Origin of the sequence: Streptomyces sp. NPDC012769 (genome assembly GCF_042901205.1) — a bacterium.
Lineage (GTDB): Bacteria > Actinomycetota > Actinomycetes > Streptomycetales > Streptomycetaceae > Streptomyces.
In genome coordinates this window covers 1-55,404 of record NZ_JBIBCP010000004.1, presented here as the reverse complement: position 1 = coordinate 55,404, position 55,404 = coordinate 1, and the positions used below count along the sequence as shown (strand labels likewise).

54 protein-coding genes (1 of these 54 only partly in view) are annotated in these 55,404 nt (G+C 73.0%); 29 read left to right on the top strand and 25 right to left on the bottom strand.

The genetic code is table 11. The annotated features are described in order from the left end of the window. The 7 genes from ACFY7C_RS21515 to ACFY7C_RS21485 form a co-directional block, all read left to right on the top strand. Positions 1–245: the 3' portion of a sugar transferase gene (locus ACFY7C_RS21515; protein ID WP_389652948.1), read on the top strand. Its footprint begins 1,207 nt before the window's first position; only the last 245 of its 1,452 coding nucleotides appear in the window; its start codon lies beyond the left edge, outside the window; the stop codon is at positions 243–245. A 2-nt stretch (positions 246–247) separates the two neighbouring features. Continuing rightward, positions 248–1,612, top strand: coding sequence for an O-antigen ligase family protein (locus tag ACFY7C_RS21510; RefSeq protein WP_389652945.1), 1,365 nt, complete (start codon positions 248–250; stop codon positions 1,610–1,612). A 601-nt stretch (positions 1,613–2,213) separates the two neighbouring features. Beyond that, positions 2,214–3,926 carry a lipid II flippase MurJ gene (locus ACFY7C_RS21505; protein WP_389654446.1) on the top strand — a complete coding sequence of 571 codons (1,713 nt, stop codon included), beginning with the start codon at positions 2,214–2,216 and terminating at the stop codon, positions 3,924–3,926. Beyond that, entirely contained in the window at positions 3,841–4,623 is a 783-nt protein-coding gene (locus ACFY7C_RS21500; protein WP_389652942.1) for a polysaccharide deacetylase family protein, read from the top strand. The genes ACFY7C_RS21505 and ACFY7C_RS21500 overlap by 86 nt, the downstream gene beginning before the upstream one ends. Positions 4,624–4,733: 110 nt before the next feature. After that, positions 4,734–5,909 (top strand): glycosyltransferase, encoded by a 1,176-nt coding sequence (locus ACFY7C_RS21495; protein WP_389654444.1) that lies wholly within the window; start codon positions 4,734–4,736, stop codon positions 5,907–5,909. Positions 5,910–5,919: 10 nt separating this feature from the next. Next, positions 5,920–6,573 (top strand): lipopolysaccharide biosynthesis protein, encoded by a 654-nt coding sequence (locus tag ACFY7C_RS21490; RefSeq protein ID WP_389652939.1) that lies wholly within the window; start codon positions 5,920–5,922, stop codon positions 6,571–6,573. A gap of 107 nt (positions 6,574–6,680) precedes the next feature. Next, a complete protein-coding gene (locus tag ACFY7C_RS21485) occupies positions 6,681–7,814 on the top strand; it encodes a GNAT family N-acetyltransferase (RefSeq protein WP_389654442.1) in 1,134 nt (377 codons plus the stop codon). A gap of 36 nt (positions 7,815–7,850) precedes the next feature. On the opposite strand, the gene ACFY7C_RS21480 is transcribed toward ACFY7C_RS21485, so the two are convergent. Further along, the gene (locus tag ACFY7C_RS21480) at positions 7,851–9,500 is read right to left on the bottom strand and encodes a glycoside hydrolase family 26 protein (protein WP_389652936.1); all 1,650 of its coding nucleotides are present in this window, start codon (positions 9,498–9,500) and stop codon (positions 7,851–7,853) included. A gap of 368 nt (positions 9,501–9,868) precedes the next feature. Here ACFY7C_RS21480 and ACFY7C_RS21475 point away from each other — a divergent pair, with 368 nt between their 5' ends. Continuing rightward, complete coding sequence (locus ACFY7C_RS21475; protein ID WP_389652933.1) at positions 9,869–11,155, top strand: ATP-grasp domain-containing protein; 1,287 nt, start codon at positions 9,869–9,871, stop codon at positions 11,153–11,155. A gap of 70 nt (positions 11,156–11,225) precedes the next feature. Here the strand turns inward: ACFY7C_RS21475 and ACFY7C_RS21470 are convergent, their stop codons facing one another. After that, positions 11,226–11,459: a chaplin gene (locus ACFY7C_RS21470; protein ID WP_389652930.1), complete on the bottom strand. Its 234-nt coding sequence runs from the start codon at positions 11,457–11,459 to the stop codon at positions 11,226–11,228. Positions 11,460–11,649: 190 nt separating this feature from the next. Continuing rightward, positions 11,650–11,853, bottom strand: a complete 204-nt coding sequence (locus ACFY7C_RS21465; RefSeq protein ID WP_389652927.1) for a hypothetical protein — start codon at positions 11,851–11,853, stop codon at positions 11,650–11,652. Positions 11,854–12,066: 213 nt separating this feature from the next. Here ACFY7C_RS21465 and ACFY7C_RS21460 point away from each other — a divergent pair, with 213 nt between their 5' ends. Further along, complete coding sequence (locus ACFY7C_RS21460) at positions 12,067–13,059, top strand: LCP family protein (protein WP_389652924.1); 993 nt, start codon at positions 12,067–12,069, stop codon at positions 13,057–13,059. Positions 13,060–13,096: 37 nt separating this feature from the next. On the opposite strand, the gene ACFY7C_RS21455 is transcribed toward ACFY7C_RS21460, so the two are convergent. Both ACFY7C_RS21455 and ACFY7C_RS21450 read right to left on the bottom strand, forming a co-directional pair. Beyond that, the gene (locus tag ACFY7C_RS21455) at positions 13,097–15,124 is read right to left on the bottom strand and encodes a thioredoxin domain-containing protein (protein ID WP_389652920.1); all 2,028 of its coding nucleotides are present in this window, start codon (positions 15,122–15,124) and stop codon (positions 13,097–13,099) included. Between the two features lie 146 nt (positions 15,125–15,270). Then, a complete protein-coding gene (locus ACFY7C_RS21450) occupies positions 15,271–15,663 on the bottom strand; it encodes a rodlin (protein ID WP_345485985.1) in 393 nt (130 codons plus the stop codon). Between the two features lie 279 nt (positions 15,664–15,942). Here ACFY7C_RS21450 and ACFY7C_RS21445 point away from each other — a divergent pair, with 279 nt between their 5' ends. Then, positions 15,943–19,137, top strand: coding sequence for a tetratricopeptide repeat protein (locus ACFY7C_RS21445; RefSeq protein ID WP_389652917.1), 3,195 nt, complete (start codon positions 15,943–15,945; stop codon positions 19,135–19,137). An 85-nt stretch (positions 19,138–19,222) separates the two neighbouring features. Here ACFY7C_RS21445 and ACFY7C_RS21440 read toward each other — a convergent pair whose 3' ends face one another. Then, positions 19,223–19,459, bottom strand: coding sequence for a hypothetical protein (locus ACFY7C_RS21440; RefSeq protein ID WP_389652914.1), 237 nt, complete (start codon positions 19,457–19,459; stop codon positions 19,223–19,225). Continuing rightward, positions 19,452–20,333 carry a mycothiol conjugate amidase Mca gene (gene mca / locus ACFY7C_RS21435; protein ID WP_389652911.1) on the bottom strand — a complete coding sequence of 294 codons (882 nt, stop codon included), beginning with the start codon at positions 20,331–20,333 and terminating at the stop codon, positions 19,452–19,454. Before mca ends, ACFY7C_RS21440 begins: the two co-directional genes overlap by 8 nt. 97 nt (positions 20,334–20,430) lie before the next feature. On the opposite strand from mca, the gene ACFY7C_RS21430 reads away from it, so the two are divergent. The 4 genes from ACFY7C_RS21430 (at position 20,431) to ACFY7C_RS21415 (ending at position 26,492) form a co-directional block, all read left to right on the top strand. Further along, complete coding sequence (locus ACFY7C_RS21430; protein ID WP_389652909.1) at positions 20,431–20,832, top strand: DUF4307 domain-containing protein; 402 nt, start codon at positions 20,431–20,433, stop codon at positions 20,830–20,832. Between the two features lie 200 nt (positions 20,833–21,032). After that, positions 21,033–21,530 carry a transcription elongation factor GreA gene (gene greA / locus ACFY7C_RS21425; protein WP_356692252.1) on the top strand — a complete coding sequence of 166 codons (498 nt, stop codon included), beginning with the start codon at positions 21,033–21,035 and terminating at the stop codon, positions 21,528–21,530. 108 nt (positions 21,531–21,638) lie between these two features. Next, complete coding sequence (locus tag ACFY7C_RS21420; protein WP_389652905.1) at positions 21,639–24,062, top strand: protein kinase; 2,424 nt, start codon at positions 21,639–21,641, stop codon at positions 24,060–24,062. Between the two features lie 21 nt (positions 24,063–24,083). Beyond that, a complete protein-coding gene (locus ACFY7C_RS21415) occupies positions 24,084–26,492 on the top strand; it encodes a protein kinase (protein WP_389652902.1) in 2,409 nt (802 codons plus the stop codon). Here the strand turns inward: ACFY7C_RS21415 and ACFY7C_RS21410 are convergent. The 3 genes from ACFY7C_RS21410 to ilvA all read right to left on the bottom strand — a co-directional run bounded on the left by ACFY7C_RS21410 (position 26,437) and on the right by ilvA (position 29,756). Beyond that, a complete protein-coding gene (locus ACFY7C_RS21410; RefSeq protein ID WP_389652900.1) occupies positions 26,437–27,282 on the bottom strand; it encodes an ABC transporter permease in 846 nt (281 codons plus the stop codon). The two genes, ACFY7C_RS21415 and ACFY7C_RS21410, sit on opposite strands and share 56 nt — an antisense overlap. Continuing rightward, on the bottom strand, positions 27,279–28,313 hold the full coding sequence (locus ACFY7C_RS21405) for an ATP-binding cassette domain-containing protein (RefSeq protein ID WP_389652897.1): 1,035 nt from the start codon (positions 28,311–28,313) through the stop codon (positions 27,279–27,281). Before ACFY7C_RS21405 ends, ACFY7C_RS21410 begins: the two co-directional genes overlap by 4 nt. Positions 28,314–28,520: 207 nt before the next feature. Continuing rightward, on the bottom strand, positions 28,521–29,756 hold the full coding sequence (ilvA, locus tag ACFY7C_RS21400) for a threonine ammonia-lyase (RefSeq protein WP_389652895.1): 1,236 nt from the start codon (positions 29,754–29,756) through the stop codon (positions 28,521–28,523). A gap of 124 nt (positions 29,757–29,880) precedes the next feature. Between ilvA and ACFY7C_RS21395 the strand changes: the two genes are divergently transcribed. Genes ACFY7C_RS21395 through ACFY7C_RS21385 form a run of 3 tightly spaced genes read left to right on the top strand, consistent with a single transcriptional unit; the run spans position 29,881 to position 31,145 of the window. Further along, the gene (locus tag ACFY7C_RS21395) at positions 29,881–30,396 is read left to right on the top strand and encodes a MarR family winged helix-turn-helix transcriptional regulator (RefSeq protein WP_389652893.1); all 516 of its coding nucleotides are present in this window, start codon (positions 29,881–29,883) and stop codon (positions 30,394–30,396) included. A gap of 57 nt (positions 30,397–30,453) precedes the next feature. Then, positions 30,454–30,900 (top strand): sigma factor-like helix-turn-helix DNA-binding protein, encoded by a 447-nt coding sequence (locus tag ACFY7C_RS21390; RefSeq protein ID WP_389652891.1) that lies wholly within the window; start codon positions 30,454–30,456, stop codon positions 30,898–30,900. Continuing rightward, positions 30,897–31,145, top strand: coding sequence for a hypothetical protein (locus tag ACFY7C_RS21385; RefSeq protein ID WP_389652888.1), 249 nt, complete (start codon positions 30,897–30,899; stop codon positions 31,143–31,145). The genes ACFY7C_RS21390 and ACFY7C_RS21385 overlap by 4 nt, the downstream gene beginning before the upstream one ends. 83 nt (positions 31,146–31,228) lie before the next feature. On the opposite strand, the gene ACFY7C_RS21380 is transcribed toward ACFY7C_RS21385, so the two are convergent. After that, positions 31,229–32,383 (bottom strand): cystathionine gamma-synthase, encoded by a 1,155-nt coding sequence (locus ACFY7C_RS21380; protein WP_389652885.1) that lies wholly within the window; start codon positions 32,381–32,383, stop codon positions 31,229–31,231. A 73-nt stretch (positions 32,384–32,456) separates the two neighbouring features. On the opposite strand from ACFY7C_RS21380, the gene ACFY7C_RS21375 reads away from it, so the two are divergent. Then, on the top strand, positions 32,457–33,560 hold the full coding sequence (locus tag ACFY7C_RS21375; protein ID WP_389652882.1) for a hypothetical protein: 1,104 nt from the start codon (positions 32,457–32,459) through the stop codon (positions 33,558–33,560). A 60-nt stretch (positions 33,561–33,620) separates the two neighbouring features. Continuing rightward, positions 33,621–34,280, top strand: a complete 660-nt coding sequence (gene msrA / locus ACFY7C_RS21370) for a peptide-methionine (S)-S-oxide reductase MsrA (RefSeq protein WP_389652879.1) — start codon at positions 33,621–33,623, stop codon at positions 34,278–34,280. A 36-nt stretch (positions 34,281–34,316) separates the two neighbouring features. On the opposite strand, the gene ACFY7C_RS21365 is transcribed toward msrA, so the two are convergent. The 3 genes from ACFY7C_RS21365 to ACFY7C_RS21355 all read right to left on the bottom strand — a co-directional run bounded on the left by ACFY7C_RS21365 (position 34,317) and on the right by ACFY7C_RS21355 (position 36,398). Then, a complete protein-coding gene (locus ACFY7C_RS21365) occupies positions 34,317–34,862 on the bottom strand; it encodes a hypothetical protein (RefSeq protein WP_389652876.1) in 546 nt (181 codons plus the stop codon). A gap of 43 nt (positions 34,863–34,905) precedes the next feature. After that, entirely contained in the window at positions 34,906–35,277 is a 372-nt protein-coding gene (locus tag ACFY7C_RS21360; RefSeq protein ID WP_389652873.1) for a DUF1330 domain-containing protein, read from the bottom strand. A gap of 77 nt (positions 35,278–35,354) precedes the next feature. Continuing rightward, a complete protein-coding gene (locus ACFY7C_RS21355; RefSeq protein ID WP_389652871.1) occupies positions 35,355–36,398 on the bottom strand; it encodes an NAD(P)-dependent alcohol dehydrogenase in 1,044 nt (347 codons plus the stop codon). 129 nt (positions 36,399–36,527) lie between these two features. On the opposite strand from ACFY7C_RS21355, the gene ACFY7C_RS21350 reads away from it, so the two are divergent. Beyond that, entirely contained in the window at positions 36,528–37,430 is a 903-nt protein-coding gene (locus ACFY7C_RS21350) for a helix-turn-helix domain-containing protein (RefSeq protein ID WP_389652868.1), read from the top strand. A gap of 68 nt (positions 37,431–37,498) precedes the next feature. On the opposite strand, the gene ACFY7C_RS21345 is transcribed toward ACFY7C_RS21350, so the two are convergent. Then, on the bottom strand, positions 37,499–38,770 hold the full coding sequence (locus tag ACFY7C_RS21345) for an Ig-like domain-containing protein (protein WP_389652866.1): 1,272 nt from the start codon (positions 38,768–38,770) through the stop codon (positions 37,499–37,501). A gap of 193 nt (positions 38,771–38,963) precedes the next feature. Further along, entirely contained in the window at positions 38,964–39,308 is a 345-nt protein-coding gene (locus tag ACFY7C_RS21340) for a hypothetical protein (RefSeq protein WP_389652864.1), read from the bottom strand. 109 nt (positions 39,309–39,417) lie between these two features. Between ACFY7C_RS21340 and ACFY7C_RS21335 the strand changes: the two genes are divergently transcribed. Continuing rightward, positions 39,418–39,696: a hypothetical protein gene (locus ACFY7C_RS21335; protein WP_389652861.1), complete on the top strand. Its 279-nt coding sequence runs from the start codon at positions 39,418–39,420 to the stop codon at positions 39,694–39,696. A gap of 126 nt (positions 39,697–39,822) precedes the next feature. On the opposite strand, the gene hutH is transcribed toward ACFY7C_RS21335, so the two are convergent. The 3 genes from hutH to ACFY7C_RS21320 all read right to left on the bottom strand — a co-directional run bounded on the left by hutH (position 39,823) and on the right by ACFY7C_RS21320 (position 42,032). Further along, positions 39,823–41,364, bottom strand: a complete 1,542-nt coding sequence (hutH, locus tag ACFY7C_RS21330; protein ID WP_389654440.1) for a histidine ammonia-lyase — start codon at positions 41,362–41,364, stop codon at positions 39,823–39,825. A 144-nt stretch (positions 41,365–41,508) separates the two neighbouring features. Then, positions 41,509–41,850, bottom strand: coding sequence for a DUF6415 family natural product biosynthesis protein (locus tag ACFY7C_RS21325; RefSeq protein ID WP_389652859.1), 342 nt, complete (start codon positions 41,848–41,850; stop codon positions 41,509–41,511). Further along, positions 41,847–42,032: a hypothetical protein gene (locus ACFY7C_RS21320; protein WP_389652856.1), complete on the bottom strand. Its 186-nt coding sequence runs from the start codon at positions 42,030–42,032 to the stop codon at positions 41,847–41,849. The genes ACFY7C_RS21325 and ACFY7C_RS21320 overlap by 4 nt, the downstream gene beginning before the upstream one ends. A 180-nt stretch (positions 42,033–42,212) precedes the next feature. Here ACFY7C_RS21320 and ACFY7C_RS21315 point away from each other — a divergent pair, with 180 nt between their 5' ends. Together ACFY7C_RS21315 and ACFY7C_RS21310 are read left to right on the top strand one after the other, a co-directional pair. After that, positions 42,213–43,319: a helix-turn-helix domain-containing protein gene (locus ACFY7C_RS21315; RefSeq protein ID WP_389652853.1), complete on the top strand. Its 1,107-nt coding sequence runs from the start codon at positions 42,213–42,215 to the stop codon at positions 43,317–43,319. A 1,052-nt stretch (positions 43,320–44,371) separates the two neighbouring features. Next, the gene (locus ACFY7C_RS21310) at positions 44,372–44,923 is read left to right on the top strand and encodes a YciI family protein (protein WP_389652850.1); all 552 of its coding nucleotides are present in this window, start codon (positions 44,372–44,374) and stop codon (positions 44,921–44,923) included. Between the two features lie 43 nt (positions 44,924–44,966). Here the strand turns inward: ACFY7C_RS21310 and ACFY7C_RS21305 are convergent, their stop codons facing one another. The 4 genes from ACFY7C_RS21305 to ACFY7C_RS21290 form a co-directional block, all read right to left on the bottom strand. After that, on the bottom strand, positions 44,967–46,082 hold the full coding sequence (locus ACFY7C_RS21305; RefSeq protein WP_389652848.1) for a diguanylate cyclase domain-containing protein: 1,116 nt from the start codon (positions 46,080–46,082) through the stop codon (positions 44,967–44,969). A gap of 102 nt (positions 46,083–46,184) precedes the next feature. Next, positions 46,185–46,988, bottom strand: a complete 804-nt coding sequence (locus ACFY7C_RS21300; protein ID WP_389652845.1) for an enoyl-CoA hydratase/isomerase family protein — start codon at positions 46,986–46,988, stop codon at positions 46,185–46,187. Between the two features lie 52 nt (positions 46,989–47,040). Beyond that, positions 47,041–48,216, bottom strand: coding sequence for an adenylate/guanylate cyclase domain-containing protein (locus ACFY7C_RS21295; protein WP_389652842.1), 1,176 nt, complete (start codon positions 48,214–48,216; stop codon positions 47,041–47,043). Between the two features lie 240 nt (positions 48,217–48,456). Continuing rightward, a complete protein-coding gene (locus tag ACFY7C_RS21290) occupies positions 48,457–49,308 on the bottom strand; it encodes a biotin--[acetyl-CoA-carboxylase] ligase (protein WP_389652839.1) in 852 nt (283 codons plus the stop codon). A 134-nt stretch (positions 49,309–49,442) separates the two neighbouring features. On the opposite strand from ACFY7C_RS21290, the gene ACFY7C_RS21285 reads away from it, so the two are divergent. Continuing rightward, positions 49,443–51,047, top strand: a complete 1,605-nt coding sequence (locus ACFY7C_RS21285; protein WP_389652836.1) for an acyl-CoA carboxylase subunit beta — start codon at positions 49,443–49,445, stop codon at positions 51,045–51,047. Between the two features lie 33 nt (positions 51,048–51,080). Further along, positions 51,081–51,293 carry an acyl-CoA carboxylase subunit epsilon gene (locus tag ACFY7C_RS21280; RefSeq protein WP_389652834.1) on the top strand — a complete coding sequence of 71 codons (213 nt, stop codon included), beginning with the start codon at positions 51,081–51,083 and terminating at the stop codon, positions 51,291–51,293. Positions 51,294–51,378: 85 nt separating this feature from the next. Here the strand turns inward: ACFY7C_RS21280 and ACFY7C_RS21275 are convergent, their stop codons facing one another. Continuing rightward, the gene (locus ACFY7C_RS21275) at positions 51,379–52,623 is read right to left on the bottom strand and encodes an SGNH/GDSL hydrolase family protein (RefSeq protein ID WP_389652832.1); all 1,245 of its coding nucleotides are present in this window, start codon (positions 52,621–52,623) and stop codon (positions 51,379–51,381) included. A gap of 100 nt (positions 52,624–52,723) precedes the next feature. Here ACFY7C_RS21275 and ACFY7C_RS21270 point away from each other — a divergent pair, with 100 nt between their 5' ends. From ACFY7C_RS21270 to ACFY7C_RS21260, 3 genes are all read left to right on the top strand, one after another. Next, complete coding sequence (locus ACFY7C_RS21270; protein ID WP_389652829.1) at positions 52,724–53,368, top strand: TetR/AcrR family transcriptional regulator; 645 nt, start codon at positions 52,724–52,726, stop codon at positions 53,366–53,368. Positions 53,369–53,438: 70 nt separating this feature from the next. Next, positions 53,439–53,567: a morphogenic membrane protein MmpB gene (gene mmpB, locus ACFY7C_RS21265; protein WP_389652826.1), complete on the top strand. Its 129-nt coding sequence runs from the start codon at positions 53,439–53,441 to the stop codon at positions 53,565–53,567. Between the two features lie 43 nt (positions 53,568–53,610). Beyond that, positions 53,611–54,216: a nucleoside triphosphate pyrophosphatase gene (locus ACFY7C_RS21260; RefSeq protein ID WP_389652823.1), complete on the top strand. Its 606-nt coding sequence runs from the start codon at positions 53,611–53,613 to the stop codon at positions 54,214–54,216. A 47-nt stretch (positions 54,217–54,263) separates the two neighbouring features. Here ACFY7C_RS21260 and ACFY7C_RS21255 read toward each other — a convergent pair whose 3' ends face one another. Further along, positions 54,264–54,737 carry a hypothetical protein gene (locus tag ACFY7C_RS21255; RefSeq protein ID WP_389652820.1) on the bottom strand — a complete coding sequence of 158 codons (474 nt, stop codon included), beginning with the start codon at positions 54,735–54,737 and terminating at the stop codon, positions 54,264–54,266. Between the two features lie 326 nt (positions 54,738–55,063). Here ACFY7C_RS21255 and ACFY7C_RS21250 point away from each other — a divergent pair. Next, a partial coding sequence (locus ACFY7C_RS21250) for a biotin carboxylase N-terminal domain-containing protein (RefSeq protein ID WP_389652817.1) occupies positions 55,064–55,404 on the top strand: 341 nt, incomplete at its 3' end.

The window sequence follows — 55,404 nt, the reverse complement described above, 5'->3', positions numbered from 1 at the left end:
GGCCGCGCCCCGAACGCCCGTACTTCGTGGCGCAGTTCAGCCGCATCCACGCCGGTTACGCGGCACGGCACCGAATGCCGGTGGGGCTGACCGGGCTCGCCCAGGTGCACGGTCTGCGCGGTGACACCTCGATCGAGGACCGCTGTCGCTTCGACAACCACTACATCGACCACTGGTCGCTCTGGCAGGACGTCTGCATCCTGCTGCGCACGGCGGCCGGTCTCGTGCGACCGACGGGAAGCTGACGATGACCACGGCCGTGACGGTGCCGGTGCCGGGCACCGGTCCCGACGTACGGGAGCGCGAGGTGCGGGAAGGCGACGCACGGAAGCGCGACGTGCGGGAATGGGCGCGCAGAGCCTGGGCGCTGTCGCCGGTCCTCGCCGTGATCGCGCTGCTCCTGGTGCCGGGCGGCGGCGGGGGCGCGCAGGGCGGGACGGGCGGCACGGGAACGGTCGCCGACGCCGCGTCGGGGCTGCTGGTGCTGGTGTGTCTGGTGCGGGTGCTGCGCAACGGTGCCCGGCCGCTGACCCGGACGGCGGCCGTCGTGCTCGGCCTGCCCGTGCTCGGCGTCTGTCTGGCCGCGATCACCTCCCACGACCCCGGCGCCAGCCTGCCGGGGGTCGCCCGCTACCTCCAGATCTTCGTGCTGGTGCCCGCGGCCGTGCTGCTGACGATCCGCGACCGGCGGGACTTCGCCGTGGTGGCGTGGGCGCTGGTCGTGCTCGCGCTGCTGCAGGGCGCGGTTGGCGTGGTGCAGTTCCTGACCGGCACCGGCGCGTCGTACCAGGGCGAGGACGTCCGGGCGGTCGGCACGTTCGGGGCGACCGATGTGATGGGCATGGCGACGGTCGTCTCGTACGGCCTGGTCGTCGCCGCCGGCCTGGCGCTCGGCACCCGGCGGGGGCGGGTGCGGACGGCGGCGATGGTCTGCGCCGGGCTCCTGCTCCTTCCGCTCGTCCTCTCCTTCAGCCGGGGCTCGTGGATCGCGACCGTCCTGGCGTGCGGGATCCAGCTGGTCCTCTCGGGGCCCCGGCGGGCCGCGCGGGTCGCGCTCGCCGCCGGGGCGCTGGCGGTGGTGCTGGTCGGCGGTCTCGGCATCGGCTCGACGATGGTGAAGGAACGGGTCGCCAGCATCACGCAGGTCACGGCGGCGCCCGACCAGTCGGTCACCGACCGGTACACGATGTGGGCGGCGGCCGGCCGGATGTGGCGCGCGGAGCCGCTGACCGGCGTGGGCCTGAAGGGCTTCCCCGCGTACCGCGATTCCCACGCCTCGCTCGCGCTGTCCTCGGGCAGCGACACGGCCGGCGCCGGCGCCGGGTTCGCACGGCAGCCACTGCTGTCCCCGCACAACATGTACCTGCTGGTCCTGAGCGAGCAGGGCCTGATCGGCCTGCTCGCCCTCGCGGGCAGCTGGACGGCCCTCCTGGTCGCGGCCCTGCGCCGGCGCCGGCTCGGCGCGGACTGCGCGCTGGTCGCGATCGGCGTGCTGTCCTGGCAGCTCATCGACTTCCTCTACGCGGACATCGGCGGCCCGTCGACGGTCCTGATGTCGGTCGTGCTCGGCCTGGCGGCGTGGTGGTCGCTGGCGGAGGTGCGACGTGCGTGACCCCTGGGGCGCCCCCCAGGACCCGACGGACACCACCGCCCCCGGCGCGGGCGGCGGGGACGGCGAGGTCGGCTCCCGCCGGTGGGTGGCCCCCGGCCCGGTCTCGGGCTCGGCTCCCGGCGGACCCGTCGGGCCGGGCGGGGCGGGCGAGCCCGATGGTCCAGGTGGTGCGGGCGGGTCTCGCGGTGCCACCGGCGGTCTGCCCGGCCCGTGGGTGTCGGAGGCACCGGCGGGTCCGGTGGACGCCCTGTGCGGCCTGCCGGCGGGCGGAGGCGGGGACGGACCCTCCGGGTCCGGACCGGAGGGGTCCGGGTCCAGGACCGACGACCCCTGGGCGTCGCTCGTCGCCGCCGACGCCCTGTGCGGGCTGCCGCCGCCCGGCAGCGCGCCACCGCCCGCCCCGACCGACACCGCCGCCGACGCGGTGACGGATCCGTGGGCGGCGCACTCGACGGTCGCCGCCGTGGACGCGCTCTGCGGGATGCCGCCGCACCGGCGGGCCGAGCGGGTGCGCGCCGGGGCCGGCGTGGGGCACCGGACGCCGGTGCTCGCCGGTGGGGACATCACCGGCCACTCCGTACCGGGCGGCGCCCGGCCTCCCTTGCTCGGCGGTCGGCCGCTGGGGTACGGCGCCCGGCCCGTCCCGGTGGAGCCGCCCGCACGAGCCCGGCACGCGCGGCGGTCGTCGGGGCGCTTCCTGCTGCGGGCCGCCGTGGTGACGGCCGCGCTCACCGCCGTGGGATCCGTGCTCGGGCTCGTACGGGACCAGATCCTGGCCGGGTACTTCGGCGCCGGGGCCGAGACCGACGCGTTCCTGGTGGCGTGGACGGTGCCGGAGTTCGCGTCGACGCTGCTCATCGAGGACGCGATGGCGCTGATCCTGGTGCCCGCGTTCTCGCGTGCGCTGGCCCGCCGCGCCGGCCTGCTGTTCGGTGACCCGGTCCGTACCCTCGTACGGCACACGCTGCCCCGGCTCGTGCTCTCCGTCGCCGCCGTCTGCGTGCTCCTCGTCGTCTGCGCACCGTTCCTGGTCGCCGCGCTCGCGCCCGGTCTGCCCGACCCGCGCCTCGCGGTGGACTGCACCCGCCTCACCGCCACCTGCGTGCTGTCGTTCGCACTCGCCGGGTACTGCTCGGCGGCGCTGCGCGCACACGGGTCCTTCCTGCCGCCGGCCGCGATCTACGTGGCGTACAACGTCGGCATCATCGGGACGACCCTGGTCCTGCGGGAGCCGTTCGGCGTGCGGTCCGCCGCCGCCGGGGTGGCCGTCGGCGGCGTCCTGATGGTGCTGGTCCAGGCGCCGTCACTGCTGCGGGCACTGCGGAACCGGCCGGTCCCCAAGGAGCGGCCGGTCGCACCGCCGCCGGGCGAGACGCGGCTCCTCGTCCTGGGGATGATCGCGCCGGTCGTCGTCTTCGCGCTGTCCCGGCAGTCGCAGATCCTGATCGAACGGTTCCTCGCCTCGCCGCTGCCGGCCGGCGCCATCTCGCATCTGAACTACGCGCAGAAGGTCGCGCAGATGCCGATGATCCTGTCGCTGATGCTGTGCACCGTCAGCTTCCCCGTCGTCGCCCGCGCCCTCGCGGCCGGCGACGCGGAGGGGGCCAGGCGGCGCGTCGAGCGGGACCTGCTGCTCGCGGCCGTCGTCGTCCTCGTCGGCGCGGCGACGGTGATCGCCGCCGCCCCGCAGATCGTCGGGATCCTGTTCGAGCGCGGCGCGTTCGACGCCGGTGACACGGCCGCGACCGCCGCCGTGATGCGGGTGTACGCGCTCGGCCTGCTGGGCCAGACGATGGTGGGCGCCCTGGTCCGCTGCTACTTCTCGGCGGGCCGCCCGCTCTGGTACCCGGCCCTCGCCATGGGCACCGGACTCGCCGCGACCGCCGTCACCGGGTCGCTCGCCGCACCCCTGTGGGGCGCCGTGGGCATCGCGGGCGCCAACGCGCTCGGCATCACCCTGACCGCCGTGATGCTGCTCCGCGGCGCGCACCGCCAGGCCGTCCCGGTGGACGCCCGCCGGCTCGGCGAGGGCCTGCTGCGGCTGGCCACCGCCGGGGCCTGGGCCACCGGCGCGGGCTGGCTGTGCTCGCTGCTCGTCGGACCGCCCGTGCTCTCCCTGGCCGTCGCCGTCCTGGTGGTCGCCGGTGTCTTCCTGCTGTTCGTCGCGTGTGCCGCCAAGGTGCCCGAGATCCCGCCCCTGCCCCGCTCTCCCCGCCGAAGGACCTCCGATGCCCGCTTCCGTGCTGCGTCGTCTGCTGCCGAAGCCCCCCCTGTGGGTGGCGATGTACCACTCGATCACGGAGGCCGACGATGACCCGTACAAGGTGACGGTGTCCCCCGTGCGCTTCGCCCGTCAGCTGCACTGGCTGGGCGACCGCGGGCTGCGCGGGGTGTCGGTGCGGGAGCTGCTCGCCGCGACCGCGGAGGGGCGCGAGCGCGGCCTGGTGGGGCTGACCTTCGACGACGGGTACGCGGACTTCCTGGAGTCGGCCGTGCCGCTGCTGCGGCGGCACGGTTTCACGGCGACCGTGTACGTGCTGCCCGGGCGTCTCGGCGGCGACAACGCGTGGGACGCGGACGGGCCGCGCAAACCGCTCCTGGACGAGGACGGCATCCGGCGTGCGGCCGCCGCGGGCATGGAGATCGGCTCGCACGGCCTGCACCACGTGGACCTCACGGACGCCGACGACGCCACCCTCGCCGCCGAGACCCGCAGCAGCCGGGAGCTGATCGAGGAGATCACGGGCGACCGGGTGGACGGCTTCTGCTACCCGTACGGGTCGGTCGACGCGCGGGTCGTCCGGGCGGTCCGCAAGGCCGGTTACGCGTACGCCTGCGCGATCGACCCGGGCCCGCTGTCCGGCGCCTACGCCCTGCCCCGCATCCACGTCGGCGAGGAGGACACCTCGTGGCGGCTCACCGCCAAACGGTTCCTGCACCCGCTGCGGCGCCGCCGGCCCGCCGATCTGGTCGCGGCGCGGAACGACCCGGCCCGGAGCGTCCTGTCATGACGACGGACGACAGGAGGACGGACTTCATGACCACGGACTTCATGACGACGGACGCGACGGCGACGGACGGCACGGCGGCGGACGGCACGGCGGCGGACGACGGGCCGGAGCTGAGGGTCCTGCACGTGATCACGGGGCTGGGGATCGGCGGCGCCGAGCAGCAGCTGCGGCTGCTGCTGCGTCACCTCCCGGTCCACAGCAGGGTGGTGACCCTCACCAATCCGGGCGCGGTCGCCGAGGGCATCGAGGCGGACGGCACCCCGGTCGTCCACCTCGGCATGACCGGCAACCGCGACGTGGGCGCGCTGCCCCGGCTCACCCGGCTGATCCGGCAGGGCGGTTACGACCTCGTGCACACGCACCTGTACCGGGCGTGTGTGTACGGCAGACCCGCGGCCCGGCTCGCGGGGGTGCGGTCGGTCATCGCGACCGAGCACTCCCTGGGCGACGTCCAGATCGAGGGCCGGCCGCTGACGGCCGGGACGCGGGCCCTGTATCTGGCGACCGAACGCCTCGGCACCGCCACGGTCGCCGTCTCGCCGAGCGTGGCCCGCCGGCTCGCCGGCTGGGGCGTGGCCCCGTCCCGTATCCACGTCGTGCCGAACGGCATCGAGACGGACCGCTTCGCCTTCGACCCGCGCGCCCGCGCGATGACAAGAGCGGTGCTCGGCCTGCCCGCCGACGCGTTCGTGGTCGGCGGGGTGGGGCGGCTCGCGGCCGGCAAGCGGTTCGACCGGCTCGTCCGGGCGGTGGCGGCGGTCCCGGAGGCGCGGCTGCTGCTCGTCGGCGAGGGCGACCGGCGGGCGGAGCTGCTCCGGCTCGCCGAGGAGTGCGGGGCCGCGGGCCGGGTGCTGCTCCCGGGCGCGTTCCCGGATCCGCCGGCGCACCCGGCGGGCGGGCGCCTCGATCTGCCGTCGCTGCTGGCCGCGATGGACGTCTTCGTGTCCACCTCACCCGACGAGACCTTCGGTCTCGCGGTCGTCGAGGCGCTGGCGGCGGGCCTGCCGGCGCTGTACGCGGCCTGCCCGGCGATCGACGACCTGCCGCCGGACACGGCTCCGGGCGCGCGCCGGATCGGGCCGTCCGTGCCCGAGCTGATCGGCGCGCTGCACGCGCTGCGCGCGGCACGGGACGCCCGGCCGGACCGGCTGCCGCCGCCCGAGGCCGTCCGCCGCTACGACATCGCGCACAGCGCCCGGCGGTTGCTGTCCCTCTACCGGCGGGCCGTCCACGGCCCCCACGTTCCCGTGCCCCGTCCTCCCGCGACCCACCTTCCCGTGAAGTGAGAGCTGCACCATGACCACGACCCCGCCACGTCTCCCCCTCCTCACCCCCGCCCGCTGGATGGTGCTGCCGGCCGCCGTGCTCGCCGGCGCGGCCCTCGGCGGCGGCTACGGCGCCGTGAAGACCCCGCAGTACGCGGCGACCAGCTATGTCATCGTCGTGCCCGGCGAGAAGTCGGACCCGGCCGCGGCGCTCGGCTTCGCCCAGGCGTACGGGCGGGTCGCCACGGACATCGCGGTGACCGGTGACGCCCAGGTGTGGGCGGGTGTCTCGGCGGACACGCTGCGCGCCGGCGTACAGGCCTCGACCTCGCCGGACGCGCCGATGATCTCGATCACCGCGCGGTCGGCGAAGCCGTCGACCGCGGTGTCGATGGCCGACGGGGTGGCCCGCGCGCTGGTCACCAACAGCACGCACGCCGCCGGGAACACGGGGGTGAAGGTCGTCCCGTTCTCGCGGGCGACCAAGCCGGTCGAACCGGTGTCGCCGTCCGCGTCCCTGTCGGCGCTCGTCGGCGCCTGTGCGGGCGGGCTGCTCGGCGGTCTTGTGCTGCTGGTCCGGCCGAAGCGGCCGGCCCGGGCCGAGGCCCGGCACTCGCGGCAGGGCACGGCCCCGGTGCCGGGGCCGTCGATGGCCTCGCAGCAGCCGGAACCGGAGGCGGTGTGACCGGCGGACCGGTGTCCGCCGAGCCGCGCACCGGGATCCGGAGCGGACTGCGCGCCGGGCTCCGCGTCGCCTCGCCGGGCCGGTCCGTCGCCGGGGCGGTCGGCGGGCTGCGCACCGAGATCTGCCGGGACGGCGCGGAGTTCGGCCGGCTCGGCCCCGCGTGGACGGCGCTGTACGGCCGCTGCGCGGCGGCGACGCCGTTCCAGTCGCACGCGTGGCTGCATTCCTGGTGGCTCTCGTACGGCCGGCCGGGCGCCCTGCGCGTGGTCCTGGTGCGGCGGGCCGACGGCACGCTGGTCGCGGCGGCGCCGCTGATGCGGGCGGCCGGCCCGCTGCCGGTGCTCACCCCGCTCGGCGGCTCCCTCACCGACTTCACGGACGTGCTGCTCGACGACGACTGCCCGGAGGCGGTGCCCGCGCTGGCCGGCGCGCTCGCGCGCATGGCGCGCGGCGCGGTGCTCGATCTGCGCGAGGTACGTCCCGGGGCCGCGGCGGAGCGGGTCTACGAGCTGTGGCGCGGGCCCCGGCGGCGGCTCGCGGACTCGCTGTGTCTGGAGCTGCCGGGCGTTCCGGTGGAACAGCTCCTGGAGCGGATGCCGTCGAAGCGGGCCCAGCGGGCGCGGGCGCAGCTGCGGAAACTGGACGCGCTCGGCATCGACGAGCACGTCGTGTCCGGGCCCGAGGTGCCTGCCGCCCTCGAACGGCTCCTGGAGCTCCACCAGCTCCAGTGGAAGGGCCGGGGCGTGACCGCCGAGCACACCAGCGAGCGGTTCGCGCGGCACCTGAAGCGGGCGGTGCGGTCGATGGTCGAGTCCGGGGACGCGCGGGTCACCGAGTTCCGCCTCGACGGCGCCGTGGTGTGCGTGGACCTCACCCTGATGTCGCGGTGGCTGGCCGGCGGCTATCTGTACGGGGCCGATCCGGTGCTGCGGGCCCGCAAGGCGGACGTGGCGGCGATGCTGCTGCGGCACGGGGCGCGCGGGGCCGACGCGGGCGGGCTCGCCACGCTGAGCCTGTTGCGGGGCACCGAGCCGTACAAGCACCACTGGCGCCCCGAGACGGTCGCCAACCAGCGGCTCATGCTGGCGGGGGCCGCCGCGGCCCCGCTGCTGTGGGCGCGGGCGGGCGCGGTGGCCGGGCGACGCTGGGTGGCCGGGCAGGCGCGGGAGCGGGAGTGGCTGGGGCGGGTCCTCGGCCGGCTGTCGGGCCGCCGCCCGACGGCGAACGGCGGCGGAGGATGAGTTCCTCCGCCGCCGTGGGGGGCCGTCACCGGCGGGTCAGAAGGGCCAGACCCCCTGCAACGTGCCCTTCAGGTCGAGGTCCAGGTCGTTCTTCCAGCTGGTCGTGTCCTTGACGGTGTCCTTCCAGGAGTCGGTCGGGACGCAGATCGGACCGCCGATCCAGCTCTCGACCCACGAACCGAGGTTGACGGTCCAACAGGCGGGCTCGGGCTTCGGCTCGGGCTTCGGTTCCGGCTTGGGCTCGGGCTTGGGCTCAGGCTTCGGCTCGGGCTTGGGTTCCGGCTTCTCGGGCTTCGGCTCCGGCTTCGGCTCCGGCTTGGGTTCCGGATTCTCGGGCTTCGGCTCCGGCTTGGGCTCAGGCTTCGGCTCGGGCTTGGGTTCCGGCTTCTCGGGCTTCGGCTCGGGCTTGGGCTCAGGCTTCTCGGGCTTCGGCTCGGGCTTGGGCTCAGGCTTCGGCTCAGGCTTCTCGGGCTTCGGCTCAGGCTTCTCGGGCTTCGGCTCAGGCTTCGGCTCAGGCTTCGGCTCGGGCTTGGGTTCCGGCTTCTCGGGCTTCGGCTCGGGCTCGGGCTTCGGCTCAGGCTTCGGCTCGGGGAACGTCGGGTCCGGCGGGTCCGGGAACGTCGGGTCCGGCGGGTCGGGGAACGTCGGGTCCGGGAACGTCGGGTCCGGCGGGTCGGGGAAGGTCGGGTCGCCAGGCTCCGTGGGCTCGTCGGGCTCATCGGGCTCGGTCGGCTCCGTGGGCTCGGTCGGCTCCGTCGGCTCGGTCGGCTCCGTCGGCTCCGTCGGCTCCGTCGGCTCCGTCGGCTCCGTCGGCTCCGTCGGCTCCGTCGGCTCCAGGCCGTACAGCATCTGACGGAAGACGTGCGAGGACTGCGGATTGTCGTCGCACTGCCAGACGCCGTGCGGACAGTAATCCGTGATCGTGTGGTACAGCGGCTTGTGCTGCTTCATCCAGTCGAGCATGCGCCGCATGTACTCGGGGTTGTCCCCGTTCCGGAACAGGCCCCATTCCGGATAGGAGATCTGCTTTCCGTGCTCGGCCGCGAAATCGACCTGCGCCTGCAGCCCGTACGGCTCGCGGACGTGCTCGTCGAAACGGGACCCCGGCGGCTGGTCGTAGGAATCCATGCCGATGATGTCGACGACGTCGTCACCGGGATAGCACTCCGTCCACGGAATGGCGTCCCGGCCCCGGCTGGGGTTGAAGTCGAACCGGAACTCCTGGCCCGGCACGGAACGCATCGCGGTCACGATGCGCGTCCAGTACTTCTTCCAGGCCGTCGGGTCCGGCGCGCACCGGTGGGTGTACGTCGTCCCGTTCATCTCCCAGCCGAGGACGAGCACCGTGTCCGTGGCGCCCAGGTCGACGAGCCGCTGGGCGAGCGTACGGAAGTGGTGGTCGTAGTAGCCGGCGGCGCCCAGCTGGAGCCGGCGGCGGACCTCGTAGTCGGAGACCCCGGCCTCGTTGCGCTCCAGCATCGGCACGTTGAGGACGAACAGGCGGTCGGTCCGCTCGTTGCGCCAGGCCGCCCAGGAGTCCAGGAAGCCGGGCGGGCCCTCGATGTTCGACCAGAGGTCGCCGGGCAGGTAGGTGTGGCCGACACGCAGCTCCCGGCCGCCCAGCCATCGCTCGAGCTGGCTGATCCGGGCCACCCCGAGCGGCCCGGATTCGAGAAAGGCCCCCATGGCGCTCGACAGAGTCGGTTGGGGGCCTCGGGTCGTTACGGATTCCGACGCGTTGGTTCGGGCGCCTGCTGGAGCAGGGGATTGAGCCCGCGTCTGAGCTCCGTCGTGCGCGTGAGCGGGTGACGACAACACGACAGAACCTGACGCAAGGAGACCGGCGGTGAACACCCCCAGCCATGCCCTCGACGTTCTCCTCTTTCTGTTGTCCATGGCAGCTCCCTCTCTCTCACATCGCATGACGAGTCGTCAGTCCGATGTTCAGAAAGTATTCCTAATGAGCCGACCGAGAACGCGGCTTGGATCTGTTCCGTCGCCCGTTAGAGCATTCTTCCTCGCCCGAATGGGGCACCCGAGCCGAAGGACATGCCGTGCCGAGTTTTGACACCCGCGTCCCCGCGGTCCTTGTGCGGCTCGACCCGAACCCCTTTCATCACGGCACGCTCGGCGCCGCGCGGTCTTTGGGCCGGGCGGGGATCACGGTCCACGCGGTGGTCGAGTCGCCGGCCAGTCCGGTGGCCCGCTCCCGCTACCTCCGCGGCGCCCATCCGCGTCCCGCCGAGCCCTCCCCGGCCGAGCTCACCCGCCTCCTGCTCCGTATCGCCGCCGAGCTGGCCGAGCCGCTCCCGGGGTCCGGCTGTGGTCGCGGGGTGGGCGACGGGCCGTCACCCCCGGCGGTGCTCGTGCCCCTCGACGACATCACCGCCCTGTTCCTCGCCGAGTGCCGGCCCGAGCTCGCCGGGCGCTATCTGCAGCCCGACCAGTCACCGGAGCAGCTCGCCCGCGTCGCCGACAAGGCCCAGCTCGCCGAGACCTGCCGGGTCCTGTCCCTCCCCCACCCCCGTACCGCGCTGCCCGCGAGCCCCGACGAGGCCGCCGCCATGGCCTGGTCGCTCGGACTGCCGGTGATCGCCAAGTGGAGCCGCCCCTGGCTGCTTCCGGTCGGCGGCGGACTGCGGAGCACCACGGTCGTCGGCTCGCTCGCCGAGGTCCGCGAGCTGTACGCGCGCACCCCGCAGGCCGGCAGCCGGCTGCTGCTCCAGGAGCGGCTGCCGGCCGGGCGCGACCTCGACTGGTTCTTCCACGGGTACGTGGACTCCGCGGGCGGCTGCTCGACCGGGGCCACCGGCCGCAAGGAGCGCTCCTGGCCCGACGGGGCCGGGCCGACCGCGGTGGGCCGCTGGACCGCGAACCCGGCGGTCGACGGCATCGCCCGGGAGCTGATCGCGGCGCTCGGCTACCGGGGCGCGTGCGATCTGGACTTCCGGTTCGATCCGACGACCGGCGCCTACCACCTGCTCGACTTCAACCCGCGGCCCGGAGCCCAGTTCCGGCTCTTCGCCGACCGGGACGGTCTGGACGTGGTGCGGGCGATGCACCTGGACCTCACCGGCCGCTGGGTCCCCTCGCACCTGCCCGCGTACGGCCGCCGCCTCGTCGTCGAGAACTACGCGGCGCTGTCCTGGCTGACCTCGCCGCGCCGCCGGTACGCGCCGGAGCGCCGGGGCGGGGGCGAGGCGGCCTGGTTCGCCGCCGACGACCCGCGTCCCGCGCTGGCGATGCTGCGGTCCTGGCTCGCCCGCGCCGCCCGGGGAGGCGCCCTGACGCTCCGTCGCCTGCTGAGGTCCTGCCGCCTCGGCCGACAACGGCCGGCCTAGGAAAGGGGCCGGCCCCGGGGAGCGTGGTGGACACTCCCCGGGGCCGGCCCGTCCTGCGGACGACGGAACGTCAGGCGTTGATGCAGACGTTGCCCCACGTCGGGTTCAGCGCGCCGATGATGTTCACGCTGTTGCCGCAGACGTTGATCGGAATGTGGATCGGAGCCTGGACCACGTTGCCCGACAGAACGCCCGGCGAGCCGACGGCCAGACCCTCGGCGTGCGAGTCGGCCATCGCGGGAGCGGCGGCACCCAGGGCCATGAGCAGACCGGCGACGGCGACCGCAGCCTTCTTGCACTTCATTTCGTCTGGATCCTTTCTGCGGCGGAAGAAAATTCACGGCTTTCGTGATGTGCGGGTGCACGAGTGGTGCCCCCGCCTTCCGCTGCACAGTTCACAACGACCCTGCCACGAAAAGGAAACCGCATCGTCGTCCGACGGCATATGTTCACTCCATTGCCTCGGACGGCTGACGCGCCTCGTCGCATTCCGGTCAGCGTGGCCAGATCGGCGTGCGGGTGAGGCGTTCCCACTCCCGGTCGGGCTCGCCGGGCACCGTACGCCCGGCCATGGCCCATTGGCGGGCCAGCGACGAATAGAGGGGAAACGGTTCTCGATCGACGGGTGACGGGTCGGCCACATATCGGCTCTTCGGAATGAAGGCCATCCGCTCCCATTTCCCGGGATCGGGTGCCATATTCGCTCCTTCCGCTGAGGTTTTTGCATCATGGCACAGGCTCAGCAGGAGAGTGATTCGAACGGTCCATGTCGCGTCGCGTACCTGTGTGCGACCACGACCGAATTACGGTGCGGGCGTCTTTCGTTTCCGAGCACGTTCCGAGCACCGGTGGTGTCCGCCATGAAACTCCCCAGACTCTCCAGACTCACGAAACCCTCCAGACCGACGCGCGTGCTCCTCGTCTCGGGGACGCTGGCCGCCCTCGGTGCGGGGGCGCTCGCCGCCGCCCCGGCCCCGCTGCCGTCACCGGACAAGGGGCTCAACATCCTGGTCGTCGGCATCGACACCCGGGCGGGCGTCACCGCCGCGGAGCGGACGAAGTACAGGCTCGGCAACAAGGACTGCGGCTGTACGGACGTGATGATGCTGGTCCACGTCTCGGCCGGGAACGACCGGGTGAGCGTGGTGAGCCTGCCCCGTGACACGCTCACCGAGTTCCCCGAGCACGTCGACCGGCGCACCGGGAAGACGCACGCGCCGCACCAGGCGAAGCTCAACAACGCCTGGAAGGAGGGCGGTCCTTCGTTCGCCATCGAGATGGTCGAGTCGATGACCGAGCTGCCCGTCCACCGCTACCTGGAGATCGACTTCCGCCGGTTCATGGACACGGTGGACGTCGTCGACGGCGTCCCGATCTGCACCGAGAAGCACCTGAAGGACCCCGTCACCGGGCTCGACCTGGCGCCCGGCACCCGCAGGGTGCTCGGCGGCGAGGCGCTCCAGTACGTCCGCTCGCGCAAGGCGGACGGGCAGGCGGACTTCGGACGGATCAAGAAGCAGCAGCTGTTCGTGGTGAACACGCTGCGCGAGGTCCGCACCCTGCTGCTGGACGACGCCGACTGGCTGCGCTGGTTCGCCGAGACCCTGCGCGGCAGCGGGAAGACCGAGCGCGGGATCAGCGCGCCGGAGCTCCTGACGCTCGCGGGCCGACTGCGCGGTCTCACCCCCGAGGACACCGAGTTCGCCACGGTGCCGATCAAGACCATCAATCCGCTGATCCCGAACGTCGGCGCGACGGTCTCGTGGGACGTGCCGTACGCCGCCGAGGTCTTCGCGGAACTCCGCGCGGACCGGCGGCTGCCGGATCCCGACCCCACGCCGCAGAGCGAGACCCCCCTGGGCGAGTACACGCCCAGGGGAGGCCCGTCGTTCCTCTGCGCCTAGGAAGGGCACCTTCCTCCGTACCGTGTCCGGGTGCGGCTCAGCGGGACAGTCTGCGGCCCAGCTCGGCCGGGTCCGTGGTCGGCGCGTCGCAGACGAAGTGCCGGCAGACGTAGGCGGCGGCCGCCCCGTCGACCAGCGGCCGGTCCCTCAGGAGCGGGAACTCCTCGCCGCCGGGCGTTCCGGTGGCGAGGACCGCTCCGGGGGCCGTGCCGTGCAGGGCCGTACGGCGCAGGGCCTGGAAGCCACCGTCGTCGGGGGCGCCGACCACCGCGACCTCGCGCGGCCCGTCGAGCAGGGCCTCGGAGACGGCCAGGCCCCAGCCGATGAACCGGGGGGCGCGCGGCCCGAGGGCCTTGACCACGCCGAGGGCGCGCTCGGCGGCCGCACGGTGCGCGTCGGAACCGGTGTGCGCCGCGTAGGTGAGGAGCGCGCCGGCGGCCGCGGTCCAGCCGGACGGGGCGGCGCTGTCGGTCGGGTCCTGGGGGCGCCGGATGAGCCGCTCGGCGTCGTGGGCGGTGTCGTAGAGCGCGCCGCCCTCGGCGGTGAAGCGGTCGAGGACGATGTCCAGGAGGAAGCCGGCGAACTCCAGCCACACGCCCTCACCGGTGACGGACGCGAGCGCGAGGAAGCCCTCGGCGACGTCGGCGTAGTCCTCCAGGACTCCGGCGTTGGCTCCGGCGCGGCCGTCCTTGGAGGTACGGGTGAGGCGGGCGCCGTCGTCGAGGTGCAGCCGGACCAGCAGGTCGGCGGCCTCGGTGGCCCGCTCGACCAGGTCGGGGCGGTCGAGCAGGGCTCCGGTCTCGGCGAGGGCGGCGATGGCGAGCCCGTTCCAGGCGGCGACGATCTTGTCGTCTCGGCCGGGGCGGGCGCGTTCCTCGCGGGCGGCGAGCAGCCGCTCCTTGACGGAGGCGATCCGGGCGGCGTCGGCGGGTCCGGCGTCCTGCGGGAGCTGGAGCACGGACGAGCCGTGCTCGAAGGTGCCCTCGTCGGTGACGCCGAAGTACCGGGCGGCGTAGCGGGCGTCGTCCTCGCCGAGCACGTCGGCCAGCTGCTCGGGCGTCCACACGTAGTAGGCGCCCTCGACGTGACGGCCGGTCCCGTCGTCGGAGTCCGCGTCGAGCGCGGAGGCGAAGCCGCCCTCGGGGGTGCGCAGTTCGCGGACCATGAAGTCGGCGGTCTCCAGCGCGACCCGGCGCGCGAGCTCGCTGCCGGTGGCCCGCCACAGGTGCGCGTACACCCGGCAGAGCAGCGCGTTGTCGTACAGCATCTTCTCGAAGTGCGGCACGACCCAGGCGCGGTCCACGGCGTAGCGGGCGAAGCCGCCGCCGAGCTGGTCGTAGATGCCGCCGCGGGCCATCGCCTCGCAGGTGTGGGCGGCCATCTGGAGGGCGCCCTCGGCTCCCGTACGGGCGTGGTGGCGCAGCAGGAACTCCAGCACCATCGCCGGCGGGAACTTGGGCGCGCCGCCGAAGCCGCCGGAGGCCGCGTCGTACTCGCGGGTGAGGCCGAGCAGGGCCTGGGCGAGCTCCGGTTCGCCCGGGACGCCCTCGCCGCCGAAGGCGAGGCTGCGGGCCGAGAGGTCCTTGACGATCTTCCCGGCGACCTCGCCGACCTCGTCACGGCGCTCGGCCCAGGCGCGGGCGACCCCGTCGAGCACGTCGGCGAAGGACGGCATGCCGTGCCGGGGCTCGGGCGGGAAGTAGGTGCCGAAGTAGAAGGGCGCCGCGTCCGGGGTGAGGAAGACGGTCATGGGCCAGCCGCCCTGCCCGGTGGCGGCCTGCACGGCCTCCATGTAGACGGCGTCGACGTCGGGGCGCTCCTCGCGGTCGACCTTGACGGCGACGAAGTGCTCGTTGACCAGGGCCGCGGTGGTGTCGTCCTCGAAGGACTCGTGGGCCATCACATGGCACCAGTGGCACGAGCTGTAGCCGACGCTGAGCAGCACCGGAACGTCACGCCGCCGGGCCTCCTCGAACGCCTCGGCCGACCAGGGCCACCAGTCGACGGGGTTGTCGGCGTGCTGGAGGAGGTAGGGGGAGGTCTCATGGGCCAGTCTGTTCGGCATGTCCCCATCCTTGCGCACCCGGGGAAAGACCGCCCGTACGCCACGGGTGGCGGGGGCGCGGGCGGGGCACTGATACGGGGAGCGGCCCCGTTCCTCGCACTGGCTCTGCGAGGAACGGGGCCGCTTCAACGACGGGGATGCCGAGATCAGCCGCCCACGTTGCCGTTCTGGGAGAGGACCTCGCCCAGGATGTGCGACAGCGCGTCGTCGCCCTTCTGCTGCACCGAGTTCTGGGTGCAGGTCTGGTTCGCCATCGGGTTGCCGAGGACGTCCTGGACGGCGACCGGGATGGCGATGACGCCGATCGGGACCTGCGCCTGAACCTTCTGGATGTCGAAGCAGTGCAGGACGCCACCGTTCACGAGACCGAAGTTCGGGCTCATGTAACCACCGGTGGAGTTGCTGCCGATGGACTGCTTCGACTGGTTGCCGATGATGTTGGCGCTGCCGCCGTCGTTGCCGGCCGCCATCGCCGTGGTCGCGGACATGCCGGCGACGGTGGCCGCAACAGCAGCGGTAGCAAGAACCTTCTTGATCACGAGTCTTCCTTCTTGAGCTCGATGGCCCGGAACTGCTCCGTTGACCGAAGCGCCCTGATCAACTGCCCCGGGAAGGATTGGTTCCGGGGCATCACCCGGACGCGCTATTCGGCACATGAACGCCATCGGACGGGAGGTCGACGGGCTGTCGTTCGGTCAGTTCCCTTTCGCCGCGGATCCCTTGGGACTGCTGGGCCGTCCCTCCGCTCTCTCGCGCGGACGGACGTCGCGCAGGACACTGGGGCCCGGACTGTTCGATTGCGGCGGAGGGGGACGCGGATGCGGGACAGCCACCGGGCGGAGGCCGAGCGGCTGTGGGAGCGGGCCGTGGAGGAGGAGGTCCGGCAGTCGGGCGGCCGGGTCGACGCGGCGGTGCTCCTGTCGCGCGGCCGGACGGCGCTGGACACCATGGCGGAGTCGGCGGCCGAGGAGTACGCGGCCTATCTGCGGGCCGTCGAGGCGGCGGAGGCCGGCCCGGCCGCGGCCGATCTGGCGACCCCCGCCCTGGTGACGGCCGTCGCGGCCGCCGCCGCGGTCGGCGGCGACCTGGCCCTGGGTACGGCGTCGGGCACGGCGCTCGGCGCGGGTGCCGTGGTCGCGGCGGCCGGTGCCGCGGCGACCGCCCTGAAGATCGGCGCGGGCCGTCGGGCCGCCGCGCACCGCAGGGCCGGGGAGGCCGGCCGGCCCGGCGGGGTGGAACAGTTGCGGCTGGGGTGGCTGACGGCCTTCGAGGTGCGGGGCGTGCGGCCGTTCCTGGAGCAGCAGCGGGTGCTGCTCGGCGCGGCGGGGCAGCCGCCGCGGAAGGTGGTCGAGCGGTTGCGGGGCGCGGACCGCAGCGCGGCGGCCCGGCGGCGTGCGGCCCTGGAGCAGTCCTTCGGCCAGCTGCCCGAGCCGGTGGGCCCCTTCGCCGGGCGGCGGGACGAGCTGGCGCGGATCACCCGGTGGGTGCAGGCGGGCCGGGCGGCGACGACCACCCGGCCGACGGTGGTGATGCTGCCCGGCGCGCCCGGTTCGGGGCGCAGTGCCCTCGCGGTGCGGGCGGCACACGCGCTGCGGGACCAGTTCCGCGGGGCGTGCGTGGTGGATCTGCGGGGCGGGGCCCCGGGCTCGGGAGCGGTCGGCCGGACGGCCTCCGACGACGGCAGGCCGCTGTCGACGCGGGAGGCGTTGCTGCATCTGCTCAACCGGCTCGGGGCGCCGCGCGAGCAGTTGCTGTTCCGTGAGCGGGCGTCGGAGGAGCAGCACGTGCGGCGGCTCGCGGAGCTGTACCAGCGGCATCTGACCGGGCTGCCGGTGACGGTGGTCCTGGAGGACGCGGTGGACGCGGCGCAGGTGCGGACGCTGCTGCCGGAGCGCTCGGACAGCCTGGTCCTGGTGACCTGCCGGGAGCCGCTGGACCTGGGGCCGGACGTGCCGGCCTCGGTGCGTGTGCTGCCGGTGTCGGCGCTGGACGCGGCGGGCTCCGAGGAGGTGCTCCTCGGGAAGGCGGGTTCGGGGCCGTACGACGCGGAGGGCTTCGAGCGGGCCCGGGAGCTGTGCGGCGGGCTGCCGCTGGCGCTGCGGGCGGCGGGCGCGCTGCTGGACGGTCGGCCGGCGGGCGAGGTGGCGCGGCTCCTTGCCGAGGCGGGCGGCGCGGGCGCGGGTCCGGTGGAGCGGGCGCTCGCGGCGGGGTACGCCGCGGCGCTGGACGAGGACGGGCGGCGGCTGCTGCGCCGGCTGGCGCTGGCGGGCCGGGCCTCGCTGGGCGCGGCGGCCGCGGCGGCCCTGCTCGGCGGTTCGGGCGCGGAGGGGGCGCGGCTCCTGGAGGAGCTGGCGCGGGCGGGTCTGCTCGTCCCCGTGCGCGGGAGGCGGTACCGGCTGCATGACGCGGTGCGGGCGTTCGCGGCGGCGCGGCTGGCCGAGGAGGAGGACGCGGCGGAGATCGCGGCGGCGCAGGAGCGGCTGATCCGGGCTTACGCGGAGCTGGCGGACGCGGTGATCCGGATGGTCGACGGCAAGATGTCGACACGGGTCAACCGCGCTGCCCGCTTCGACGGGCACGGCTTCGGTTCGCTGGACGCGGCGCTGCGCTGGCTGGACGAGGAGTCCAGCTTCATCACGGCGACGCTGCGGCACACGGAGGGCGTGGACCAGCAGACGGTGCTCGACCTGCTGGGCGCGCTGTGCGACTACTGCCTGCTGCGGGGCGACCTGTACCGGCTGGGTGAGATCGACGAGCTGACGGCCTCGGTGGGGCAGGGGCCGCTGTCGCGTTCGGTGCGGTGGCGGACCGGTATCGCGGCCCGGCAGCTCGGCGAGCTGGACAAGGCGCGGACGACGCTGACCTCGGTGGTGTCGCTCTATCAGGAGGCGCACCAGGACGCGGGGGCCGCGCTGGCACTGTGCTCGCTGGGCATCACCCTGCACCACCAGGGCCGACTGTCGGAGGCGGCGGCGCGGCTGCGGGAGGCCCTGGCGCTTCAGGAGCCGGAGTCACTGGCCGCCGACCGGGCCTGGACCCTGCACGCGCTCGCGGCCGTCGAGCGGGACCGGGGCGGTCTGGCGGAGGCCCTGACGCTGCTCGACCGGGCGCTGGCGCTGCACCGGGAGCACGAGTCGCTGCACGGCGAGGCGTGGGCGCACTTCCAGCTGGGCCAGGTGCGGTTGCGGACGGGGGAGGTGGCGCGGGCGGAGGACGCGCTGCGGCTCGCCCTGGAGCGGTACGGACGCACGCACGACGGCCGCGGCGAGGCGTGGGCGCTGACCCAGCTGGCCCGGGCCCGGCTGGTCGACGGGGACGTGGAGCCGGCGGTGGAGGGGCTGCGGCAGGCGCTGGCGAGGCACCGGGAGCAGGAGGACGCGCGGGGCGAGGCGTGGACGCTGTACTACCTGGGGCACGCGCTGGAGGAGCGGGGCGAGGGGGACCAGGCGGTACGGGAGCTGGAGCGGGCCCGGACGATGTTCTCGCGGATGCGGGACGAGTACGGTCTTGCGTGCGCCCGCCACCATTCGGGGCGGGTCACCCGCGACCAGCGGGCCGCGCAGACCGGCAACCTGCGCAACTCCGGCTTCGCCCGCCAGTTGCTGGCCGACGCCCGCGCCGACTTCCGTCGCATCGGGGTGGCGCACGGCGAGGCGTGGACCTGTCTGGAGCTGGCCATCGTGGACGCGGGCAACGGCCGGACCGGCCAGGCGGTGGAGCTGTGCGAGGAGGCGGCCCGGCTGTTCCTGTCGTACGGCGATCGCAGGGGCGCCGACTGGGCCCGCTTCCTGCGCTGCACGCTGCGGTCGGATCCGGCCGTGGCCCGCGAGGAGCTCGCCGCGCTGAGCGGGGACCGGCACCCCGCCCGCGACCCGGGTCTGGAGGACTGCGCGGAGGCCTATGCCCTGGTCCTGGACCGCGGCACCCCGCCGGAGGCCGGCTGGCAGGCCTGGGACCTGGGCATGGTGCCGGGCCGGCAGGCGCGGGAGGTGATGGGGGTGCCGCTGGCGTAGCCACCGCGGTCGTACGGCGACAGCGCTGGTACGGCAACGCTCGTACGGGCCCCGGCCGTGCCGGGGCCCGTACGAGGGCGGACCGTTACTTCTTCGGGCTGTCGGACGCGGCCGGGGCCGCGGCGGCCGGGTCCGGGGCCTCGACGAAGTCGATCTTGTGCATGTGGCGGTTCATCGACTTCATCAGCATCCAGACGGCCAGCGCCAGAACGGCGAAGACGACGAACCCGAGGACGCCGGGGGTCACCTTGTTCTTGTCCAGTTCTTCGGCGGCGAAGGGGACAAGCTGGGTCAGTGCCAGGTGTGCGCTCATGCTAGGCATTGTCCCGGATGCCCGCGAAGAGGTCGCTCTCGGGGAGGGAGGTGTCCACGAGGGACTTGCTGAGCTCGTACTCCTCGGTGGGCCAGACCTCCTTCTGGATCTCCATGGGGACCCGGAACCAGCCGCCGTCGGGGTCGATCTGGGTGCGGTGGGCGATCAGCGCCTTGTCGCGGGTCTCGAAGAACTCCGCGCAGGGCACGAAGGTGGTGAGCGTCCGCTCCTTCTTCGAGAACTCGTCCCAGCGCTTCAGCCAGTCCCCGTACGGCGACTCCAGACCCCGGTCGAGGAGGGCCTGGTGCAGGGCCTCGGTGCGCGGGCGGTTGAAGCCCTGGTTGTAGTACAGCTTCTGCGGCTGGAAGGCCGGGCCGAACTCGTCCTCCGGGTACTTCTCCGTGTCGGCCGCGCCCTCGAAGGCCACCATCGTGATCTTGTGGGTCATGATGTGGTCGGGGTGCGGGTAACCGCCGTTCTCGTCGTAGGTCGTGATGACCTGGGGACGGAAGGAGCGGATCTTGCGGACCAGCCGGCCGGCGGCGGCGTCCACGTCCTCCAGGGCGAAGCAGCCCTCGGGCAGCGGGGGCAGCGGGTCGCCCTCGGGCAGGCCCGAGTCGACGAAGCCCAGCCACTCCTGCCGGACGCCGAGGATGTCGCGGGCCTCGTCCATCTCCTTGCGGCGGACCTCGTGGATGTTCGCCTCGATGTAGGGGTCGCCCTGGAGCTTCGGGTTGAGGATGGAGCCGCGCTCGCCGCCCGTGCAGGTCACCACCAGGACCTCCACCCCCTCGGAAACGTACTTGGCCATCGTCGCCGCGCCCTTGCTCGACTCGTCGTCGGGGTGGGCGTGAACGGCCATCAGTCGCAGCTGCTCAGTCAAGACTCGATCCTCAGTCATTCGTCGCCTAGGGAGGTCTCTATAGTGACGGAATCGGGGGAGGGAAAATTCCGTAACCCCGACGGCGAGAGGATCGATCATGAGCGCGGTGCGAGAGCAGCTGCCCGAGGGGCGCTACGGGCGCTCCGCGGACGAGCGCGCCGACCGCAAGCTCAAGATCGCCGGTGCCGTGCTGGGCACCCTCTTCCTCGCCCTGATGGGCTGGTTCGGCTGGTACTACGTCGTCGACAACAAGATCAGCGCCGAGATGATCAAGTTCGACGTGGTCTCCGACTCCGAGGTCCAGGTGCACCTGGAGATCCGCAAGGACGCCGACGCCCGGGGCGTCTGCACGCTCCGCTCGCGCTCCGAGGACGGGGCCGAGGTCGGCCGCAAGGACGTCCGGGTCGACGAGACCGGCGGGCGGGTCGACCGGGTCTACGCGATCCGCACCACCGCGAGGGCCACCACCGCCGAGCTGATCGGGTGTACGGCCCGGTAGCGGTGGGTAGGGAGCCGGGGTGGAGCCTCGGCGAGTCACCTCGGTGACCTGGGGTGACGTGAACTCTGTGGTTTATGTCCTCCCGCTTTTCGCCACTCATTGTTAGGCTCGTGGTTTCGCCCGTTCGGAAGGCGCACTCCCGAGTGCCCGCTTTTCGCGCAGGGCGAGCTTTGTATTCCCAGTACCTACGAGGAGCACCTGTGACCCAGACCAGCGACAACGTCACCTGGCTCACCCAGGAGGCGTACAACAAGCTCAAGGACGAGCTTGAGTACCTGTCTGGTCCCGCGCGTACCGAGATCGCCGCCAAGATCGCCGCCGCGCGCGAGGAGGGCGACCTGCGCGAGAACGGCGGGTACCACGCGGCCAAGGAGGAGCAGGGCAAGCAGGAGCTCCGGGTCCGCCAGCTCACGCAGCTCCTGCAGAACGCCAAGGTCGGCGAGGCCCCCGAGGACACCGGTGTGGTCGGTCCCGGCATGGTCGTGACCATCGCCTTCGACGGCGACGAGGACGACACGCTGACGTTCCTGCTCGCGTCCCGCGAGTACGCGAGCGACGACATCGAGACCTACTCCCCGCAGTCGCCCCTGGGCGTCGGCGTGATCGGCAAGTCGGTCGGCGACGAGGCGGACTACGAGCTGCCGAACGGCAAGACGGCCATGGTGAAGATCCTCAGCGCCAAGCCGTACACCGGCTGACGCAGCCGCCGCTCTTCCGCGTCAGGGCCGGATCCCGCGAGGGGGTCCGGCCCTTCGCCATGCTCATGTAATGATCAAGGCGTCGGCCGCAGGAGGGGGACGGGGCAGATGCTGGGACCGCTGCGCGAGGGCGCGCCACGACGGATCGGACCGTACGAGGTCCTCGCCCGGCTCGGCGCCGGTGGCATGGGCGAGGTGTACCTGGCGCGGCGCGACGCCTCCGGGGCGTTCTTCGCCGTCAAGACCGTGCGGCGCGACCTGGCCGGCGATCCCGCCTTCCGTGACCGCTTCCGCCGCGAGATCAAGGTCGCCGGGCTGGTGCGCAGCGCGTACGCCACCGCGCCCGTCGGCGGGGACGCCGACGCGGAGGTGCCCTGGCTGGCCACCGCGTACGTGCCCGGCCCGAGCCTGTCCCAGGCCGTCCGCCGCGGCGGCCCGCTGCCCGTCGCCACCGTCCGGGCCCTCGGCGCCCGGATCGCCCGGGCCCTCGCCGACCTCCACGGGGCCGGGGTGCTGCACCGCGACCTGAAGCCCGGCAACGTCATGCTCGCCGCCGACGGCCCCCGGCTGATCGACTTCGGCATCGCCCGGGCGAGCGGGGCGACCACGATGACGGCGACCGGTCTCATGGTCGGCACGCCCGCGTTCATGTCACCCGAGCACGTCGCCGGCGCGCGGCACGTCACCGGGGCGTCCGACGTCTTCTGCCTGGGGTCGCTGCTCTGTTACGCGGCGACCGGCGAGGACCCGTTCGGCGACGGGCCCGTGGCGGCCGTCCTCTACCGCGTCTCGCAGGCGGAGGCCGACCTGGAGCGGGTGCCGGAGGAACTGCGCCCGGTCGTCACCGCGTGCCTGGCGCCGGCCCCGGCGGACCGGCCGGCCCCAGAGGCGCTGGTGGAGCTCCTCGGCGGCGACACCGGGCGGCCGCCGGCGTGGCCGGAGGGCGTGCGGGACCACATCGGCGCGTACGGGACGGAGCTGGCCCAGCTCGTCGCGTCGGGCGGGCCGCTGGTGGAGCTTCCGCCGCGGCCGGCCGCGGCGCCCGGGTCAACACCGTCGGCCCGGGCACCCGTGGGTGCGCCGGGCCTGCACGCGGCGGAGACGCTCGCGCCCGTGGCCCCGCCCACCCCGGCCTCCGCGCCGCCGCCGCGCAAGCGCCGCCGTGCCCTGCTCGCCGCCGCGACGGCCCTCGCGGTCCTCGGCGGCGGCCTCGGCGCGTATCTGCTGTGGCCCGAGGGGCAGCCGGAGCGACCGGTGACCGCCGGACCGCCCGCGCCCTCCGCGCCCCGGATCCCGGGCGTGGACGACCGGGGCCTCGCCGACGCCTCCGGTGTCGTCCCGCAGCACGCGGCCCAGCGGCCGGCCGGCTGGAAGCCCTGGCGGGCGAAGCTGACGGCACCGGCGTTCGGCTGCTCGGCGAACGAGAAGGCGCTGGTGTGCCGGACGACCGACGGCTGGTACGAGGCGCTGGACCCGGCGAGCGGGAAGAAGCTGTGGGAGGCGAACCTCGGCGAGGGCAAGCGCGGCGGCTTCAGCTACATCAGCGACCACGGCCAGGTGTGGATCGCGGACGACAGTGCCCGGCCCACCGTCCACGACTCGGCCGTGGTCCTCGCCGCCGGCGGGAAGCTCCAGGTGCGCGACGCCCGCACCGGCACGGTCCGCTGGGAGAAGACGGCGACGGGCAGCCAGGGGACGGGGAGCCGGCCGGTCGTCGGTGACGGCACCGTCTTCGTGGCGGCGAAGGCCACGGAGTCGTACGAGCGCAACCGGATCGGGATGACCGCGTACGCCCTCGCCGACGGCAGGAAGCTGTGGTCCAAGGAACTCACCAACAACGAGGTCGACTTCGCGGACGACCGCCCCTATGAGCCGGTCGCCTACGCCGCCGGACGGCTCTACGCGCTGAGCGACCGCGGCCTCCTCGCCTACGACGGGAAGAGCGGCGCGCTCCTCGGCGAAGTGGACCCGGAGGCGCAGGACTGCGAGGAGGTCAAGGTCCTCGGCTCCTCGGCGTACTGCGTCAGCACCCCGCACGTCGCCGGCGCGCAGCAGCGGCTGCACCTGCTGGACGCGGCCACGCTCGCCACCAAGGGGAGCGTGCCCGCTCCGGTCGGGACGCTGCACCCCGATGTCATCACCCCGGAGGCGGTCGTCGGCTTCGACAACGGACTGAAGGTCTACGGGACGAAGGACGGCACCCGGCTCGGCTCGTACCCCCTGAAGGACACCACTCCCCCGGGCCTCGACCAGGCGCTGTCGACGCCGCTGCTCGCGGGCGACCGGGTCGTGTACGCCGACTACTCCGCCCTCTACACCCTGCGCCTGGGCCCGGACGGCAGGCCGGGGGCGCTGAAGGTGACGCCGGTGCCGGGCGCGCCCGGACCGCGTGCCGAGGAGGACGAGCGCGATCCGGACTACGGGATCCTCTTCGCGAGGATGATCCGGCAGCCCGAGGTGCTGCCGGTCGGCGGGATCGCCTATCTCGTGTACGACAAGGGCGCGGTCGTCGCCGTGGAACTTCCCGAGTGATCTCCTGAGAGGACGACTTCGGTGCTGGAAGCACTGCTCGCCGGACCCCCGCGGTTCGTCGGCCCCTACCGGCTGCTGGCCCGGATCGGCGCGGGCGGCATGGGCGAGGTCCATCTGGCCTGCCGGGCGGACGAGCCGACCGCCGATCCGTACCGCATGGTGGCCGTGAAGACCGTGCGGGAGGACCTGGAGGTCGACGGGGACTTCCGGACCCGGTTCCGGCGCGAGATCACGGCGGCGCGGGCGGTGAGCGGGCCGTACGCGGCGCGGCTCGTGGACGCGGACGCCGACGCGCCGACGCCGTGGCTGGCGACCGAGTACGTGCCGGGTCCCTCGCTCGCCGAGGCCGTCGTACGGTCCGGGGCGCTGCCGGTCGCGGCGGTGCGGGCGCTCGGGGTCGCGCTGGCACGGGCGTTGGACGCGGTGCACGGGGCGCGGGTGCTGCACCGGGACCTGAAGCCGGCGAACGTGCTGCTGGGGACCGCCGGCCCGAAGCTGATCGACTTCGGCATCGCGCAGGCCTTCGAGGCGACGGCGCTGACCTCGACGGGGCTGGTCGTCGGCTCGCCCGGCTTCATGTCGCCGGAGCATCTGGTGGGGAGCCGGGCGGTGGTGCCCGCGTCCGACGTCTTCTGTCTGGGGGCGGTGCTGGCGTTCGCGGCGAGCGGTCGGGGGCCGTTCCAGGACGACGAGATGGCGGCGGTGGTCTATCGCATCAGCCGGGCCGAGGCCGAACTGTCCGGTGTGCCCGAGGAGTTGCGGCCGGCCGTGGAGCGCTGTCTGCGGCTCGACCCGGCACGGCGGCCGACGGCGGCGGAGCTGGTGGGGCTTCTCGGCGGCGGTGTGGCGGGCGGGGAGGCGGCGGAGGCCTTCCCGTGGCCCGGCGGGGTGCTGTCGCTGGTCGCGGAGTACGGGGAGGCGGCGCGGCGGGTCGGCGAGGCGGCCGCGTCGGGCGCGGGCGTGGCGGATCTGCCGACGCTGGGACCGGTGGTGCCGTACTCGCCGACGGCGGCGGGCCCACGCCCGTCCGGCCCGTCCGGCTCTTTCGTCGCGCCGGAGCCGCGGCGCCGGCCGTGGGGGCGGATCGCGGCCGCGGCGGTCGCGGTGGCGGCGGTCGTGGCGACGGCGGGCGTGGTGGTGCTGAACCGGCAGGACGGCGGTGGTGGTGCGGTGGGCGAGGGCCCGTCGGGCGGTCCTTCCTCGTCGTCGTCCGGTCCGGCCGCGCCGAAGACGCTGAGCCAGGTGGTCCTTCCGTACGGCGGCGCGGGCCACACCGGCGACTTCGGGTCGGCCGGCACGGACCGCGCGTCCCGCCCGGCGGGCTGGTCGCCGTGGACGGCGAAGGTCGGCAAGGGCCTGGAGTCCTGTTCGCTCGCGCCCAGGGTGCTCGTGTGCGTGGGCGCCGGGGGTGCGGCCACGGGCCTTCGGGCTGCGGACGGCGGCCTGCTGTGGTCGGTGCCGGGCCGGGAGGTGCTCGGCGGCGAGGGGCTGCTGTCGTCGGCCGGTCACCCGGCGGTCGTCGGCGACACCGCGTATGTGGCGGGGCCGGACGGGATCACGGCGTACGGGATCGAGGACGGCGTGCGGCGGGGGAAGCTCCCGGCGCCCGGGGCCGAGTGGGCGGTGAAGGGCTCCGACCTGCGGGACGGGGTCCTCTACTCCGCGTATCTGCACCTCGTGGACCCGGGCAAGGGGCTGGTCACGGCCGTCCGGCTCGACGGCAAGGGCTCGGGCAGGGAGCTGTGGCGGACCGAGCTCGACGGCATCCCGGAGCAGCCGATCGCGGGCGCGGACCGGGTGTACGTACCGGTCGACGTCGCCACGCCGGTCGCGCTCGATGCCGCGACGGGCAAGGAGACGGCCCGGGCGGCGGCCGACGTGCAGTGCGGCGACATGGTCCTGCACGGCGGGTCCGTGCTCTGCTCGGCCTCGCAGGACAGCGGGTTCCCCGTGCTCGACGCCCGGACCCTCAAGCGGAAGCGCACTCTGGGCGCCGGTGAGTGGATCATGGGCGGCCCGGCGGTGAACGCGTCCGGCACCGTGGTGGTGGCGGTCGGCCGGCCCGCGTACGAGGTCGTCGCCTACGACCTGGAGAGCGGGCGGGAGCGGTGGCGGGCGGAGACGATGAGCCACCGCAACGACCTGAGCCGGGTCTACTTCGCGGGCGACCGGGTCCTGGCGGGCGGCCGCTACCAGGTGACCGCCATCCCCGTGTCCGGGCCGCCGGAGCGGCCGGAGGACCTGAAGGTGTTCACGGCCGATCTTCCCGCCGGCGTCGAGGAGAGCGCGCTGACCTCTCCGGAGGCGCTGGCCGCCGGAGGGGCGGTGTTCCTGCCCTTCTCCGACGGCCTGATCGTCTCGGGTTACCTGCCCTTCACACCGTCGCCGACCGGTACTTCCGGACCGCCAGCGTCCGGAACACCACGATGATCAGCAGCGACCAGAGCAGCGAGGCCCACACCGGGTGCTGCATCGGCCAGGCGTCGGACGGGGAGACGCCCGGGTTGCCGAAGAGTTCGCGGCAGGCCTGGACGGTCGCGCTGAACGGGTTCCACTCGGCGATGGGCTGCAGCCAGGAGGGCAGCTTGCTGGAGTCCACGAACGCGTTCGAGATGAACGTGACCGGGAAGAGCCAGATGAGGCCGCCCGAGGTGGCTGCCTCGGGGGTGCGGACCGAGAGGCCGATGAGGGCGCCGATCCACGAGAAGGCGTAGCCGAGGAGGAGGAGCAGGGCGAAGGCGCCGAGGGCCTTGGGGATGCCCTCGTGGACGCGCCAGCCGACGAGCAGGGCGACGATCACCAGGACCACCACGGTCAGGGCGGTCTGCACGAGGTCGGCGAGGGTGCGGCCGGTGAGGACGGCGCCGCGGGCCATCGGGAGGGAGCGGAAGCGGTCGATGAGGCCCTTGTGCATGTCGTCGGCGATGCCCGCGCCCGCGCCGGCCGTGGCGAAGGTGACGGTCTGGGCGAAGATGCCGGCCATCAGGAACTCGCGGTAGACCTCCGGCGAGGTGGAGCCGCCGATCTGCATGGAGCCGCCGAAGACGTAGCTGAAGAGCACCACGAACATGATCGGCTGGATCAGGCCGAAGATGATCATCTCGGGGATGCGCATCATCCGGATGAGATTGCGTTTGGTGACGACCAGCGAGTCGGCGATCGACTGGGCGAGCGCGCCGCGGGCCTTCGGCCGCGGGGCGGTGTCGGACAGTGCGCTCACTTGGCGGCCTCCTTCGCCTTGGCGCGCCTGCCCCGGGCGTCCTGGGGCGGGGAGCCGTCGTTGTCGTCGTCGGACCGCTCGGCGGTGTGTCCGGTGAGGGAGATGAAGACGTCGTCGAGGGTGGGGCGGCGCAGTCCGATGTCGTCGATCTCGACGCCGACGGCGTCGAGATCGCGGATGACCTCGGCGAGGAGCTTCGCGCCACCGGCGACCGGCACGGTCAGCTTCCGGGTGTGCTCCTCCACGGATATGTCGCCGTGGCCGATGCCGGCGAGTCCGTAGCGGGCGAGGACCTCGCGGGCGGGCGGGATCATCCCGCGCTCGTGGACGACGACTTCGACGCGCTCGCCGCCGGTCTGGGCCTTGAGCTCGTCGGAGGTGCCGCGGGCGATGACCTTGCCGTGGTCGACGACGCAGATGTCGTGGGCCAGGTGGTCGGCCTCCTCCAGATACTGGGTGGTGAGCAGCAGGGTCGTGCCGCCCGCGACCAGTTCCTGGATGACCTCCCACAGGGCCTGGCGGTTGCGGGGGTCGAGGCCGGTGGTGGGCTCGTCCATGAACATGACGGGCGGGGAGACCACGAGGGCGGCTGCCAGGTCGAGGCGCCGGCGCATGCCGCCGGAGTAGGTCTTCGCGGGGCGGTCGGCGGCGTCGGCGAGGTGGAACCGCTCCAGCAGCTCGCCCGCACGGGCCTTCGCGCTGCGCGCGTTCATCTGGTAGAGCCGGCCGACCATCTGGAGGTTCTCACGACCGGTCAGATACTCGTCGACGGCGGCGAACTGGCCGGACAGGCCGATGGAGCGCCGCACCTCGTTGGGGTGCTTGAGCACATCCGTCCCCGCGACCACGGCCCTGCCGCTGTCGGGTTTCAGGAGCGTGGTGAGGACGCGCACGGTGGTGGTCTTCCCCGCGCCGTTCGGGCCGAGCAGGCCCAGGACGGTGCCCTCGGGGACGTCGAGGTCCACGCCGTCCAGAGCTCGTACGTCACCGAAGGTCTTCACCAGACCTTCGGCGTGGATCGCGCCTGGCATATGGGGTCTCCCAGATGATGGGGCGAACAGGAGTGGTCGTTTTCGGGCGTTTCCGTCCAAGTCTAGGTACGCAGGACAGACCGCGCCCGGCGCTTTCGTGACCTGCACCACACGCTAACGCGATACATCGCGACACACAACCGGTTTGCGCCAGGACGCCCGCCCGCGCCCTCCGCCCCTCAGCCGCTCAGCACTTCAGCCAGCCCCTCAGCCCAGGACGGTGTACCCCGCGTCCCGCAGTGCCGCCGCGACCTCCGCGCAGTGCTCGGGACCCTTGGTCTCCAGGTGCAGTTCGACCTCCGCCTCCGTGAGCCCGAGCCGCGGATCGGTCCGCACATGGCTCACGTCCAGCACGTTCGCGTCCACCACCGTCAGGACCGCCAGCAGCGTCGCCAGCGCGCCCGGCCGGTCCGTCACCTTCAGCCGCAGGCTCAGATAGCGGCCCGCGGCCGCCATGCCGTGCCGCAGGATCCGCTGCATCAGGAGCGGGTCCACGTTCCCGCCGGACAGCACCGCCACCACCGGCCCGCGGCCCCGGAACGCCTCCGGGTCGGCGAGCAGCGCCGCCACCGGGCTCGCCCCGGCCGGCTCGACCACCAGCTTCGCCCGCTCCAGGCAGAGCAGCAGCGCCGAGGAGAGCGCGTCCTCCGAGACGGTGAGGACCTCGTCCACGTACTCCCGGACGATCCCGAACGGCACGTCGCCCGGCCGCCCCACCTTGATCCCGTCGGCCATCGTCACCGGCGCGTCGACCGCCACCGGATGCCCCGCCGCGAGCGAGGGAGGATAGGCGGCCGCGCCCTCCGCCTGCACCCCGACCACCCGCACGTCGGGCCGCACCGACTTCACCGCGAGACCGATCCCGGCCGCCAGACCGCCGCCGCCGACGCCCACCACGATCGTCCGCACCTCGGGACACTGCTCCAGGATCTCCAGACCCACCGTGCCCTGGCCGGCGATGATGTCCGGGTGGTCGAAGGGGTGGATGAAGACCGCGCCCGTCTCCCGGGCGTACTCCTCGGCCGCCGCGAGCGTCTCGTCCACGACGTGCCCGTGCAGCCGCACCTCCGCCCCGTACTCCCGGGTCGCCGCCACCTTCGGCAGCGGGGCGCCCACCGGCATGAACACCGTGGCGTGCACGCCCAGCAGGGCGGACGCGAGCGCCACGCCCTGCGCGTGGTTGCCGGCCGAGGCGGCGACCACCCCGGCCGCCCGCTGCTCCGGCCGCAGCCCCGCGATCCGCACGTACGCGCCGCGCAGCTTGAACGAACCGGTCCGCTGCAGGTTCTCGCACTTGAGGTGGACGGGCGCCCCCACCAGCGACGACAGATGGCGGCTGCCCTCCATCGCGGTCACCCGCGCCACCCCGGCGAGCATCTTCTGCGCCCCCCGGACGTCATCGAGGATCAGCGGCTGCAAGGGGCGTGGTGTACGGAAGCTCATGACATCAAGTCTCGCAGCTCAGCGGGGTCGGGATCGGGATTGCGCAGGCCCGGTACGGACCCCGCCGGGGCCGCGTACTCTGTCCCCCACCAACCGACCACCGCACGAGAGAGCCACCACAGCCATGCCCACATCTCAGGACATGACGACTGAGCTCGACCCCGGTCTCCTCGACGCCCTCCAGCACCAGGTGGCCGTCTTCGCCCGGCGGGCCGAGCAGACCCGGCTCGGCGGCACCGGGCAGCTCCGCAACTCCATGGACCGCGCCGCCTACCTGCTGCTCAACCGGCTCGACCAGGAAGGCCCGATGGGCGTGAAGGCGCTCGCCGCCGGCATGGGCATCGACTCCTCCACGGTCACCCGCCAGGTCGCCCCGCTCGTCGACACCGGCCTGGTCAAGCGCACCTCGCACCCCGAGGACGGGCGCGCGGTCGTGCTCCAGCTCTCCCCGCGCGGCCAGGCCCGCCTGGAGGAGGTCCGCGCCTCGCGCCGCCGGCTGATGGCCGAGGTGACGGAGGGCTGGACGCCCGCCGAGCGCGAGTCCTTCTGCACCCTGCTCACCCGCTTCAACTCGGCGCTGTCGGCACGCCAGTCGGGCCTGCCGCCCGCCGACCGGGAAGAGGCCGCGCCGAAGTCGTGACCCGGGCCCCGGGCACGGGTCTTGACCCGGTGCGCGCACCGGCCGCTATATGAGGACGTGCGCGAGTCGAATCACGGCCACGACGGCGAAAACGCCGCCCGCACCCGGGAGTTCCACGCCTTCGCGGCCGGAGCGTCGGGCCGGCTGCTGCATGTCGCCACGCTGCTCACGACCGAGCCCGCGCACCGCAATCCGCTCGCCCAGGACCTGCTGACGGCCTCCCTCGCCCTCACCTACGCCCAGTGGGACCGGCTGCGCGGCGAGGACCCGTACGAGGTCACCCGCGCCGAGCTCGCCGGCCGCTTCGCCCGCACCGCATGGCGCCATCACCGCGGCCGCGGCGGGGTGCTGTCCGCGCTCACCCCGCAGGAACGGCTCGTCGTCGTGCTCCGGCTCCACGAGGGGGTCGCCGAGGAGCGGACGGCCGCGCTGCTCGGGCTGCCCGAGGACCGGGTGCGGGCCGTCTGCGCGCGGTCCGTGAGCACCCTGCGGGCGGCCTCGTGAACCGCCACGAGCGCAAGGAGGACGAGGTCCGGCGCATGCTGCGGGCCGCGCAGCCGCCCGTGCCCGGCGACCTGGCCGCCCGGGCCGTGGCCCGCGGCACCCGGCGGCTGCGCCGGGACCGGGTGCTGCGGCGGCTCGGCTGGGCACTGCTCGCCGCGGTCGTCGTCGCCTTCGTCGTCTGGGCGTCGATGGTGCGGCCCTGGGAGGTGCCGGCCGCGACCACTCCGCCGCTCGAAGGCTGGTGAGGCCGGCTCGCCGCGCCACCCCGACCGGGCCCCGCAGGACTTCCCGCCCGGAGCACGGGCGGGAAGAGGGGACCGGGGGTGGGTCAGCCCAGCGCCTCGCGCAGGTCCGCGAGCAGGTCGTCGACGTTCTCGATGCCGACCGAGAGGCGGACCAGGTCCGCCGGGACCTCGAGCGCGGAGCCCGCGACGCTGGCGTGGGTCATCCGGCCCGGGTGCTCGATCAGCGACTCGACGCCGCCGAGGGACTCGCCCAGGGTGAAGAGCTTCGCGCGGTTGCAGACCTCGACGGCCGCCTCCTCGCCGCCCTCCACGCGGAAGGAGACCATGCCGCCGAAGGAACGCATCTGCTTGGCCGCTACCTCGTGGCCCGGGTGCTCCGGCAGGCCCGGGTAGAGGACCTGGGTGACCTTCGGGTGCTGGGTCAGCATCTCCACGATCTTGCCGGCGTTCTCGCTGTGCCGGTCCATGCGCACGGCGAGCGTCTTGATGCCGCGCAGCACGATCCACGAGTCGAACGGGCCGGCCACCGCGCCCATCGCGTTCTGGTGGTACGCCAGTTCCTCGCCCAGCGCCGCGTCGGCCGTCACCAGGGCGCCGCCGACGACGTCGGAGTGGCCGCCCATGTACTTGGTGAGCGAGTGCACGACGACGTCCGCGCCGAGCGCGAGCGGCTGCTGGAGGTACGGCGAGGCGAAGGTGTTGTCGACGACCAGCTTCACGCCGGCCTGCCGGGCCACGCCCGCGACCGCCTCGATGTCGGTGATGCCGAGCAGCGGGTTGGAGGGGGTCTCCACCCAGATCAGCTTCGTACGGTCGTTGATCGCGTCCCGCACCGACGCGATGTCGGAGGTGTTCGCGACGGAGAAGTCCACGCCCCAGCGCTCGACGACCTTGGCGAAGAGACGGAACGTGCCGCCGTAGGCGTCATTGGGGATGACCACGTGGTCGCCCGGGACGAGGAGGGTGCGCAGCAGGCAGTCCTCGGCGGCGAGGCCGGAGGCGAAGGCGAGCCCGCGGCTGCCGCCCTCCAGGGCCGCCAGGTTCTCCTCCAGGGCGGTACGGGTCGGGTTGGCGCTGCGGCTGTATTCGTAACCGCCGCGAAGCCCGCCCACGCCGTCCTGCTTGTAGGTGGACACCTGGTAGATGGGCGGGACGACCGCGCCGGTCAGCGGGTCTGCGGTGTTGCCCGCGTGGATGGCGCGGGTCTCGAAGCTCTGGTGGGAGTGCTGGTCGCTCATGAGGCAGGAGCGTAGTCCGGGTCGGGCCCGGTCGCCGCCTCATGTCTCGGCCAGTGTCCTGGACAATGGACACATGGAGATTCTCTGGTTCCTGATCGCGCTCGGAATGCTCTTCGGCGTCCTGGGCCCCTATGTGCTGCGCCGGCGCTCGGGCGGCATTCGCCAGGTGGCGCCCGGCTCGCCCGACGCGGCGGACCCGGAGGCGTACGGCTTCCTGCGCGAGGAGGAGCAGGACGTGCGGCTGCCCGGGCCCGACCGGGATCTCCTCGACGTGCTCGACGTGGTCCAGGCGACGCAGGACTGGCGTGCCGCCTCGCAGCTCCTGAAGGGCACCGAGAAGGAGGGCGAGACGCGCTGGCAGCGGGTCCAGGCCTTCGCGGGCGCGGCGTCCCTGGAGCTGGCGGAGCGGCCGGGCGTCGGCGGCGCGTGGCTGCGGTCCTGGCGGGCGGAGGCGCCGAAGGACCCGGGCGGCGCGCAGGTGTACGCGGAGTTCCTGGTGCAGCAGGCGTGGCGCTCCTCGACGGCCGGCTCGCAGGACTTCCGGGTCATCCTGGAGGAGGCCGGGGCGGCGTGCGAGCAGGCGGCGCTGCTCTCGCCGGGCGACCCGGTGCCGTACATCTCCGAGCTGGCGGTGGCGCGTGGACTCGCCTACCCGCACGAGCGGTTCGACCTGCTGTGGGCGAAGATCATCGACCGGGCGCCGGAGCACATGGGGGCGCATCTGGCGGCGCTGCACTACTGGTGCGGGAAGTGGCACGGTTCGCGCGAGGAGGCGGACCGTTTCGCCACCTCGGCGGCGGCCCGCGCGCCGCGCGGTTCGCTGCTCGCCGCGCTGCCGCTGTTCGCCGTGTTCGAGAACCGGCCGGAGCTGGTGCTCGGTGACTTCCACCGCACGGCGGTGGTGACCAAGGCCGTGGAGGGCGCCCTGTACGCGGTGCACTCGGCGCGGCCCGACGACCCGATGCTGGCGCACGTACGCCATCTGCTGGTGCACTTCCTGATGGGCGCCGAGCGGTGGAACGAGGCGATGGCGCTCCTGGTGCGCGTGGACGGATACGTGGGCGCGCTGCCGTGGACGCTGCACGAGGACCCGGCGGCGGCGTACACGGCGCACCGCAACCTGGTGGTGGCCGGCTTCGAGGCGAGCGGGGGCAGCCCGGCGACGCTGCCGAGGTAGGGAATCCCGGGGGCGCGGGGGACGTTGTGCCAAGGGCCCACCGTCGAGGAGAGATGCCGCATGTTCCTGTCCCGCACCCCCGTCCTCCCCACTCCCGACCAGGCCCTGCGCGGGCGCTCCGAGCCGGAGTTCCAGGTCCCGGAGCGCCACACGGTGCTCGGCACCCCGCTCCTCGGCCCCTACCCGGAGGGCCTGGAGGTCGCCGACTTCGCGCTGGGCTGTTTCTGGGGCGCCGAGCGCAAGTTCTGGCAGACCGAGGGCGTCCACACGACCCTCGTCGGCTACCAGGGCGGCTACACCCCGAACCCGGTGTACGAGGAGGTGTGCTCGGGTCTCACCGGCCACACCGAGGTCGTCCGCGTGGTCTTCGACCCGGCCAAGATCTCGTACGAGCGCCTGCTGAAGCTCTTCTGGGAGTCCCACGACCCGACCCAGGGCTTCCGCCAGGGCAATGACGTCGGCACCCAGTACCGCTCCGCGGTCTACACCCACTCCCCCGAGCAGGCCGAGGCCGCCGCGGCCTCCCGCGAGGCCTACCAGAAGGTCCTGACCGGCTCCGGCTACGGCACGATCACCACCGAGATCCTCCCGGCCGACGGCCGCCCCTTCTACCCGGCCGAGGCCTACCACCAGCAGTACCTGGACAAGAACCCGGCGGGCTACTGCGGCATCGGCGGCACGGGCGTGTCCTGCCCGATCGGGGTGGCGAAGGCGGAGTAGGCGGCCTCTTCGCCGTCAGCGCGCCTCTCGCAACCGTCAGCGCTCGGTGCGGCCGGCCACCAGCAGGTACAGGCCCGCACCGGCGCCGAGCGCCCAGCTCGTCACGGACAGGAGCGGCAGCCCGAGCCCGAGCCCGGCGGCGAAGCCGGCGAAACAGCCGGTGACCACGACGGTGGCGATCCGCCTCCGCGTGACGCCGCCGGCCCATTCGCGGCGCAGCCAGCCACGCCGCCGCCAGTAGCTCCATGCCGCCAGGGCCATGGCGGCGAGCACGAGCAGGAGGAACGGCAGGGGCGGGCGCGGCGCGTCACCGACGACGTGCGTCTCGCCCCGGCTCACCTGGAGCACCCCCTCGACCAGGAGCACCGGCCCCAGCAGGGCGAACACCCCGGCCAGGACCCGTACGAATCCCACGCCCGCCCTTCGCGAGAACGGCCCGCCGAACGCCGCCGAACGCAACGAGATCGCGTGCAGCCGATGGGCCGAGCCCCGAAAATCCGTCGCGACGACCACGCCGAAGACGGTCATCCAGACTCCGACCGCCAGCGCGTACAGCACGCCGCCCCCGCTGCTCCCCGACACGTCGGTCCTCCCCCTGGACGGCCACAAGACGATGTCCAGGACCCTACTCGGCCGGTACCCGTTCGGCCGAGGCCGCCGCGCGCATCGCCGCCGCCGTCGTTGCCGGGTCGTAGTCGTCGGGGACGCCGTCGATCAGCAGGACGTCGCCGGGGATGTGGCGGGTGCGCAGGGGGATGAGGGCCTGGTAGGGCTCGGAGTCGTACCAGGCGCGGGCGTCGTCGTAGGTCGGGAAGGCGATCATGACGAGCGCGCCGGGCCAGTCGCCCTCCAGGGTCTCGCGGCGGGGTGCGCCGTGGACGAGGAAGCGGCCGCCGAAGGGGGCGAGGGTGGCCTGGATGCGCTCGATGTAGAGGAAGACGTCCTCGTGGAGGGCGGCGGCGTCCGGGGTCAGGTTCGCGAGAGCGTATGCGGTCATGGGGAGAGCATGGCGGGGCATGCCGTACGGGGTCGATTACCCCGGACGTCATGCCCCGGCGCCCTCGTGAGGCGAGGTCAGATCGTGGACGCGTCGATCACGAAGCGGTAGCGCACGTCGGACGCGATGACCCGCTCGTACGCCTCGTTGACCTGGTCGGCCGTGATCACCTCGATCTCCGCGCCCAGGCCGTGGGCGGCGCAGAAGTCCAGCATCTCCTGGGTCTCGGCGATGCCGCCGATCATCGAGCCGGCCAGCGTCTTGCGGCCGCCGATGAGGGAGAACAGTCCCACCTTGACCGGCTCCTCCGGGGCGCCGACGTTCACCAGGGCGCCGTCCGTCTTGACCAGGCTCAGGTAGGCGTCGAAGTCCAGCGGCGCGGAGACCGTGGAGATCACCAGGTCGAAGGTGCCGGCGAGCTCGGTGAAGGTCCGCGGGTCGCTGGTGGCGTAGTAGTGGTCGGCGCCCAGCTTGAGGCCGTCCTCCTGCTTCTTGAGGGACTGGCTGAGCACGGTCACCTCGGCGCCGAGCGCGTGGGCGATCTTGACGCCCATGTGGCCGAGGCCGCCGAGGCCGACGATGGCGACCTTCTTGCCGGGGCCGGCCTGCCAGTGGGCGAGCGGCGAGTAGAGGGTGATGCCGGCGCACAGCAGCGGGGCGGCCGCGTCGAGCGCGATGCCCTCGGGAATGCGCAGGGTGTAGTTCTCGTCGACGACGATGTGCGTGGAGTAGCCGCCGTAGGTCGGCTCGCCGTTCTTGTCGAGGGCGTTGTACGTGCCGGTCATGCCGTTGACGCAGTACTGCTCCAGGCCCTGCTCGCAGTACGCGCACTCCCGGCACGAGTCGACGAAGCAGCCGACGCCGACGCGGTCGCCGACCTTGTGCCGGGTGACGCCGGGGCCGACCTCGGTGACGATGCCGGCGATCTCGTGGCCCGGGACCATCGGGAAGATGCCCTCGCCCCAGCCGTCGCGGGCCTGGTGGATGTCGGAGTGGCAGATGCCGGCGTACTTGATCTCGATGAGGACGTCGTGCTCGCCGACGGCCCGGCGCGGCACGGTGGTGCGCTCCAGCGGGGCGTTGGCGGCGGGTACTGCGATGGCGGAGACGTTCGTGGTCATGCTGGCCAGCCTGCCGTGGTTTTCCGGCCACACCCAGACCACTGTTCTGCCTACGACCGGCGTGCCTACCACTGGCAGGGTCAGGAACGTACGCACGGTTTCGGCCGTCACCGGGAATACTGGGGACGTATGGATCTCAGTGCCGAACTCAGCGAATTCCTCCGCTCCCGGCGGGCGCGGCTGAAGCCGCAGGACGTGGGCCTGCCCGAGTTCGGGCGGCACCGCCGGGTGCCCGGCCTTCGCCGCGAGGAGCTGGCGCAGCTGGCCGGGGTCTCGGTGGCGTACTACACCCGCCTCGAGCAGGGCAACGGCCGCAACGTGTCCATGGAGGTGCTGGACTCGATCGCGCGGGCGCTGCGGCTCAGTGACACCGAGCGCGCGCATCTCACGCATCTGGCGAAGCCGACCGTGAAGAAGCGGCACCGGGCGGGGAGCGCCCGCCCGCAGCAGGTGCGGCCCGGTCTGGCGCAGCTCCTCGACGCGATGGAGGGGGTGCCGGCCTTCGTCGTGGGGCGGCGGCTCGACGTCCTGGCCTGGAACCGGATGGCGCGGGCCCTGTTCGGCGACTTCGCGGCCTGGGAGCCGCGCGAGCGGAACATGGCGCGGATGATCTTCCTCGACGCGAACGCGCGCGATCTGTACGTCGACTGGGAGTGCAAGGCGGTCGAGGTCGTGAGCGTGCTGCGGCTGTACGCGGGGCTGCACCCGGACGACCCTGAGCTGATGGCGCTGGTGGGAGAGCTGTCGGTCAGGAGCGAGGAGTTCCGCTCGCTGTGGGCGGCGCACACGGTGACGGACAAGGGGCACGGGACGAAGCGGCTGCGGCATCCCCTGGTGGGCGAGATGACGCTGTCGTACGAGTCGCTGAAGGTGTCCGGTGACGATCCCGACCTGGTGCTGGTGACCTACCACGCGGAGCCGGGCTCGCCGTCGGCGGACGCGCTGCGGCTGCTGGCGCAGTGGGGCGTGGACGATCCGACGGAGACGGAGACGGCCCCGGACACGGCCCCGGACGCGGACACCCGGTCCTGAACGCGAGCGGCCCCCTCGTCCTGGGACGAGGGGGCCGCCGCACACGTACGCCGTCGCGGACCAGCGGATCAGACGGCGGAGCCGGCCTTCCACTCCGACCAGCTCATGTTCCAGCCGTTGAGGCCGTTGTCGGGAGCGATCGTCTTGTCCTTGGAGTTCTTGACGACGACGACGTCACCGATGATCGAGTTGTTGTAGAACCAGGCGGCCTGCTGCTTCGGGTCGCCCGCGCCCTTGACGTCGGCGAGGCCCACACAGCCGTGGCTGGTGTTCACGCTGCCGAAGATCGAGCGGGAGCCCCAGTAGTTGCCGTGGATGAAGGTGCCGGAGGTGGACAGCCGCATGGCGTGCGGCACGTCCTTGATGTCGTACTCACCCTTGCCGTCGGCGTCGGTGAAGCCGACGGTGGCGCCGTTCATCCGGGTCTCCTTGAACTTCTCGGAGATCACCATCTGCCCGTTGTAGGTGGTGTTCTCCGGGGAGCCCGCCGAGATCGGGATGGTCTTGACCGTGCGGCCGTCCTGCTTGACCGTCATCATCTTCGTGGCCACGTCGACCGTGGAGACCTGGTTGCGGCCGATCTTGAAGGTGACGGTCTTCTCCTGGACGCCGAACACGCCGTCGGCGCCCTCGACGCCGTCGAGCTCCAGCTTCATGGTGACGGTGGAGCCCTCGGCCCAGTACTTCTCCGGGCGGAAGTCGAGCCGCGTGGAGTTGAACCAGTGGCCGACGACCTCCTGGCCGGAGCTGGAGCTCACGCTGATGCCGCTCTGGACGGCCTTCTTGTCGGTGATCGACTTGTTGAAGTTGATCGAGACCGGCATGCCGACGCCGACCGTGGAGCCGGACTCCGGCGTGAAGTTGGCGATGAAGCTGTTGGCCTTGGAGACCGTGGTGAAGGAGGAGTTCTCGTGCGCCTCCAGACCCTCGGCGTCGGTGGCCGTCGCCGCGATCTTGTAGACGACGCCGCGCTTGAGCTGACCGCTGGGCTGCCAGCTCAGACCGTCCGCCGCTATCTCGCCCTTGACGGTGTCGCCCTCGGCGGAGGTCATGCTGACCTCGGTGAGCTTGCCGTCGGCGACGGTGACCTTGGCACCGTCGTTGATCGACACGTTCTGGGCACCGTTCTTCGGCGTGATCGTGATCTGCGCCTTGGAGGTCTTCTGCGCGGCGGCCTCGTCGACCTGAGCCTGTGACTGGGCGCTCTGCGAGGCGTCGGCGGCACTGCCGCCCTTGTCGCTGTCGCTGCACGCCGAGAGCACCAGCACGCCACCGAGCACCGCGGCGGCCGCCGTCAGGCTCCTGCGGCGCTTGCCGTACGTCATCACATGCTTCTCCATCGTCGCCGATTACCTGCCACTTCCCACTGAAACACCCATGACAACCCGCCCGGTTCCGTAACCGGGGGGTTTGTGGGGAACACCACTGTGCGACACGCACCGGCGGAGCCCGCGGTTCCCGAGGGCCCTCCCGTGGACGGGAACGGGCCCCGGGACGACACCGTCCCGGGGCCCGTGGGGCAGGGTCGGTGGGTCAGGTGCGGTCGTCTTCGTCGTCTTCCCGCCCACCATCTTCGTCGTCGAGGTCCCACTCCTCCGCATCGGGGTCGTACTCGATCTCCTCGCTGCTCCAGGAGGCCTGCACCATCTCGACGCCGGGGACGGTTCCGACCAGGTCGAAGGGCTCCACCAGGTAGGCGAGGGCCTCCGCGCTGTCCTCGGCGACGGCGGCGCGGGCGTGCACCCGCTCCTCGTCCGGCATGAACTCGTCGGCGTCGATGCGGCCCGCGGCGGCCTCGGCGAGTTCGGCGGGGCCGTCGATCTCCAGAACCAGATCGACGCGAAGCCGTACATAGCGTGATGTCTCGGAAGTGCTCATGGGCGGAGCGTAGAACGCGTGGGGGCCTCGGGTTTCCCGCGACCCGCTGAGTTCATTAGCATCGGCGCACCTACCAATTCGCGGTTTCCGCAAGGGGGATCGAAAACACGTGTCCGTCGCCCGACGCCCGTTGCTCACCGCCACCGCCGCGGGGACACTGCTCTGCGCCCTGTGGTTCGTTCCCTCCGCGAACGCGACCGGCGAGCAGTACGCGGCGGACCGCGCCGCGGCGGCCTCGACCGGCGCCGAGACCCCGGCCGAGGAGGCTCGGCTCGCGGAGACCGGCGGCATCGACACCACGCCGTATCTGCTGGGCGGTACGGCCTTCCTGGGCGTGGGCGCGGGCTTCGTGACGCTGGCGATGCGCCGCGGCGGCCGGGCCTGCTGAGGGCTCCGAGACGTACGTACGCGAAGAGCCGCCGACGTACGGGAAGGGCCGCAGGACGTACGAGAAGGGCCGCCCCGGACTGATGCGGGGCGGCCCTTTCCCGTGCCTGCGGGGGCGCGTCGGCGCTTACGCGAGCGGTCCGGTGACCGGCTCGACCGCGGCGACGAGGCGGCCCTCGCGCACGAAGGCGTCGGTGGCGGCCAGGTCGGGGGCGAGGAAGCGGTCCGGTCCGGGACCCTCGACACCGGCCGCGCGCAGCGCCGCGATGGCGGCGGCGGAGGCGGGCGCGGGCGCCAGGCCGTGGCGGAGCTCGATGCCGCGGGTGGCGGCGTAGAGCTCGACGGCGATGATCCGGTTGAGGTTGGCGACGGCGGTGCGCAGCTTGCGGGCGGCGGACCAGCCCATGGAGACGTGGTCCTCCTGCATCGCCGAGGACGGGATGGAGTCGGCGGAGGCCGGGACGGCGAGCCGCTTCATCTCGCTGACCAGGGCGGCCTGCGTGTACTGGGCGATCATCAGACCGGAGTCGACGCCGGCGTCGTCGGCGAGGAACGGCGGCAGGCCGTGCGAGCGGTTCTTGTCGAGGAGCCGGTCGGTGCGGCGCTCGGCGATGGAGCCGAGGTCGGCGGCGGCGATCGCGAGGAAGTCGAGGACGTACGCGACGGGGGCGCCGTGGAAGTTGCCGTTGGAGCGGACCTGGCCGTCCGCGAGGACCACCGGGTTGTCGACGGCGGCGGCGAGCTCGCGCTCGGCGACGAGCCGGGCGTGGGCCATGGTGTCCCGGCCGGCGCCGGCGACCTGGGGGGCGCAGCGCACCGAGTAGGCGTCCTGGACGCGGGGGGCCTCGCCGCTCTGGTAGTGGCCGGTGAGCTCGGATCCCCTGAGCACGGCCAGCATGTTGGCGGCGGAGGCGGCCTGCCCGGGATGCGGGCGGATGGCGTGCAGCTCGGGCTCGAGGACCTTCTCGGTGCCGAGGAGGGCTTCGAGGGAGAGGGCGGCGGTGATGTCGGCCGACTTGTAGAGGTTCTCGAGGTCGGCGAGCGCCATGATCAGCATGCCGAGCATGCCGTCGGTGCCGTTGAGGAGGGCGAGGCCCTCCTTCTCCCTGAGCTCGACGGGCTCGATGCCGGCGGCGGCGAGCAGCTCACCGGCGGGCTTCACCGTGCCGTCGGGGCCCTCGGCGTCGCCCTCGCCCATGAGCGCCAGGGCGCAGTGGGAGAGCGGGGCCAGGTCGCCGGAGCAGCCGAGCGAGCCGTACTCGTGGACGACGGGGGTGATCCCGGCGTTGAGGAGGTCGGCCATCGTCCGGGCGACCTCGGGGCGGACGCCGGTGTGCCCGGAGGCGACGGTCTTCAGCCGCAGGAACATCAGCGCCCGCACGACCTCGCGCTCCACCCGCGGGCCCATGCCGGCGGCGTGCGAGCGCACGATGTTGCGCTGGAGCTGGGTGCGCAGCTCATGGCCGATGTGCCGGGTCGCGAGCGCCCCGAAGCCGGTGGAGACGCCGTAGACGGGCTCGGGCTTGGCGGCGAGCGCGTCCACGGTCGCGCGCGCGGCGGCGAGCGCCTGGACGGCCTCGGATGACAGCTCGACGCGGGCGCCGTGACGGGCGACGTCGATGACGTCCTGCGGGGTGGTGCCGGACGTCCCAAGGACGACAGTCTGCATATCCATATTCAGCACCCTACGGATTGAAGAGCGCCATGTCACTAGCCGTCGGCCAAGGCGCTCGGAGTCGAACCCTCCGGTTCGCTCCCGCTCCAGTCTGCCCGGAGTCCGGCGAAGGCGCGGACGATGCCCGGCCGCCGGCCGTCACCGCTGTGGCCCCGGCCGAAGCGCCGACGCATAGCGCATCAGGTGGTACGTCGCCTTGCCGAGCAGCCTCAAGGACGTGGCCGGGTCGCCGCCGTGGTCACGCAGGAGTGCGCGGGCGTGTTCGGCCGTCTTCTCGACGATGTCCCGGGCGCGGACGTCCTCCAGCGCCTTCGCGTACGTCTCGGCCGGGACGAGGAGCTGTTCAATGTACGAGCGAAGCCGTCTGCGGACCTCGTCGGCCAGCGGGCCCGTCGGCCGACCCTCGGCCAGGGCGAACGCCAGGTCCACGTCCCGGCCCATGTCGCCCCACGTCGCGGGCGGCCCGGTCGCGGCGCTCACCGCCCGCCGTCCGTGTCCGACGCGGGCTCGCCGGGCAGCGGCCCCGTACGGGCCAGGAACGCCTCCCAGCCGCGGCGGGCCCGCCCGAGGAGCTCTGCGGAGGGGACGCAGCCGCAGTGGGCGGGGTGCGTTCCGGTCGAGGGGTCGGGAGGTCCGTTCGACTTCTGTCCGGTGGTCGTCATGGGTCTCCTCGTCATGGAGCTGCGAAGACGGCCGCATCGGGATGCGGACCTGCCGGGCACCATGCTGGTCGGCGCCGGGGCACGCGCCTAGTGCGATATCCCGTGTGAAATCTCCTGGATGGCAGGGGCGTTGCCGCTTTGGGGAGTGATCGCCCGCGATCGAGAGGCAAGATGAGGGACATGGAGCTCGGCGATGTGATCCGTCAGCTGCGTCTGGCCCGGGGCTGGTCCCAGGGAAGGCTGGCTTCGGCGATCAACGATCGATACGGGACGACGCTCGCCCGTGAGTACGTGAGCAACTGGGAGTGCGGCAAGGTCACGCCCAGGGACTTCTACCTCCGGGCCCTGTCCGCCGTACTGGATGCCCCCTTGGCCACATTCGAGGACGACGTGAGACGCCGAACGTTCCTGACTGATGTCGCGGGTACCGCCATAGCGCCCGTGATCGCCTCCGACCTGCTGTCCGTCGGCTTCGCCGCCCGGCTGCGCGGCGGGCCGTCCGTGGACGCGTGGGAGGACAAACTGGCCACGTACGGCACCGAGTACATGAGCCTGGGCGCGGGAGACATCCAACGCCGCGTCTCCCGTGAGCTCGTGATCGTGCAGCAGCAGCTTGAGGACACGCGGCTCTGGTCCGTGGCGTCGCGGCTGATGACGCTGTACGCGAAGACGTTCCCCGGCTCCGACGGCTCGAAGGCGGTGCACTGGTACCGGATGGCCGCCAAAGCGGCGGACCGGGCGGGCGACGACGACGCGCGGGTGTGGGTACGCGGGCGGGCCGCGATCGCGCTGGGGTACGAGGGCGCCTCCCTCGGCTTCGCCGACGTGCTCGCCGATCAGGCCCTCGCCCTCGGCGACAAGCCGTCCCTGGGGCTGCTCAACGCCGCCTACGGGCGGGCGCACGCCGCCGCCCTCCGAGGTGACCGGGTCGCTGCCCAGGACCTGGACCTCCAGGGGCGTCGGATCTTCGACAAGGCCGGCTCCCATGAGCAGACGTCCGACTACGCGGTGCCGTGGTGGCGCCTCAACGTCTTCCGTTCCCTGCTCCTTGCCCGCCTGGGCGACGAGAAGGGCGCGGTCGAAGCGCAGGAGCAGGCCCGCCGGGAGCTACCCGCCGAACTCCCCCGGTTCACCACGCACCTGGAGCTGCACCGGGGGCTCATGCTGGTTCGTTCCGGTGACCGTGACGGTGGAGTGGCGTACGCCCAGGCGGCCATGGACGCGCTTCCGACAGAGAAACACAGCCTGACGCTGCGCATGCTCATGGAAGAGATCAAGAAGCCCTGAAGTTCTGGCATATTCACTCAACGCACCCGGGGCGGCACTCTCCGTGCGGTACGGTTCACGCAAAACGGCCCCCGCGATGGTTGCAGCCATCGGCGAGGGCCTCGACCACTAGTGGAACAAGGCCTCCACCGTGATGTACCGGCACATTATCGCGCCCTCGCGCGGCTTCACCCAGTTCTCTCACGAGCTCATCCGGCATCCGCGCCTCGGCTCCGATGCCGTACGGCTCCTGACCTGGCAGTTGTCCCTTCCTCAAGGCGCGCGCGAGTCGCTGTCCCGAACGGCGGAACGTGCCGGGATCGGGGCGTGTGCTTTCGCCAGGGCGAAGCGGCAGCTGAAGGACGAAGGGTTCGTCCACGAGCGGCGCGTGCAGGGGCCGGGTGGGCGGTGGGTGACGCAACAGCTGGTCTCGAACCGGCCGTTGAGCGCGGCAGAGGCGGCGAAGCTGCTGGGGCGGGTGCCCGTACCGAGTGCCGGGATTCCGGCCGTCGGTGAGCCGACCACCCCGTCCACCGACGGTCATCCGAAGAAAGACCGTGTCGAAGACACCTCCGACCGTCCGCCCGCCCCGGCGGCCGAGGCCGAGGCGCCTCCACGGACCGCGCCGGTCGTCCCCGAGGAGGCACGCGCCCTCGTGGCCGCACTGCCCCTCCTCTCTACCGCCCTCCGGCACATTCCGCCCGGCATGCGCGAGGAGTTGACCGGGCTCGCCGCCGACTGGCTGGCCGCCGGGCACAGTTCCGCCGCCATCCACGCGCACGTACTGCGCGGGCTACCCGGAAGCGGCACACCCGTGCACCGCCCCGGCGGGCTCGTGCGGTATCTGCTGCGGGAGGTCCCACCCGTGGAACCGGCGGAAGCCGTCACTCCCGAACCACGTACCGGGCCACGCCTGTCGGCGCGGCTGGACGGGGTCCGGGAGTGCGAGGGCGAGCACCTCCAGGCGACCCTGTTCCGACCGGTCGGCGACGAGACCCTCTGCGCCCGGTGCGACGCCCACCGGTCACCTGAAACCGCTCGACTCGGCGACGCCGAGCAAGCATCCTCGGCGCATGGAATTCCTCTGCTACCACCGCGACCGACCCGGTTCCCTGCCGCTGCGGCAGGAACTACTGGAAGCGCATTGGTCGTACATGGACGGGTACGAGAAGGAGCTGATCGCCCGGGGGCCGACCTTCGGTGAGGACGGTCGGACGCCCAGTGGCAGCGTGCACATCGTCGACCTGCCGGATCCCGCCGCCGCCCGGAGGTTCGCCTTCGACGAGCCGGGCTACCAGGCCGGCGTCTACCGGGACGTGCTGCTGCGCCGGTGGCGCAACGTGCTGGGGCGGACCATGTGGGACTTCCCCGGCGGCCGGACCGGTGGTCACCGCTATCTGGTGCTGGGCCTCGGCGCCGGGGAGGCGGTCGATCTGGACGTGCCGACCGGCCGGGAGGGTGACCTGATCGCGTACGGGCCGCTCCTGTCCGATGACGGGGCCGCCTGGCTCGGCACGGCGGCCCTGGTGCGGGCGGCTGACCCGGCGACGGCTCGCACGGTGCTGACCGGCGACCACTACGCCTCCGTCGAGGCGCACGACTGGCAGTTCGGCGGACGCCGGTAGACCCACGGCCCCCACCGGGCCGCCGGAGCCCGGGGCCCCGGCCCTACACCGGGGGCGCGTCGCGGAAGCGGCGGCGGTCGCGGGCGCCGGGTGGGGCGTCGGCGAGGCGGATGACGGTGCCGTCGCGGCCGGCCACCACGGGGTTGGTGGAGCGGGCCGCCTTGGCCCGGTACTGGGCGGCGTCGGCGAGGCGGAAGAGGCGGCGGGCGGACTTCAGGGGGCCGATCGGGTCGCCGGTGGAGGCGACCCCGCAGGCCACGCCCTCGCCCAGCTCCAGTTCCGCCGCCCGTACGCACAGCTCCTCGGAGACCGCCACCACCTCGTCCGCCGTCGGGCCGACCGTCAGGAGGCAGAACTCGTCGCCGCCGAGCCGGGCCGCCAGCGCCCCGGGGAGCATCGCGCCGCACCGTGACAGAACGGAGCCGAACCGTTCCAGCAGGCGGTCGCCGACCGCGTGGCCGTGGGTGTCGTTGACGCGCTTCAGGCCGTTCAGGTCACAGACCACCAGACTCACCACGGAGCCGTCGGCCCGGTAGCGCTCGATCGCCTGGTCGAGCCGGGTGTCCACGGCCCGGCGGTTGGCGAGCCCGGTCAGCGGGTCGGTGAAGGCCAGCTTGCGGACCTCCTCCAGACGCTCGGCCTGGGCGATGCCCGCCGCGACCACGGCCGCGAGCACGGTCGCGAAGTCGGCGTCGTCCCGGTCGAAGGTGACCGCCCCGGCCGGCCGGGCCACGTACAGCTCGCCCCAGGCCCGCCCGTGCAGCACGACCGGCGCGACCACACAGCAGCCGCGCCCGCGCCGCCGCAGGCCGGTGACCCGGCCGGTCGGCAGCGGGTCGGCGGCGGTCTCCACCCACGCGTCGGGCTCGCCACCCCCGGCCCACTGCTCGTGCAGGAACTCGGTGATCTCCGGGAACTGGTGCACGGGATAGGTCTCGGCGTCCGGGAACTCCTCCTCCCCCACCGCCCGCTCCCCGGCGTTCACCAGGACCTTCAGCCGGCCGTGGTCCCGCTCCCAGACCGAGAGCGCGGCGAAGCTGCCGCCGAGCGCCTCGCAGGCCCCGAGCGCGGCGGCCCGCCAGAACTCGCGCGGAGTGTGCGCCGCCGCCATCGCCTGCGCCAGCGCCACCACGGCCCGCAGCCGAACGTCCTCACCCATTCCTCCAGCTTAGGGAGGTTTGATCCGTTTTCCCTTCCGAGACCTCACGGAAAGTGACATTTGGTGCAAAACAGGAACAACCGGTCCGGCCTCGGACCACACTCACTCACCCGGCCACTGCGGCTTCCGCTTCTCGTTGAAGGCCGCCACGCCCTCCGCCCGGTCCCCCGAGAAGGCCACCGAGCGCCACGCCGCGTCCTCGACCTCCAGGCCCGCCCGCAGGTCAAGGCCCTGACCGAGCCGCATGGCCTTCTTGGCGGCGCGCAGGCCGACCGGCGAGTTGGCCGCGATCCGCCCGGCCAGTTCCAGCGCCGCCGTACGGGCGTCCTCCTCCAGGAGGTCGACGAGCCCCAGCTCGCGCGCCTCGGCCGCCTCCACCCGGCGCGCCGTGAAGACCAGCTCGGCGGCGCGGGCCGCGCCCACCCGGCGCGGCAGCAGCTGCGTACCGCCGCCGCCGGGGATGACGCCCACCGAGACCTCGGGCAGACCGACCACGGCGGTCGCGTCGGCCACGATCACGTCGCAGGCCAGGGCCAGCTCGAAGCCGCCGCCCAGGGCGAAGCCGTGCACGGCGGCGACCGTCGGCATCGGCAGCTCCAGGACGCCGGTGTAGGCGGCGCGGGCGACCGGCCGCTGCCGGACCAGCTCGGCGTCGGTGAAGGAGTTGCGCTCCTTGAGGTCGGCGCCGACGCAGAAGGCCCGGCCGTTCGAGGAGGTCAGCACGGTGACCCGTACGGAAGGGTCGGCGGCGAGCGCGTCGCAGGCGGCGCCGAGGGAGCGGGCCATCTCCGAGGAGACCGCGTTCATGGCCTTGGGCCGGTCGAGGACCAGCTCGGCGACATGCCCGGCCCCGTCCCTCCGGACCACCACGAACTCACCAAAACGCTGCTCGGACTGCTCCGACATGACCGCACACCCTCCCGGTTAACGCCTGTTAACGGCTGTTCACCGACAGATCTTAGGTCGGGCGGCGGCCCAGCAGCCAGGGCTCCACCACACCCAGTCCGCGCACCGGCCGCTGCCACATCGGCTGGAGCGCGAAGCGGTACGCCGGCGCCTGCCCGCCCTCCTTCTCGGCGCGGGCGGCCTCCTCCGCCGCCTGCGTCTCGGAGACGGGCGCGTCCCCGGTCCTGGTGAGCTCCTCGGCGAGGGCGCTGTCGACCAGGACGGCGTCCTTGGGGGCTATCGAGGTGAGCCGGCTGGCGAGGTTGACCGTGGTGCCGAAGACGTCGCCCATGCGGGTCGTGACGGTGCCGAAGGCGATGCCGACGCGCAGCGCGGGCATGGTCTCGTCGTGGCTGAGCGTCTCGATCAGCCGCAGCGCGATCTCGGCGGCGGTGCCGGCGTCGTCCGCGGCGTAGAGGACCTCGTCGCCGAGGGTCTTAATGAGCCGGCCGCCGTGCGCGGCGACCAGGTCGGCGCAGGTGGTCTCGAAGGCCTCGACGAGCTCACCGAGCTCCTCCTCCTCCAGGCGCCGGGTGAGCCGGGTGAAGCCGACGAGGTCGGCGAAGCCGACCGCGAGCCGCCGGTCGACCATCTCCTCGTCGTCGGCGGCCTGCACGACCCGGCCGGTGGCGGCCGCGAGCTGGCGACGCCACACGTAGATCAGGAACTCCTCCAGCTCGGGCAGGAGCAGCTCGACGAGGGGGTACGTGACCTCGGTGCGGGTCATGCCGGGCTCGGGCGGCTCGGTGAGGCCCTCCAGGAAGGAGTCGATCTGCCATTCGGCGAGCCGGGCGGTGGTCTGTCCGGTGGAGCGGGCCACCTGCACCGCCATCGGCTCGCTCAGCAGCCCGGCCTCCACGAGACCGGCGAGGCGGCGCAGCGCGAGCACGTCGGCCTCGGTGAGGGCCTTGGCCTGGCCGATGTCGGCGAAGCCCATGGCGCGCCAGAAGCGGGAGGCCAGCTCCATGGAGACGCCGGCGGTGCGGGCGGCCTGGAAGGGCGTGTAGCGGCGGTCGGCACCGAGGATGAGCTGTTCGAGGCGGATCGCGAGGGGGTCGTCGGTCGGTTCGACCGTGTGGTCGACGACATGGTGGGGCGTGGGATACGTCGGGGGCTCGGCGGCTTCGGCTTGGCCGGCTTGATCGGCTGGTTCGGTCCCGCCGCCGTTGTTCGCGTCGTCGACGGTCACCGGCCGCCTCCTGCCCGTTCCCTGCCCACTGTCCTGCCGATCTGTCGCGTGGAGGGTGCTTCCCCGGTCTTCACGGATCGCTCTCCACGAATCGCGCTCCACGATACGACAGGTGTGTGCTGGCTCACGCCCGAACCGGTCCCGACCCGTCCCGACCGGTCGGGAACCGGCCGGTCCGGACGGGTGACGCGAGGGGGGCGCACGGGACGAGCCGAGGGGTGGTGGGGGCCGCGGACCGGTTCAGTCGGCCGCGCGCACGTGGACGATGTCGCCGGCCGCGACGGCCTCGGTGCCGCCTCCCTCGGTGGCGACGACCAGCCGTCCGTCCTCGTCGACGGCGACGGCCTCGCCCTCCAGCATCCGCTCGCCCGGCAGGTCGGCGCGGACCCGGCGGCCGAGGGTGGCGCAGCCGGCCCCGTAGGCCTCTTGGAGCCCGGACGCGGCCGGGTCGCCGCCCGCCCGCACCCAGTCGCCGTACCACTGCTCCAAGGAGCGCAGGATCGCCCGCAGCAGGGTGTCGCGGTCGGTGGAGACGGCGTCGGCGAGGAGGAGGGAGCCGGCGGTGGGCACCGGGAGCTCGTCCTCGCGGAGGGTGACGTTGATGCCGAGGCCGACGACGACCCCGTCCTTGCCGGCCCGCTCGGCGAGGATGCCGCCCGCCTTGCGTTCCTCGCCCGCCACGTTCACCAGCAGGTCGTTGGGCCACTTGAGGGAGAGGTCGGTGCCGGCGGCCTTGGCGAGGCCGTTCGCGGCGGCCACGCCGGTGAGCAGCGGCAGCCAGCCCCAGTGGTGCGTGGGCACGGCGGGCTTGAGGAGGACGGACAGGAAGAGGCCGGAGCGGGCGGGCGCGACCCAGCTGCGGTCGAGGCGGCCGCGTCCGGAGGTCTGCTCCTCGGCGACGAGCACCGCGCCTTCGGGGAGTTCGTCGGCGCGGGCGGCGAGATCGGAGTTGGTGGAGCCGGTGGACTCGACCACGTCGAAGGAGGTCCACAGCGCGTCGGGAAGCACGAGCGCGCGGCGCAGGGAGGGTGCGTTGAGCGGGGGGCGGTCGAGGTCCGACCAGCGTCCCGCTGAGTCTTGGGAGGACGTCATGCAAGCCAGCGTAGGTGTGGCAAACGCCGCACTGCCGAACCGTATCGACGCCGATACGCTACGGGTCAGTAGCCCAGCAGTAGTCCATTCGTAGTCATCGAACCCCCCGTGACCAGGCAGGGAGCCGTATCCCGATGTCCGAGCCGGCAGAGCACGACCAGATCGACATTCACACGACCGCGGGCAAGATCGCGGACCTGCAGCGCCGGATCGGCGAGGCCACGCACGCCGGTTCCGAGCGGGCGGTGGAGAAGCAGCACGCGAAGGGCAAGCTGACCGCGCGCGAGCGGATCGCACTGCTGCTCGACGAAGGTTCGTTCGTGGAACTGGACGAGCTGGCCCGGCACCGGTCGTCCAACTTCGGCCTGGAGAACAACCGGCCGTACGGCGACGGCGTGGTGACCGGCTACGGCACCGTCGACGGCCGCCCGGTCGCCGTCTTCTCGCAGGACTTCACCGTCTTCGGCGGCGCCCTCGGCGAGGTCTACGGCCAGAAGATCGTCAAGGTCATGGACTTCGCCCTGAAGACGGGCTGTCCGGTGATCGGCATCAACGACTCCGGCGGCGCCCGCATCCAGGAGGGCGTGATGGCCCTCGGCGCGTACGGCGAGATCTTCCGCCGCAACACCCACGCCTCCGGTGTGATCCCGCAGATCTCGCTGGTGGTCGGCCCCTGCGCGGGCGGCGCGGTCTACTCGCCCGCGATCACCGACTTCACGGTGATGGTGGACCAGACCTCGCACATGTTCATCACGGGTCCGGACGTCATCAAGACCGTGACCGGCGAGGACGTCGGCTTCGAGGAGCTGGGCGGCGCCCGCACCCACAACACGACGTCGGGCGTGGCCCACCACATGGCGGGCGACGAAAAGGACGCCATCGAGTACGTCAAGTCCCTTCTGTCCTACCTTCCGTCGAACAACCTGTCCGAGCCGCCGGCCTTCCCGGAGCAGGCCGACACCGAGCGGACGGACGAGGACCGCGAGCTGGACGTCCTCATCCCGGACTCGGCGAACCAGCCGTACGACATGCACACCGTGATCGAGCACGTCCTCGACGACGGCGAGTTCCTGGAGACGCAGGCCCTGTTCGCGCCGAACATCCTGACCGGCTTCGGGCGTGTCGAGGGCTTCCCGGTCGGTGTGGTCGCCAACCAGCCGATGCAGTTCGCCGGCTGCCTGGACATCGACGCGAGCGAGAAGGCGGCGCGTTTCGTCCGCACCTGCGACGCCTTCAACATCCCGGTCGTCACCTTCGTCGACGTCCCCGGCTTCCTGCCGGGCGTGGACCAGGAGTACGGCGGCATCATCCGGCGCGGCGCGAAGCTGATCTACGCCTACGCCGAGGCGACCGTCCCGCTGATCACCGTCATCACCCGCAAGGCCTTCGGCGGCGCCTACGACGTCATGGGCTCCAAGCACCTGGGCGCCGACCTCAACCTGGCCTGGCCGACCGCCCAGATCGCCGTCATGGGCGCGCAGGGCGCGGTCAACATCCTGCACCGGCGGACGATCGCCGAGGCGGAGGCGAGCGGCGAGGACGTCGAGGCGGTGCGCGCGCGGCTGATCCAGGAGTACGAGGACACCCTCCTCAACCCGTACATCGCGGCCGAGCGCGGGTACGTCGACGGGGTGATCCTGCCGTCCGACACCCGCCCGCAGATCGTCAAGGCGCTGCGTCAGCTGCGTACGAAGCGGGAATCCCTGCCTCCGAAGAAGCACGGCAACATCCCGCTCTAGGCAGCGCAAGGACCAGGACCTCAAGGAGCCGTTGTGATCAAGGTCGTACGAGGAAACCCGACGCCGGAGGAGCTGGCCGCCGCACTGGCGGTGGTCCAGGCCCGGGCCGCGGCGACGGCGGCGGCTGCCGCCGAGAGCGGCGGCCCGACGGTCCCGGAGGGCTGGTCGGACCCGGCGCGGATCGCCCGTGAGGTGCGGCACCGGCCGGGGCCGCGCTCATGGGCGCGGTCCTACTGGCCGGCGTGAGCGGTACGGACGCAGGCGGCGAAAGGCCGGACCTCTTGTGCGGGAGGTCCGGCCTTCGCGCGTACGGCGTCGGGCGGGGGCGGAGTCAGACGAGGGGGGCGACCGCCTCGGCCATCAGCCGGTAGCCGGCGTCGTTCGGGTGCAGCCGGTCCGCGTACGCGTAGGCCGGGTTCAGCGCCTTCGGGTCCTTCGGGTCGGCGAGGAGCTTCGCGAAGTCGACGACCGCGTCGAACTCGCCCGAGGTGCGGATCCAGTGGTTGACCTCGGCGCTGGTCCGCTCGGCGGTGGGGCCCCAGTGGCTGGTGTCCTTGAAGGGCAGCAGCGTCGAGCCGACGACCCGTATGCCGCGGGCGTGCGCCGCGTCGATCAACTGGCGGTACGCGGCGATGAGTTCGGCCGAGGTGACGACCGGCGAGGGCTTGTAGGTGGGGTGCGGGTCGGGCTTCAGCGCGGCCTCGCTGTAGCCGATGTCGTTGAGGCCCTGGAGCAGGGCGACGGTGGAGACGCCGGGCTGGTCGAGGGCGTCGCGGCGGAACCGGGCGGTGGAGCGTTCGCCGTACCAGGCCGAGTCGTTGAGGACGAGGTTGCCGCCGATGCCGGAGTTCACGACGGGGCGGTCGATCCGTTCGGCGAGCGCGTCGGAGTAGCGGCGGTTCGCGTGCGGGGTCGAGCCGAAGCTGTCGATGATGGAGTCCCCGAAGAGCACCACACCGCCCTTCGGGGGCGGGGTTCCGCCGCTGACCTCGACGCCGCTGAGGTAGTACCAGGACTGGGTGCGGGCGGTGAAGGCGCGGCCGTCGGTGTCGGTGCGGTGGTCGCCGTCGGCGCGGTAGCTGTCGGCCCACGCCTGGGAGTGGAAGGTGGCGGGCCCGGTCGTGCCGGCGAGGTAGAGGGTGACGGTCACCGACTCCAGGCGTCCGAGGCCGAGCCGGGCCGGGTCGCTGCGCAGTTCGCCGTGGGCGGGGACGGACACGGACCGGCTGCCGCCGAAGGTGAGGTGGCGCACGGAGCCGGGCTCGACGGCCGCGCCGCTGGTGGTGCGGGCGACGGTGGCACCGGTGACGGTCAGGGGTGAGGTGCCGTACGCGTTGGAGAGCCGGATCCGTACCCGGTCGCCGTCCTCGGTGAGGCGGACGACCTGCCGGAGGGTCTGGCGCGAGAAGCCCTCCTGGGACCAGTTGGGGGTGAAGCCGGTGGAGGGGAGCTGCGGGGCGGCGCCCCAGGCGGCGTGCCACCGCTCGGCGGCCGCGGGGCGGGCGCCGGCCTGGGTGCCCGAGAGCACGGTGAGGCCGAGGGCGGCGGCGAGCAGCGGGGCGAGGAGCTTCTTCATGACAAGGGTCCTTGAAGGCAGGGGGCAGGAGTGGCGGATCACTTAACGGGAAGTTGGTTCCGTTAAGATGTCTGGGACAGTAGCAGACTCGGAAGCGTTAATGGAACAGGAGACCCGTTTGAGCGAGACCGACCGGCCGTCCGCGCCCGGCAGCGTGCGCCCCGGAGGCCGTACCGCGAAGGTGCGCAGGGCCGTCCTCGACGCCACCGAGGACGCGCTCGCCGCCTCCGGCTTCCACACCCTGAACATGGATCAGATCGCCGTGAGCGCCGGCGTCGGCAAGACCACCGTCTACCGCCGCTGGGGCTCCTCGGTCGGCCTGATCGCCGATCTGCTGCACGACATGGCGGAGCAGTCCCTCCCGGCCGCCGACACCGGCAGCCTCGCCGGCGACCTGCGGGCCAACGCCGCCCTCGTGCACCGCACCCTCACCGACCCCCGGATGGGTGCCGTCTTCCGCGCGGTGATCGCGGCGGCCGCCTGCGACGAGGAGTGCGCGGCCGCCCTGCGCGGCTTCTACCGCACCCGGCTGGAGGAATGGGCCCCGGTCGTGACCCGGGCGGTGTCCCGCGGCGAGGTCCCCGTCGGCACGGACGCCCTCGAACTGCTGCGGGCCGTCTCGGCGCCGCTCTACTACCGGTTCGCGGTCACCCACGAGGAGCCGTCCGAGGCCGACGCCGAACGCGCGGTCACGGCGGCCGTCGCCGCCGCGGCGGCCGGAGCCTTCGCCCCGCGCGAGGACTAGTCCTTCGGCACGGGGCGCTTGAGTACCCGTACTCAGGCGCCCCGGCCCTCCGGGCCGCAGGATCGGGACCATGCTCTGGTCCGACCCGAAGAACGAGCCGCCGAAGGAACTGCGCGACATGCAGGCGAAGCTGCGGCGCGCCGGCGTTCTGCTCGCCGTGGCGATGGTGCTGCTGATGTTCGTGGTCGGCGCGCGCTGAGGTCCGGCCGCGTCCGGTGCGTCCCGCTCGCTACGCTGCCCTCATGACTGCTGATCGCCGCCGTGTCGTGCTCGCCTCCGCCTCCCCCGCCCGGCTCGGCCTGCTCCGGCAGGCCGGACTCGCTCCGGAAGTGATCGTGAGCGGCGTCGACGAGGACAAGACGCACGCCCCCACCCCGGCCGAGCTGGCCCTCGCCCTCGCCGAGGCCAAGGCCGCCCACGTCGCCGCCCGCCCCGAGGTGTTCGGCGCCCTCGTCATCGGCTGCGACTCGGTCCTGGAGCTGGACGGGCAGGCCCTCGGCAAGCCCGCCGACGCCGAGGAGGCCACCGCGCGCTGGAAGGCGATGCGGGGCAGGGTCGGCATCCTCCAGACGGGCCACTGCGTCTACGACACGGCCGCCAAGCGCTACGAGTCGGCCACCGCCTCCACCGTCGTCCGCTTCGGCGAGCCCACCGACGCCGAGATCGCCGCCTACGTCGCCAGCGGCGAACCGCTCCACGTGGCGGGCGCGTTCACCCTCGACGGCCGCTCGGCGCCCTTCATCGAGGGCATCGACGGCGACCCGGGCAACGTCATCGGGCTCTCCCTGCCGCTGCTGCGGACCCTGCTCGCCAGGCTCGGCGTCTCGATCACCGACCTCTGGGCCTGAGCGGCCCGAGCGCCCGAGCCCCTAGCCCCTAGCCCCGAGGCCCCGGGTCACGCCGGAGCCGGCACCGCCTCGACGTCCGCCTTGGGCTCCCCGTACGCCACGAGGGTGAGGACGATCAGGCCGAGCACCAGCATCAGGAACGCGAACGCCGCCCAGCCGAGCAGCCCCACCGCCACCGCGCCGAGCACGCCGTGGACGACCGCGCAGCCGATGAGCAGCGCGCGGCCCGGGCGGCCGGGGCGGCGGTCGCGTATCGCGGCGACGAGCGGGACCAGGCCGCACAGGAGCAACAGGACGCCGGAGCCGATGCCGAGGGCCCAGGTGCCGGTGTACATGGCATCGGGGTCGAGGCCGTCGAGGGACATCGACTGGGCCTTCACGAACCGGGCCATGACCGCGTTGATCGCCACGATGCCGGGTGCTTCCAGGAAGAGCACCGCCGCCGTCACGAGTGCTATCGGTCTGCGGGCCACCTCGGCCACCCCCTGGGATGCGGTTGTTACCTCCGGTACGTACGACATCGCGCAGGCTACTGGCCGGTAAACCCCCGGACAAGGGTTCGTGCGACCCCGCGTCCGACCGCCACCCTGGCAAAGAATCATTGAGCCATTCGTAGGGACTCCACAAAGAAACCCGTTTGGCGACTGGCCGCGCGAACAGAGACCTGCGCCACACCTCAGAGCTACTGTGCCGTAAAGAATCCCTGCGTACCGTGGTGCGACAAGGGATTTCACGACCCGAGCAAGCCTCGTATCACGCTCCGTGTGGGCAAGCTCACCACTGGGGACGGGTCGAAAGGCCGTGTCGGCAGTCCCTAAACTCAGCTTGTTTCAAGGAGGGAGCCATCGTGCGCAAGGTGCTCATCGCCAACCGTGGCGAAATCGCTGTCCGTGTCGCCCGTGCTTGCCGGGACGCCGGGATCGCAAGCGTAGCCGTCTACGCCGATCCGGACCGGGACGCTCTGCACGTCCGCGCGGCTGACGAGGCGTTCGCCCTGGGCGGTGACACCCCGGCCACCAGTTACCTGGACATGGGCAAGGTCCTCCAGGCGGCGAAGGATTCGGGGGCGGACGCGGTCCACCCCGGATACGGCTTCCTCTCCGAGAACGCCGAGTTCGCCCAGGCCGTCCTGGACGCCGGACTGATCTGGATCGGCCCCCCGCCGCAGGCCATCCGCGACCTCGGCGA

Coding starts and splice junctions, on each gene's coding strand:
- ACFY7C_RS21510 (WP_389652945.1), top strand. CDS start 248: ATGACCACGGCCGTGACGGTGCCGGTGCCGGGCACCGGTCCCGACGTA.
- ACFY7C_RS21500 (WP_389652942.1), top strand. CDS start 3,841: ATGCCCGCTTCCGTGCTGCGTCGTCTGCTGCCGAAGCCCCCCCTGTGG.
- ACFY7C_RS21490 (WP_389652939.1), top strand. CDS start 5,920: ATGACCACGACCCCGCCACGTCTCCCCCTCCTCACCCCCGCCCGCTGG.
- ACFY7C_RS21480 (WP_389652936.1), bottom strand. CDS start 9,500: ATGGGGGCCTTTCTCGAATCCGGGCCGCTCGGGGTGGCCCGGATCAGC.
- ACFY7C_RS21470 (WP_389652930.1), bottom strand. CDS start 11,459: ATGAAGTGCAAGAAGGCTGCGGTCGCCGTCGCCGGTCTGCTCATGGCC.
- ACFY7C_RS21465 (WP_389652927.1), bottom strand. CDS start 11,853: ATGGCACCCGATCCCGGGAAATGGGAGCGGATGGCCTTCATTCCGAAG.
- ACFY7C_RS21455 (WP_389652920.1), bottom strand. CDS start 15,124: ATGCCGAACAGACTGGCCCATGAGACCTCCCCCTACCTCCTCCAGCAC.
- ACFY7C_RS21445 (WP_389652917.1), top strand. CDS start 15,943: ATGCGGGACAGCCACCGGGCGGAGGCCGAGCGGCTGTGGGAGCGGGCC.
- ACFY7C_RS21440 (WP_389652914.1), bottom strand. CDS start 19,459: ATGCCTAGCATGAGCGCACACCTGGCACTGACCCAGCTTGTCCCCTTC.
- ACFY7C_RS21430 (WP_389652909.1), top strand. CDS start 20,431: ATGAGCGCGGTGCGAGAGCAGCTGCCCGAGGGGCGCTACGGGCGCTCC.
- ACFY7C_RS21420 (WP_389652905.1), top strand. CDS start 21,639: ATGCTGGGACCGCTGCGCGAGGGCGCGCCACGACGGATCGGACCGTAC.
- ACFY7C_RS21405 (WP_389652897.1), bottom strand. CDS start 28,313: ATGCCAGGCGCGATCCACGCCGAAGGTCTGGTGAAGACCTTCGGTGAC.
- ilvA (WP_389652895.1), bottom strand. CDS start 29,756: ATGAGCTTCCGTACACCACGCCCCTTGCAGCCGCTGATCCTCGATGAC.
- ACFY7C_RS21395 (WP_389652893.1), top strand. CDS start 29,881: ATGCCCACATCTCAGGACATGACGACTGAGCTCGACCCCGGTCTCCTC.
- ACFY7C_RS21380 (WP_389652885.1), bottom strand. CDS start 32,383: ATGAGCGACCAGCACTCCCACCAGAGCTTCGAGACCCGCGCCATCCAC.
- ACFY7C_RS21375 (WP_389652882.1), top strand. CDS start 32,457: ATGGAGATTCTCTGGTTCCTGATCGCGCTCGGAATGCTCTTCGGCGTC.
- msrA (WP_389652879.1), top strand. CDS start 33,621: ATGTTCCTGTCCCGCACCCCCGTCCTCCCCACTCCCGACCAGGCCCTG.
- ACFY7C_RS21360 (WP_389652873.1), bottom strand. CDS start 35,277: ATGACCGCATACGCTCTCGCGAACCTGACCCCGGACGCCGCCGCCCTC.
- ACFY7C_RS21355 (WP_389652871.1), bottom strand. CDS start 36,398: ATGACCACGAACGTCTCCGCCATCGCAGTACCCGCCGCCAACGCCCCG.
- ACFY7C_RS21350 (WP_389652868.1), top strand. CDS start 36,528: ATGGATCTCAGTGCCGAACTCAGCGAATTCCTCCGCTCCCGGCGGGCG.
- ACFY7C_RS21345 (WP_389652866.1), bottom strand. CDS start 38,770: ATGGAGAAGCATGTGATGACGTACGGCAAGCGCCGCAGGAGCCTGACG.
- ACFY7C_RS21340 (WP_389652864.1), bottom strand. CDS start 39,308: ATGAGCACTTCCGAGACATCACGCTATGTACGGCTTCGCGTCGATCTG.
- hutH (WP_389654440.1), bottom strand. CDS start 41,364: ATGCAGACTGTCGTCCTTGGGACGTCCGGCACCACCCCGCAGGACGTC.
- ACFY7C_RS21320 (WP_389652856.1), bottom strand. CDS start 42,032: ATGACGACCACCGGACAGAAGTCGAACGGACCTCCCGACCCCTCGACC.
- ACFY7C_RS21315 (WP_389652853.1), top strand. CDS start 42,213: ATGGAGCTCGGCGATGTGATCCGTCAGCTGCGTCTGGCCCGGGGCTGG.
- ACFY7C_RS21310 (WP_389652850.1), top strand. CDS start 44,372: ATGGAATTCCTCTGCTACCACCGCGACCGACCCGGTTCCCTGCCGCTG.
- ACFY7C_RS21305 (WP_389652848.1), bottom strand. CDS start 46,082: ATGGGTGAGGACGTTCGGCTGCGGGCCGTGGTGGCGCTGGCGCAGGCG.
- ACFY7C_RS21300 (WP_389652845.1), bottom strand. CDS start 46,988: ATGTCGGAGCAGTCCGAGCAGCGTTTTGGTGAGTTCGTGGTGGTCCGG.
- ACFY7C_RS21290 (WP_389652839.1), bottom strand. CDS start 49,308: ATGACGTCCTCCCAAGACTCAGCGGGACGCTGGTCGGACCTCGACCGC.
- ACFY7C_RS21285 (WP_389652836.1), top strand. CDS start 49,443: ATGTCCGAGCCGGCAGAGCACGACCAGATCGACATTCACACGACCGCG.
- ACFY7C_RS21275 (WP_389652832.1), bottom strand. CDS start 52,623: ATGAAGAAGCTCCTCGCCCCGCTGCTCGCCGCCGCCCTCGGCCTCACC.
- ACFY7C_RS21270 (WP_389652829.1), top strand. CDS start 52,724: ATGGAACAGGAGACCCGTTTGAGCGAGACCGACCGGCCGTCCGCGCCC.
- mmpB (WP_389652826.1), top strand. CDS start 53,439: ATGCTCTGGTCCGACCCGAAGAACGAGCCGCCGAAGGAACTGCGCGAC.
- ACFY7C_RS21260 (WP_389652823.1), top strand. CDS start 53,611: ATGACTGCTGATCGCCGCCGTGTCGTGCTCGCCTCCGCCTCCCCCGCC.
- ACFY7C_RS21255 (WP_389652820.1), bottom strand. CDS start 54,737: ATGTCGTACGTACCGGAGGTAACAACCGCATCCCAGGGGGTGGCCGAG.